The organism is Bradyrhizobium sp. 138 (assembly GCF_023074075.1).
Taxonomy (GTDB): Bacteria; Pseudomonadota; Alphaproteobacteria; order Rhizobiales; family Xanthobacteraceae; genus Bradyrhizobium.
In genome coordinates, this window is sequence record NZ_JADPKT010000007.1 from 169,201 (window position 1) to 224,783 (window position 55,583).

The 55,583-nt window shown below is 63.8% G+C and carries 56 protein-coding genes, 1 tRNA gene and 1 pseudogene (2 of these 58 only partly in view); 21 read left to right on the forward strand and 37 right to left on the reverse strand.

Annotated elements, in window-relative coordinates; genetic code table 11:
• From ribD to IVA79_RS05210, 7 genes are all read right to left on the reverse strand, one after another.
• Positions 1–438, reverse strand: the 5' end (the start) of a protein-coding gene (gene ribD, locus IVA79_RS05180) for a bifunctional diaminohydroxyphosphoribosylaminopyrimidine deaminase/5-amino-6-(5-phosphoribosylamino)uracil reductase RibD (RefSeq protein ID WP_247550780.1). 711 nt of this gene lie to the left of the window's left edge; only the first 438 of its 1,149 coding nucleotides appear in the window; the start codon lies at positions 436–438; its stop codon lies beyond the left edge, outside the window.
• Positions 435–917 carry a transcriptional regulator NrdR gene (nrdR, locus tag IVA79_RS05185; protein ID WP_011087793.1) on the reverse strand — a complete coding sequence of 161 codons (483 nt, stop codon included), beginning with the start codon at positions 915–917 and terminating at the stop codon, positions 435–437. Before nrdR ends, ribD begins: the two co-directional genes overlap by 4 nt.
• A 16-nt stretch (positions 918–933) precedes the next feature.
• Positions 934–2,232 (reverse strand): serine hydroxymethyltransferase, encoded by a 1,299-nt coding sequence (gene glyA, locus IVA79_RS05190; RefSeq protein WP_247550781.1) that lies wholly within the window; start codon positions 2,230–2,232, stop codon positions 934–936.
• A 271-nt stretch (positions 2,233–2,503) separates the two neighbouring features.
• Positions 2,504–2,725, reverse strand: a complete 222-nt coding sequence (locus tag IVA79_RS05195) for a hypothetical protein (RefSeq protein ID WP_014494771.1) — start codon at positions 2,723–2,725, stop codon at positions 2,504–2,506.
• Between the two features lie 37 nt (positions 2,726–2,762).
• On the reverse strand, positions 2,763–2,999 hold the full coding sequence (locus IVA79_RS05200) for a hypothetical protein (protein ID WP_247550782.1): 237 nt from the start codon (positions 2,997–2,999) through the stop codon (positions 2,763–2,765).
• Between the two features lie 200 nt (positions 3,000–3,199).
• Positions 3,200–3,718, reverse strand: coding sequence for a MarR family winged helix-turn-helix transcriptional regulator (locus IVA79_RS05205; RefSeq protein ID WP_018320040.1), 519 nt, complete (start codon positions 3,716–3,718; stop codon positions 3,200–3,202).
• A gap of 600 nt (positions 3,719–4,318) precedes the next feature.
• Positions 4,319–4,816, reverse strand: a complete 498-nt coding sequence (locus IVA79_RS05210; protein WP_247550783.1) for a DUF6163 family protein — start codon at positions 4,814–4,816, stop codon at positions 4,319–4,321.
• A 138-nt stretch (positions 4,817–4,954) separates the two neighbouring features.
• Between IVA79_RS05210 and hemB the strand changes: the two genes are divergently transcribed.
• The 6 genes from hemB (at position 4,955) to IVA79_RS05240 (ending at position 8,970) form a co-directional block, all read left to right on the forward strand.
• The gene (gene hemB / locus IVA79_RS05215) at positions 4,955–6,016 is read left to right on the forward strand and encodes a porphobilinogen synthase (RefSeq protein ID WP_247550784.1); all 1,062 of its coding nucleotides are present in this window, start codon (positions 4,955–4,957) and stop codon (positions 6,014–6,016) included.
• Between the two features lie 234 nt (positions 6,017–6,250).
• Positions 6,251–6,793: an RDD family protein gene (locus IVA79_RS05220; protein WP_247550785.1), complete on the forward strand. Its 543-nt coding sequence runs from the start codon at positions 6,251–6,253 to the stop codon at positions 6,791–6,793.
• 119 nt (positions 6,794–6,912) lie between these two features.
• Positions 6,913–7,689 carry an arginyltransferase gene (locus tag IVA79_RS05225; RefSeq protein WP_247550786.1) on the forward strand — a complete coding sequence of 259 codons (777 nt, stop codon included), beginning with the start codon at positions 6,913–6,915 and terminating at the stop codon, positions 7,687–7,689.
• Between the two features lie 107 nt (positions 7,690–7,796).
• The gene (locus IVA79_RS05230) at positions 7,797–8,210 is read left to right on the forward strand and encodes a hypothetical protein (RefSeq protein ID WP_247550787.1); all 414 of its coding nucleotides are present in this window, start codon (positions 7,797–7,799) and stop codon (positions 8,208–8,210) included.
• 141 nt (positions 8,211–8,351) lie between these two features.
• On the forward strand, positions 8,352–8,582 hold the full coding sequence (locus IVA79_RS05235; RefSeq protein ID WP_247550788.1) for an AbrB/MazE/SpoVT family DNA-binding domain-containing protein: 231 nt from the start codon (positions 8,352–8,354) through the stop codon (positions 8,580–8,582).
• The gene (locus tag IVA79_RS05240) at positions 8,572–8,970 is read left to right on the forward strand and encodes a PIN domain-containing protein (protein ID WP_247550789.1); all 399 of its coding nucleotides are present in this window, start codon (positions 8,572–8,574) and stop codon (positions 8,968–8,970) included. Before IVA79_RS05235 ends, IVA79_RS05240 begins: the two co-directional genes overlap by 11 nt.
• Positions 8,971–9,009: 39 nt before the next feature.
• Here the strand turns inward: IVA79_RS05240 and IVA79_RS05245 are convergent, their stop codons facing one another.
• Entirely contained in the window at positions 9,010–10,374 is a 1,365-nt protein-coding gene (locus IVA79_RS05245) for an Nramp family divalent metal transporter (RefSeq protein ID WP_247550790.1), read from the reverse strand.
• Between the two features lie 166 nt (positions 10,375–10,540).
• On the opposite strand from IVA79_RS05245, the gene IVA79_RS05250 reads away from it, so the two are divergent.
• A complete protein-coding gene (locus IVA79_RS05250) occupies positions 10,541–11,785 on the forward strand; it encodes an MFS transporter (RefSeq protein WP_247550791.1) in 1,245 nt (414 codons plus the stop codon).
• A 37-nt stretch (positions 11,786–11,822) separates the two neighbouring features.
• On the opposite strand, the gene IVA79_RS05255 is transcribed toward IVA79_RS05250, so the two are convergent.
• A complete protein-coding gene (locus tag IVA79_RS05255; protein WP_247550792.1) occupies positions 11,823–13,082 on the reverse strand; it encodes an adenylate/guanylate cyclase domain-containing protein in 1,260 nt (419 codons plus the stop codon).
• 165 nt (positions 13,083–13,247) lie between these two features.
• Between IVA79_RS05255 and IVA79_RS05260 the strand changes: the two genes are divergently transcribed.
• On the forward strand, positions 13,248–14,405 hold the full coding sequence (locus IVA79_RS05260; RefSeq protein ID WP_247550793.1) for an MFS transporter: 1,158 nt from the start codon (positions 13,248–13,250) through the stop codon (positions 14,403–14,405).
• A gap of 31 nt (positions 14,406–14,436) precedes the next feature.
• Positions 14,437–14,628 (forward strand): hypothetical protein, encoded by a 192-nt coding sequence (locus IVA79_RS05265; protein ID WP_247550794.1) that lies wholly within the window; start codon positions 14,437–14,439, stop codon positions 14,626–14,628.
• A gap of 192 nt (positions 14,629–14,820) precedes the next feature.
• Here the strand turns inward: IVA79_RS05265 and dmeF are convergent, their stop codons facing one another.
• Complete coding sequence (gene dmeF, locus IVA79_RS05270; RefSeq protein WP_247550795.1) at positions 14,821–15,792, reverse strand: CDF family Co(II)/Ni(II) efflux transporter DmeF; 972 nt, start codon at positions 15,790–15,792, stop codon at positions 14,821–14,823.
• Between the two features lie 197 nt (positions 15,793–15,989).
• On the opposite strand from dmeF, the gene IVA79_RS05275 reads away from it, so the two are divergent.
• The 5 genes and pseudogenes from IVA79_RS05275 to IVA79_RS05295 all read left to right on the forward strand — a co-directional run.
• Complete coding sequence (locus IVA79_RS05275; protein WP_247550796.1) at positions 15,990–16,808, forward strand: chromate resistance protein ChrB domain-containing protein; 819 nt, start codon at positions 15,990–15,992, stop codon at positions 16,806–16,808.
• The gene (gene chrA, locus IVA79_RS05280; RefSeq protein WP_247550797.1) at positions 16,809–18,194 is read left to right on the forward strand and encodes a chromate efflux transporter; all 1,386 of its coding nucleotides are present in this window, start codon (positions 16,809–16,811) and stop codon (positions 18,192–18,194) included. It abuts the gene before it with no gap.
• A gap of 105 nt (positions 18,195–18,299) precedes the next feature.
• On the forward strand, positions 18,300–18,860 hold the full coding sequence (locus tag IVA79_RS05285; RefSeq protein WP_247550798.1) for an Imm21 family immunity protein: 561 nt from the start codon (positions 18,300–18,302) through the stop codon (positions 18,858–18,860).
• A gap of 237 nt (positions 18,861–19,097) precedes the next feature.
• Positions 19,098–20,357, forward strand: a complete 1,260-nt coding sequence (locus IVA79_RS05290; protein ID WP_247550799.1) for an adenylate/guanylate cyclase domain-containing protein — start codon at positions 19,098–19,100, stop codon at positions 20,355–20,357.
• A 148-nt stretch (positions 20,358–20,505) separates the two neighbouring features.
• Positions 20,506–20,754 (forward strand): annotated as a pseudogene (locus tag IVA79_RS05295) (chromate transporter); the annotation flags it as partial.
• Between the two features lie 29 nt (positions 20,755–20,783).
• On the opposite strand, the gene IVA79_RS05300 reads toward IVA79_RS05295, so the two are convergent.
• The 7 genes from IVA79_RS05300 to recO form a co-directional block, all read right to left on the reverse strand.
• Positions 20,784–20,969: a hypothetical protein gene (locus IVA79_RS05300; RefSeq protein WP_247550800.1), complete on the reverse strand. Its 186-nt coding sequence runs from the start codon at positions 20,967–20,969 to the stop codon at positions 20,784–20,786.
• 557 nt (positions 20,970–21,526) lie between these two features.
• Positions 21,527–21,922, reverse strand: coding sequence for an avidin/streptavidin family protein (locus IVA79_RS05305; RefSeq protein ID WP_247550801.1), 396 nt, complete (start codon positions 21,920–21,922; stop codon positions 21,527–21,529).
• Between the two features lie 332 nt (positions 21,923–22,254).
• Positions 22,255–23,226: an ABC transporter substrate-binding protein gene (locus IVA79_RS05310; RefSeq protein WP_247550802.1), complete on the reverse strand. Its 972-nt coding sequence runs from the start codon at positions 23,224–23,226 to the stop codon at positions 22,255–22,257.
• A gap of 1,070 nt (positions 23,227–24,296) precedes the next feature.
• Positions 24,297–25,841: a GMC family oxidoreductase N-terminal domain-containing protein gene (locus IVA79_RS05315; RefSeq protein WP_247550803.1), complete on the reverse strand. Its 1,545-nt coding sequence runs from the start codon at positions 25,839–25,841 to the stop codon at positions 24,297–24,299.
• A gap of 278 nt (positions 25,842–26,119) precedes the next feature.
• Positions 26,120–28,378 carry a DNA topoisomerase IV subunit A gene (gene parC / locus IVA79_RS05320; RefSeq protein ID WP_247550804.1) on the reverse strand — a complete coding sequence of 753 codons (2,259 nt, stop codon included), beginning with the start codon at positions 28,376–28,378 and terminating at the stop codon, positions 26,120–26,122.
• Positions 28,379–28,439: 61 nt separating this feature from the next.
• The gene (locus tag IVA79_RS05325; RefSeq protein ID WP_247550805.1) at positions 28,440–28,715 is read right to left on the reverse strand and encodes a hypothetical protein; all 276 of its coding nucleotides are present in this window, start codon (positions 28,713–28,715) and stop codon (positions 28,440–28,442) included.
• 101 nt (positions 28,716–28,816) lie between these two features.
• A complete protein-coding gene (recO, locus tag IVA79_RS05330) occupies positions 28,817–29,569 on the reverse strand; it encodes a DNA repair protein RecO (protein WP_247550806.1) in 753 nt (250 codons plus the stop codon).
• A 48-nt stretch (positions 29,570–29,617) separates the two neighbouring features.
• Here recO and IVA79_RS05335 point away from each other — a divergent pair, with 48 nt between their 5' ends.
• A complete protein-coding gene (locus tag IVA79_RS05335) occupies positions 29,618–29,932 on the forward strand; it encodes a hypothetical protein (RefSeq protein WP_247550807.1) in 315 nt (104 codons plus the stop codon).
• 4 nt (positions 29,933–29,936) lie between these two features.
• Here the strand turns inward: IVA79_RS05335 and IVA79_RS05340 are convergent, their stop codons facing one another.
• The 8 genes from IVA79_RS05340 to rpoZ form a co-directional block, all read right to left on the reverse strand.
• The gene (locus IVA79_RS05340) at positions 29,937–30,317 is read right to left on the reverse strand and encodes a hypothetical protein (RefSeq protein ID WP_247550808.1); all 381 of its coding nucleotides are present in this window, start codon (positions 30,315–30,317) and stop codon (positions 29,937–29,939) included.
• 21 nt (positions 30,318–30,338) lie between these two features.
• Complete coding sequence (era, locus tag IVA79_RS05345; protein ID WP_247550809.1) at positions 30,339–31,265, reverse strand: GTPase Era; 927 nt, start codon at positions 31,263–31,265, stop codon at positions 30,339–30,341.
• The gene (rnc, locus tag IVA79_RS05350) at positions 31,255–32,133 is read right to left on the reverse strand and encodes a ribonuclease III (RefSeq protein WP_247550810.1); all 879 of its coding nucleotides are present in this window, start codon (positions 32,131–32,133) and stop codon (positions 31,255–31,257) included. Before rnc ends, era begins: the two co-directional genes overlap by 11 nt.
• On the reverse strand, positions 32,130–32,894 hold the full coding sequence (gene lepB / locus IVA79_RS05355; protein ID WP_212089638.1) for a signal peptidase I: 765 nt from the start codon (positions 32,892–32,894) through the stop codon (positions 32,130–32,132). The genes rnc and lepB overlap by 4 nt, the downstream gene beginning before the upstream one ends.
• A 250-nt stretch (positions 32,895–33,144) precedes the next feature.
• A complete protein-coding gene (gene acpS / locus IVA79_RS05360; protein ID WP_247550811.1) occupies positions 33,145–33,564 on the reverse strand; it encodes a holo-ACP synthase in 420 nt (139 codons plus the stop codon).
• The gene (locus IVA79_RS05365) at positions 33,561–34,313 is read right to left on the reverse strand and encodes a pyridoxine 5'-phosphate synthase (protein WP_247550812.1); all 753 of its coding nucleotides are present in this window, start codon (positions 34,311–34,313) and stop codon (positions 33,561–33,563) included. The genes acpS and IVA79_RS05365 overlap by 4 nt, the downstream gene beginning before the upstream one ends.
• A 45-nt stretch (positions 34,314–34,358) precedes the next feature.
• The gene (locus IVA79_RS05370) at positions 34,359–36,641 is read right to left on the reverse strand and encodes a bifunctional (p)ppGpp synthetase/guanosine-3',5'-bis(diphosphate) 3'-pyrophosphohydrolase (protein WP_247550813.1); all 2,283 of its coding nucleotides are present in this window, start codon (positions 36,639–36,641) and stop codon (positions 34,359–34,361) included.
• Between the two features lie 205 nt (positions 36,642–36,846).
• Positions 36,847–37,239, reverse strand: coding sequence for a DNA-directed RNA polymerase subunit omega (gene rpoZ / locus IVA79_RS05375; protein ID WP_007603391.1), 393 nt, complete (start codon positions 37,237–37,239; stop codon positions 36,847–36,849).
• Between the two features lie 330 nt (positions 37,240–37,569).
• On the opposite strand from rpoZ, the gene IVA79_RS05380 reads away from it, so the two are divergent.
• Together IVA79_RS05380 and IVA79_RS05385 are read left to right on the forward strand one after the other, a co-directional pair.
• Complete coding sequence (locus tag IVA79_RS05380; protein ID WP_063194883.1) at positions 37,570–38,214, forward strand: NYN domain-containing protein; 645 nt, start codon at positions 37,570–37,572, stop codon at positions 38,212–38,214.
• Positions 38,195–38,869: a uracil-DNA glycosylase gene (locus IVA79_RS05385; protein ID WP_247550814.1), complete on the forward strand. Its 675-nt coding sequence runs from the start codon at positions 38,195–38,197 to the stop codon at positions 38,867–38,869. The genes IVA79_RS05380 and IVA79_RS05385 overlap by 20 nt, the downstream gene beginning before the upstream one ends.
• On the opposite strand, the gene IVA79_RS05390 is transcribed toward IVA79_RS05385, so the two are convergent.
• Genes IVA79_RS05390 through dapA form a run of 4 tightly spaced genes read right to left on the reverse strand, consistent with a single transcriptional unit; the run spans position 38,866 to position 41,348 of the window.
• Positions 38,866–39,450 (reverse strand): peroxiredoxin, encoded by a 585-nt coding sequence (locus IVA79_RS05390; RefSeq protein ID WP_247550815.1) that lies wholly within the window; start codon positions 39,448–39,450, stop codon positions 38,866–38,868. The genes IVA79_RS05385 and IVA79_RS05390 overlap by 4 nt on opposite strands.
• Positions 39,451–39,454: 4 nt before the next feature.
• Entirely contained in the window at positions 39,455–39,928 is a 474-nt protein-coding gene (gene smpB / locus IVA79_RS05395) for an SsrA-binding protein SmpB (RefSeq protein WP_061847806.1), read from the reverse strand.
• 59 nt (positions 39,929–39,987) lie between these two features.
• Positions 39,988–40,401, reverse strand: coding sequence for a large conductance mechanosensitive channel protein MscL (gene mscL, locus IVA79_RS05400; protein WP_247551426.1), 414 nt, complete (start codon positions 40,399–40,401; stop codon positions 39,988–39,990).
• A 56-nt stretch (positions 40,402–40,457) separates the two neighbouring features.
• Positions 40,458–41,348, reverse strand: coding sequence for a 4-hydroxy-tetrahydrodipicolinate synthase (gene dapA, locus IVA79_RS05405; RefSeq protein ID WP_247550816.1), 891 nt, complete (start codon positions 41,346–41,348; stop codon positions 40,458–40,460).
• A 278-nt stretch (positions 41,349–41,626) separates the two neighbouring features.
• On the opposite strand from dapA, the gene IVA79_RS05410 reads away from it, so the two are divergent.
• Positions 41,627–44,011, forward strand: a complete 2,385-nt coding sequence (locus tag IVA79_RS05410; RefSeq protein WP_247551428.1) for a lytic transglycosylase domain-containing protein — start codon at positions 41,627–41,629, stop codon at positions 44,009–44,011.
• A 214-nt stretch (positions 44,012–44,225) separates the two neighbouring features.
• Here IVA79_RS05410 and IVA79_RS05415 read toward each other — a convergent pair whose 3' ends face one another.
• Entirely contained in the window at positions 44,226–44,528 is a 303-nt protein-coding gene (locus tag IVA79_RS05415; protein ID WP_247550817.1) for a DUF3551 domain-containing protein, read from the reverse strand.
• 121 nt (positions 44,529–44,649) lie between these two features.
• Complete coding sequence (locus IVA79_RS05420; RefSeq protein ID WP_247550818.1) at positions 44,650–46,152, reverse strand: porin; 1,503 nt, start codon at positions 46,150–46,152, stop codon at positions 44,650–44,652.
• A gap of 752 nt (positions 46,153–46,904) precedes the next feature.
• On the opposite strand from IVA79_RS05420, the gene IVA79_RS05425 reads away from it, so the two are divergent.
• The 3 genes from IVA79_RS05425 to IVA79_RS05435 all read left to right on the forward strand — a co-directional run bounded on the left by IVA79_RS05425 (position 46,905) and on the right by IVA79_RS05435 (position 50,126).
• A tRNA-Ser gene (locus tag IVA79_RS05425) sits at positions 46,905–46,997 on the forward strand.
• Positions 46,998–47,188: 191 nt separating this feature from the next.
• Positions 47,189–49,198 (forward strand): tetratricopeptide repeat protein, encoded by a 2,010-nt coding sequence (locus tag IVA79_RS05430; RefSeq protein ID WP_247550819.1) that lies wholly within the window; start codon positions 47,189–47,191, stop codon positions 49,196–49,198.
• A 64-nt stretch (positions 49,199–49,262) separates the two neighbouring features.
• Positions 49,263–50,126 (forward strand): FkbM family methyltransferase, encoded by an 864-nt coding sequence (locus tag IVA79_RS05435; RefSeq protein ID WP_247550820.1) that lies wholly within the window; start codon positions 49,263–49,265, stop codon positions 50,124–50,126.
• A 36-nt stretch (positions 50,127–50,162) separates the two neighbouring features.
• Here the strand turns inward: IVA79_RS05435 and IVA79_RS05440 are convergent, their stop codons facing one another.
• From IVA79_RS05440 to gatC, 6 genes are all read right to left on the reverse strand, one after another.
• Entirely contained in the window at positions 50,163–50,429 is a 267-nt protein-coding gene (locus IVA79_RS05440) for a hypothetical protein (RefSeq protein WP_247550821.1), read from the reverse strand.
• A 1,608-nt stretch (positions 50,430–52,037) separates the two neighbouring features.
• On the reverse strand, positions 52,038–53,522 hold the full coding sequence (gatB, locus tag IVA79_RS05445) for an Asp-tRNA(Asn)/Glu-tRNA(Gln) amidotransferase subunit GatB (protein ID WP_247550822.1): 1,485 nt from the start codon (positions 53,520–53,522) through the stop codon (positions 52,038–52,040).
• Entirely contained in the window at positions 53,519–53,824 is a 306-nt protein-coding gene (locus IVA79_RS05450; RefSeq protein ID WP_247550823.1) for a hypothetical protein, read from the reverse strand. Before IVA79_RS05450 ends, gatB begins: the two co-directional genes overlap by 4 nt.
• Positions 53,815–55,290: an Asp-tRNA(Asn)/Glu-tRNA(Gln) amidotransferase subunit GatA gene (gatA, locus tag IVA79_RS05455; RefSeq protein ID WP_247550824.1), complete on the reverse strand. Its 1,476-nt coding sequence runs from the start codon at positions 55,288–55,290 to the stop codon at positions 53,815–53,817. The genes IVA79_RS05450 and gatA overlap by 10 nt, the downstream gene beginning before the upstream one ends.
• Positions 55,287–55,499, reverse strand: a complete 213-nt coding sequence (locus IVA79_RS05460) for a hypothetical protein (protein ID WP_027547180.1) — start codon at positions 55,497–55,499, stop codon at positions 55,287–55,289. Before IVA79_RS05460 ends, gatA begins: the two co-directional genes overlap by 4 nt.
• A 75-nt stretch (positions 55,500–55,574) precedes the next feature.
• Positions 55,575–55,583, reverse strand: partial view of an Asp-tRNA(Asn)/Glu-tRNA(Gln) amidotransferase subunit GatC gene (gatC, locus tag IVA79_RS05465; RefSeq protein ID WP_007611211.1) — the end only. It continues 279 nt past the right edge of the window; 9 of the gene's 288 nt are visible here — the last part of the coding sequence; its start codon lies off the right edge, out of view; its stop codon occupies positions 55,575–55,577.

The window sequence follows — 55,583 nt, forward strand, 5'->3', positions numbered from 1 at the left end:
CGCGCACGTTCCCACGTCTACTGTGATGCCGGCGGCGCGCAGCCGCGCATGACCCTGGCCCGCGACTTCAGGATTGGGATCCTCGATCGCCGCGACCACCCGCTTGATGCCCGCCGCGATCACCGCATCGGCGCAAGGCGGCGACTTGCCGAAATGCGAGCACGGCTCCAGCGTGACATAGAGCGTGGCGCCGCGCGCCGCCTCGCCTGCGCGCAGCAAGGCCTCGGGCTCGCCATGTGGCCGCCCGCCGGGCTGGGTCCAACCGCGGCCGACGATGACCCCGTCCTTGACGATGACCGCGCCGACGGCCGGATTGGGCCAGGTACGTCCCTGCCCGCGCTTACCCAGCGCCAGCGCGAGCTGCATGAAACGATGATCGGCGTCCCTGGCCTCACGGGCCTTCTGCGCGAACTGGTCTTCCAGGATGCGGAAGATCATTTGCGGATCGCGGCGAGCCGCGCTTCCTCCTCGCCGGAGAGCTCGCCGAGCACGTCGGCGAAATCCTTGGCCTCGCGGAAATTGCGATAGACCGAGGCGAAGCGAACATAGGCGACGTCGTCGAGCGTGCGCAGATGCTCCATCACGGTCTCGCCGATCACCTCGGAGGAGATCTCGGCCTCGCCCCCGGTCTCGAGCTCGCGCACGATGGTGGAGACCATCTTCTCCACCCTTTCCGGCTCGACCTGCCGCTTGCGCAAGGAGATCTGCACCGAGCGCATCAGCTTGTCACGGTCGAACGGCACGCGGCGGCCGTTGCGCTTGATCACGGTGAGTTCGCGCAGCTGCACGCGCTCGAAGGTGGTGAAACGGAAATTGCAGGCGACGCACACGCGCCGCCTGCGGATCACGGAAGAGTCCTCGGTCGGACGCGAGTCCTTTACCTGCGTATCGAGACTGTTGCAGTTCGGGCAGCGCATCCGCGTGGGCCTAGCCTTACTGGTAGATCGGGAACCGGTCGGTGAGCGCCTTGACCCGCTCCTTGATCGCAGCTTCGACCAGCGGCGCCTTGCCGTCGTCGGATTGCGCGATCGCGTTGAGGACCTCGGCGATCATGCCGCCGACCTGCTGGAATTCGGCGACGCCGAAGCCGCGGGTCGTCGCCGCGGGGGTGCCGAGACGCAGGCCCGAGGTGACGAAGGGTTTTTCGGGGTCGAACGGGATGCCGTTCTTGTTGCAGGTGATGGCGGCGCGGACCAGCGCCTTCTCCGAGACGTTGCCCTTCAGGCCCTTCGGCCGGAGATCGACCAGCATCAGATGATTGTCGGTACCGCCGGAGACGATGTCGAAGCCGTGGCTCTTCATCGCCTCGGCCAGCGCCTTGGCGTTCTCGACGACGTTCTTGGCGTAGACCTTGAAGTCCGGACGCAGCGCCTCGCCGAAGGCAACCGCCTTCGCCGCGATCACATGCATCAAGGGGCCGCCCTGCAGGCCCGGGAAGATCGCTCCGTTGAATTTCTTGGTCAGCGTCTCATCATTCCACAGCATCAGGCCGCCGCGCGGACCGCGCAGCGACTTGTGCGTCGTCGTCGTGGTGATGTGGGCATAGGGCACGGGTGAAGCATGCACGCCGCCGGCCACCAGGCCGGCAAAGTGCGCCATGTCGACCAGGAGATACGCGCCGACCGAGTCCGCGATCTCGCGGAAGCGCTTGAAGTCCCAGGCGCGCGAATAGGCCGAGCCGCCGGCGACGATCAGCTTCGGCTTGACCTCTTCGGCCTGCTTGGCGACCGCGTCCATATCGATGATCTGGTCCTCGCGGCGCACGGTGTAGTGCGCGGCCTTGAACCACTTGCCGCTCATGTTGACGGGCGAGCCGTGGGTGAGATGGCCGCCGGCCGCGAGATCGAGACCCATGAAGGTGTCACCGGGCTGCAACAGCGCCAGAAACACCGCCTGGTTCATCTGGCTGCCCGAGTTCGGCTGCACGTTGGCGAAATTGGCGCCGAACAGCTTCTTGGCGCGATCGATCGCGAGGTTCTCGGCGACGTCGACCCACTCACAACCGCCATAGTAGCGCGCGCCCGGATAGCCTTCCGCGTATTTGTTGGTCATCACCGAACCCTGCGCTTCCAGCACGGCCCGGCTGACGATGTTCTCAGAGGCGATCAGCTCGACCTCGTGGCGCTGCCGGCCGAGCTCGCCCTTGATGGCGGCGGCGATTTCCGGGTCGGCCTGCTCGAGCGAGGCGGTGAAAAACGAATCGGGCGCGGAGGCGGTCTTGGCTGCGGTCATCTTGCGAATATCTCCACCGCCGCAGCCTTTTGGCGGGCTACGGGCGGGTCTGGTGTGGCGATCGGAAGCACGCGCGATCTACCACATCGCCCGCAACAGGCCAAGCATTTGCGGGTCGGGGGCGAGATTTGTGCAAGATATGGTGGGGATTGGCGGCTTTTGGTGAATTGGCCGCTTCGGGCGAACCACCCATCCGTCGCACCCGAAAATGGGGCCGCTCCGGGCCTTTAACTCCTCATGCCCGAAGCTGCAGACTCCCGCAGAAGTCGCGTCACAGCCCGGTATACCCCGCCTTCACCGGGTCTACGCTGCCGTCGAGCTGGCGCAGATAGGTCAGGCCGCAAACGGTCAACCTGTGGGGGTCCTTCTCGCCGGCCTCCATCAGCGTATTAAGATAGTTCGTGACCTTGGCCCGTGCCTCCTCGCTGGCCGCGGCGGTGCGGTTGGCGAGCAGGTCATAGGTCTGCATGATGCGGTCGATGGCGGCTTCCATGGCACCCTCTGGTTCTCTTGAATTTTCGGTGTCTTGATCAGGCAACCGCGCGGGCCTCGGACTGCGTCTCGAACCGATTGATCGCCTTGTTGGCGAGCCTGATCTTGTTGAATTCGCCTTGCTGGAGCAGCTTCACGACAATCCCCAGCAGGCGCTCGTCGGTGACGAGAGTATCGGGAATCGCGCCGGAGCGGCGAAAGTAGTTCGCGGCGATGGCGTAGGCCTCGCTCACGAGTTCCACGTTCATTGCCTGAAGCCCGCGCTCGACCAGCATCGTCCTGTCTCCGATCCGAAGGAGATAAGTGCTGGGGCCGGAACTGGTTCCGCGCCGCGCGCGATTTTTTTCGCAGGTGCACAAAATAAAACGCACCGGTCCGGAGGGAATCCGGGCCGGCGCGCTTGGGGAAGTCCAGGCACGTTCGGGAAGCCTGCCGGTCTTGTTGGGGGCCGGCTTGGCCTTGATCCCTTGGAAACTCAGAGCCGATAGAGGATCTGGTCGGTCCAGAACCGCTCGAGACGATGCAGCGACTTGTTGAGGGTCGAGAACTCCTCGCCGGAGATGCCGCCGACCTGCTCCACCGTCTTGACGTGCTTCTGGTAGAGCGCATCGACGATGCGGCGGACTTCCTGACCCTGCGGGGTCAGACGGATGCGCACCGAGCGGCGATCAACGCGTGAGCGCTGATGATCGAGGAAGCCAAGCTCGACAAGCTTCTTCAGATTGTAGGAGACGTTGGAGCCGAGATAGTAGCCGCGCGTGCGCAGCTCGCCCGCGGTCAGCTCCTTGTCGCCGATGTTGTAAAGCAGGAGCGCCTGCACCGAGTTGATGTCCGCGCGACCGCGGCGATCGAATTCGTCCTTGATCACGTCGAGGAGCCGGCGATGCAGCCGCTCCACCAGAGTCAAAGCTTCCAGATAGAGCGACTGCACCGAACCCTGCTGGCCGGAGACGCGCTCTGCGGTATCTGCCGCAGTTGCGACGGCTTTCATCATGACACTTCCCCTGTTGTCGTTTTTATCGACACTTATTCGACGAAACTTGTGTCCCGTCTGATAGGTGCAACTTAAGGGGCTCGTTTGAAGATCGGCTTAAATAAGAGAATAAAGAGATCATGAATTTAAGACAGTGAATTGCGGATTAAGCCTGTGCCACAAGCACTTTTCGCAACACTCTGTTGACCTTCGCAAGGTCCTGTTCACCCTCCGTCCGCCCCCCTTGTCGCATTCCAGAACAGGCCCGCTCCGTTTCGAAACGGGCGCGTAAGAGCTGTGGCGGAACCGGCTGGTCAACGAAAACTTACCGCAAATTTTAGGCAACCAACGGTCAACCAAGCGCAGCACAACTCAGCTCGTGTCCCGGACAAGCGCTGCGAAGCGGCGCGCAGAGCTGGGACCCAGATGTTTCAAAGCGAGATTGTGGTGGGCCCCGGCTCTGCAGCGCATCACACCGGACGATGCTTCGCATCGCCGAGAGTGCTGCGCAGCGTCCGGGGCACGCGAGCCCGTAGGATGGGTAGAGCGAAGCGAAACCCATCGATGCAGGGGCACGCGGTGATGGGTTTCGCTGCGCTCTACCCATCCTACAAGAGATCGCTACGGCGGTCGTTCGCGCGCGGCCATCCAGGCGAGCGCGAGATAGGCGGCGAGCATGAAGGCTTCGACGCCGACGACGATCAGGCTGCCGCCGTAGATGCCCGGAAACATCAGCTCGATCACCGCCATCGACACCACGGTCGTCAGCCACACCACCGCGCCCCATGGCGTTGCCAGCCACAGGCCGACCGCGGCGACGAGCTCGATCACGGCAAAGTAGACGGTCGCGGCCTGCCAGGCCATCGACTGGTTCTCGAATGCCTCGTCCTCACCGCCGACAAAGCCCGTCACCTGCGCCCAGTGATAGAGACCTTTCAGGATCGAGAGCAGCGCCATCACCCGCAGGAACAGCACCAGGCGGCGCGTCCAGACATTGTCGTCGGACTCGGCCCGCTCCGACGAGATCGCAGCGACCGACATCGCCGCGTCTCTGGCGGTGTCTCTGGCAGCGTCCCTGGCGCTGTCGCGCGCCGCATCGCGGGTGGAGATCTCGGACATGGGCCCCTTCTGGCTGCTTCGCCCCGCAAAATCAATCGGCTGCCCAAGTCAGTTCAATCCTGCCTTGCGGCAGGTCAAGCCGCGGTGACGGGAACCGTGCGAGCTGGTATAAGAATAATTCCAGCCGGAGGAAGAGTGATGGCGATCAAATACGGACGTCCGATCGAATTGCGCGAGGTTTCGCGCCGGGATGGCGCTGGCGCCTCCCCTGCTCTCGATCTGACCGTCCGCCCGCGCCGCAACCGCAAGGCCGAATGGGCCCGGCGCATGGTGCGGGAGAACGTGCTCACCACGGACGACCTGATCTGGCCGCTGTTCCTGATCGACGGCACCAACAAGCGCGAGCAGGTCGCCTCGATGCCCGGTGTCGAGCGCCTCAGCGTCGACCAGGCCGTGCGCGAGGCCGAGCGCGCGATGAAGCTCACCATCCCCTGCATCGCGCTGTTTCCCTACACCGACCCGTCTTTACGCGACGAGGACGGCTCGGAAGCGACCAATCCGAACAACCTGGTCTGCCAGGCGGTACGCGCGATCAAGAAGGAGTTTCCGGAGATCGGCGTCCTCTGCGACGTCGCGCTCGATCCCTTCACCAGCCACGGCCATGACGGCCTGGTCTCGGACGGCAAGATCTTGAACGACGAGACGGTCGCCGTGCTGGTGCGCCAGGCGCTGGTGCAGGCCGAGGCCGGCTGCGACATCATCGCGCCCTCCGACATGATGGATGGCCGCGTCGCCGCGATCCGCGAGGCGCTGGATCGCACCGGCCTGCTCGACGTGCAGATCATGGCCTATGCGGCCAAATACGCCTCCGCCTTCTACGGCCCGTTCCGCGACGCCATCGGCTCTGCCAAGACGCTCACCGGCGACAAGCGCACCTATCAGATGGATAGCGCCAACACCGACGAGGCGCTGCGCGAGGTCGAGCTCGACATCGCCGAGGGCGCCGACATGGTGATGGTGAAGCCTGGCATGCCCTATCTCGACGTCGTCCGCCGCGTGAAGGATACCTTTGCGATGCCGACCTTCGCCTACCAGGTCTCCGGCGAATACGCGATGATCGCAGCCGCCGCGAATAACGGCTGGCTCGACGGCGAGCGCGCGATGATGGAGAGCCTCCTGGCGTTCAAGCGCGCCGGCGCCGACGGCGTGCTGAGCTACTTTGCCCCGCAGGCGGCGGAGAAGCTGCGCGCGCAGGGGTAGATCTCGTAGGGTGGGCAAAGGCGCATTTGCGCCGTGCCCACGATTGGCCGCGATCGCTACCGGATGGTGGGCACGCTTCGCTTTGCCCACCTACAGCACCGCCCGATCCGCCGCCCACGAATCGCCGGAATATTTCGGCTTGTTAATGTCCCTGCGCCCTTGGCAGGGGAAGAGCCTGTTCCCATGTCCTGCCTGGAGGGTTTTCCCTCTGTTTCCCCCTTGGGAGGACGGATCATGTCGTATGACTCGGGCAATTCGGGCGCCTGGCGCAATGACGGCGGGGCGCAACCACACGCCTACGACCCCGATCCCCATCCGGAACTGTTCCGCGGCGTTGCGACGCGGCGGGCGTTCGCCTTCCTGATCGACATGGTCGTGATCTCGGTGCCGGTGATCCTCGGCTACATCTTCATCGCATTGTTCGGCGTGGTCACTCTCGGCATCGGCTGGGCGCTGTTCTGGCTGGCCTGGCCGGCCTCCGTCATCTGGGCCATCGTCTACTATGGCGCCTGCATCGGCGGTCCCTCGTCGGCGACGGTCGGCATGCGCCTGATGGACCTGGAGCTGCGCACCTGGTACGGCGCGCCGGGCTATTTCGTGCTCGGCGCCACCCATGCCGTGCTGTTCTGGGTGACGGTCTCGTTCCTGACGCCCTTCGTGGTGCTGGTCGGACTGTTCAATGGCCGCCGGCGCCTGCTGCATGACTTCGTGTTGGGAACGGTCGTGATCAACAATTCGGTTCGCGTGCCCGCGCAGCAGGCCGCAAGGACCTACTGAGCAAGGACCTGTCAACCACGACCATCTAAGCTGGCTGATCTGACCTGCCGAGCTGACCAATTGACCGGGGGCTTCCGTAGCGCGATGCTGATACTCACTTCGGAGGCCCACGACGTCCCGTGACCCAGCACTCGCGCGATACCCCACAATTTTACCTTACGGCGCCCTCACCCTGCCCGTATCTGCCGGGCCGGCATGAGCGCAAGGTGTTCACGCACCTGGTGGGTGAGCGCGCGGGCGACCTCAACGACCTCCTGACCCATGGCGGCTTCCGCCGCAGCCAATCGATCGCCTATCGGCCAGCCTGCGACCAGTGCCGCGCCTGCGTCTCGGTCCGGGTGATCGCCAACGAGTTCCGGCCCTCCCGCAACTTCCGCAAGGTGATGGCGCGCAACGCCGACATCATCGGCGAGCAGCGCAGCGCGGTGCCGACCTCCGAGCAATATTCGGTGTTCCGCGCCTATCTCGACGCCCGCCACCGCCACGGCGGCATGGCCGACATGACCGTGCTCGACTACGCCATGATGGTCGAGGACAGCCATGTCGAGACCCGCATCATCGAGTACCGCAAGCGCGGCCCCGACAGCGGCATCACCGGCCGCGGCGAGGAGCTGATCGCGGTGGCGCTGACCGACGTGCTCAGCGATGGTCTGTCGATGGTCTACTCGTTCTTCGAGCCGGGCCAGGTCAGCCGCTCGATGGGCACCTTCATGATCCTCGACCACATCGCCCGCGCCCGCCGGCAAGGCCTGCCTTACGTCTATCTCGGCTACTGGATCGATGGCTCGAAGAAGATGGACTACAAGGCCCGCTTCCTGCCGCAGCAGCGCCTCGCGTCCTCAGGCTGGCTGCGCGTGGATGCGCAGGGCGATGCGGCGTCCGAGCCGCAGGATTGAGACCACCGTGGTTCAACGTCGCGCGGCCAGCACAGGCATGCACTTGCCGTCCGTACGTTCTGCTCTGTTTGCATTTTCGTTGGTCACGTCGTCGAGCATCGACGCTCATGCCTGTCGCCGGCCACAAGGAGTATTTCGGCCGCTGCGTCGCGGTGACACCTCCGCCTCCGGCGCTTCGCACATTCCTGAAGGACTACGGCCAGCCGGTCAGCAAGATCGGCGAGATTGCCGATCTCTTTGCGCCGGACGTTCCCTTGTTCGACAAGCCGGGCTCCGGCCGCGAGATCATTCACACGTGGCGGCGCCCGAACGCCGATATCGAATCCGAAGCGCGGGTCGAGGGCGTTCTTCCCGATTTCTACGACGTGACGGTGCGCCTCTACGAGGGTCCGACATCATGCGGGATCGAGGAGTTCAAGCAGAAGGGACCGACGACGACGTTGCGCGGCTACGTGCCGAAAACCAGCCCGCAAGGACTGCCCTCGCTCTGGAAGTTCAAGCACCTGAGCGGGCTCTGCTAGCCGGCTGGAAGAACCATGAGCAACGAGCAAGTTGTAATGGGCCTCAAGCGGCACAGAACGCACGTGCTGGTTGCGACCTTGACATCTTAGGCGATGGATATACATATTAAGTGATGTATATCCATGGAGGCAAGAGGCAATATGCAGGTCGCCAAGTGGGGAAATAGCCTCGCCGTCCGCCTTCCCGCCACTGTCGTCGAAGCGCTCGAGTTAAAGGAAGGCGACGAGATCGAGATTCGCGTTGCGGGCACGCGAGAGTTCGGTGTTGCGCGTAAGCCCGGCCGAGAGGACTTTCTGCAGCGGCTTCGTGCTCTTCGCGGCCGCCTTCCTGCCGACTTCAAGTTCGACAGAGATGAAGCGAATGCCCGATAGCTTCTTCGACACCAACGTCCTCGTCTATCTCGTTTCGAGCGATGCGACGAAGGCCGACAGAGCGGAACAGGCTCTTTCTCAGGGAGGCGTGATCAGCGTCCAGGTGCTCAACGAGCTTGCCAACGTAGCCCGCCGGAAGATGCAGTTGTCGTGGCAGGAGACGTATACGTACCTGGACTCGTTGCGCGGTCTATTGACCGTCCATCCTGTTACGCTTGATATCCATGACACCGGCCTGGAGCTGGCCGAACGCTATGGAATGCAAATCTACGACGCGATGATCGCCGCCTCTGCACTCCACGCGGGATGCGAGACGTTGCTATCGGAAGACTTCCAGCACGGGATGGTCTTGAAGGAAGGCCTCCGCATTGCCAATCCGTTCGCGTGACGTGCGCTGCTCGTCCGAACGACCCGCGGGGCGACCCCCTCACCCAAAGAACGTGTCCGCCAGCAGCTTCAGGTTCAAAATCACGATCACGCCCGCGACGATCCACGCGATCGCGGCGACGTAGGCGGGAATCGCGAACTTCCCCATCTTGCGGCGGTCGGAGACGAAGCGCACCAGGGGGATGACCGCAAAGGGCAGCTGCATCGACAGCACCACCTGGCTGAACACCAGCAAATCGGCCGTGCCGCGCTCGCCATAGATCGCGGTGACGATGATCACGGGAATGATGGCGATACCGCGTGTCAGCAGGCGCCGCGCCCAGCTCGGCAGACGCAGGTCGAGAAAGCCTTCCATCACGATCTGGCCGGCGAGCGTCGCGGTCACCGTCGAGTTGAGGCCCGAGGCGAGCAGCGCCACTGCGAACAGCGTCGAGGCGATGCCAAGGCCGAGCAGCGGCGACAACAGCTCGAAGGCCTGGCCGATCTCGGCGACGTCGGAATGGCCGGTTTTGTGGAAGGTCGCAGCCGCCACGACGAGGATCGCGGCGTTGATGAACAGCGCCAGCATCAGGGCGATGGTCGAGTCCGTCGTCGCCCATTTGATCGCCTCGCGCCGGCCGGTGTCGTTGCGCTCATAGGCGCGCGTCTGCACGATCGAGGAGTGCAGATAGAGATTGTGCGGCATCACGGTCGCGCCGATGATGCCGATCGCGATGTAGAGCATCTCGGAATTGGTGAAGATCTCGCTCTTCGGCACGAAGCCGCGCAGCACCTCCGCGACCGGCGGCGCCGCGGCCACGATCTGGACTGCGAAGCAGACCGCGATCACCGCGAGCAGCGCGATGACGAAGGCTTCGAGGAAACGGAAGCCGCGGTTCATCAGGATCAGAAGCAGAAAAGCGTCGAGGGCTGCGAGCAGCGCGCCGCCGATCAGGGGAATGCCGAAAAGAAGTTTGAGCGCGATCGCGGTGCCGATGACCTCGGCGAGGTCGCAGGCGATGATCGCCGCCTCGCAGGCGAGCCAGAGCAGGAAGTTCACCGCCGGCGAATAGGTGGCGCGGCAGGCCTGCGCGAGGTCGCGGTCGGTGACGATGCCGAGCCGTGCCGCCAGCGACTGCAGCAGGATCGCCATCAGGTTCGAGAGCAGGATGACGGAGAGCAGCGTGTAGCCGAACTTCGACCCGCCGGCGAGGTCGGTCGCCCAATTGCCGGGGTCCATGTAGCCGACCGAGACGAGATAGCCCGGGCCGACAAAGGCGAGCAGCCGCCGCGACCAGTGGCCGGCGGTCGGGATCGCAACTGTGGAATTGACCTCGGCGAGGCTCTTGGTGGTGGGCGCATCAGCGCGCCAGCCGGCAGCGTCCTGGCTCAAGGCTCGGGTCAGGTGGGGTGATTGGGCATCCATACTGGCAGAATACCCAACTTTGTTCTTATTGCAACTCATTTGCAACTGCATCTAGCGGCGTGGGGTCCCGTCCCGGCCGTTATTCGCCGCCCTGTCGGAAAGCGGGTGGGTTTGGTGGGCCCAAGGCCGGATAGTGGCGCCAACCCGACTTTGCAGGACATGCGCCATGTCAAACCCGCCCCGCCTCCCCGACACCTTTGGCCGCCTCGCCTGGTCCAACCTCGCAGCGCAGTCGGCCGAGCAGATCGCATTGGCCGCAGCCCCGATCGTGGCCGTGCTCACGCTCGGGGTCGCGGAAGGCCGGACCGGCCTGTTGCAGACCGCGCTGACCCTGCCCTTCGTGCTGTTCGCCATTCCCGCCGGCCTGCTCGCCGACCGCATCTCGCGCCGCTCGCTGATGGCAGGGGCCGAGGCGCTGCGGGCGGTGGCGCTCGCCGCCATCGTGCTGCTGCTCGCGCTCGGCGCGCTCAACCTGCCGCTGCTGGCGCTGCTCGGCTTCGCGGCCGTGTGCGGCACCGTCGTCTACAGCGTGGCAGCGCCGGCGCTGGTGCCCTCGCTGGTGAGTTCGGAGCTGTTGCCGGCGGCGAATGCCCGGATCGAGCTTGCGCGCACCATCGCCTTTGCCAGCGGGCCTGCGCTCGGCGGCGCGCTGGTGGGCTGGTGGGGCGCGAGCCCGGCCTTCGGCTTCGCCGCGGCGCTCTCGGCGGTTGCGGTGGTGCTGCTGTCAGGCATCTTCGAACCCGTCCGCGCGCCGGCGCCGCGGCGCCATCCGTTGCAGGACATCCGCGAGGGCGCGGCCTTCGTGTTTCATCATCCGCTGCTGCGGCCGGTGTTCATAACCCAGTTCATCTTCAATACCGGCTGGTTCCTGCAGATCGCCGTGTTCGTGCCCTATGCCGTGCGCCATCTCGGCTTGACCGCCGCCGGTGTCGGCACCGTGCTGACGATGTACGGCGTCGGCATGGTGATCGGCGCGCTGGTCGCGACGCGCGTGATGCAGCACATCGCCTTCGGCACGGTGGTCGGCCTCGGTCCCGTCACCGGCTTCATCGCCGCATTGGTGATGGCGCTGACCGTGCTGGTCCCCTCGCCCTGGCTCGCGGGTCTGAGCTTCTTCCTGCTCGGCGTCGGGCCGATCCTGTGGGTGATCTCGACCACGACACTGCGCCAGTCGGTGACGCCGCCGCGCCTCTTGGGCCGCGTCTCCGCCATCAACATCATGAGCTACGGCGCCCGTCCGCTCGGTTCAGCGCTGGGCGCGGTCGTCGGCGGGCTCTGGAGCGCGGAAGCATGCCTCTATCTCGCCGCCGCCGTGTTCGGCGTGCAGGCGCTGGTGATCCTGCTGTCACCGGCGGTCGCACTGGACCGGCAACCGGACATGGTGGGGGATGAGGTGGCGGTAAGGTGCTAGCCGCGTCGCAATGACGGAGCGTGCTGCAGCGACCGGGCTAACTCGCCAGATACCGCTCGTAGCTCCCCGTCACCGGCTCGCTCGCCTCGACCTCGGGATCGAGCGTGTAGAGATCCTGCGCGCGGCCGATGCCGCGCAGGGCATAGCGGCCGGTGGAGACGAGATAGCGGCGTCCAGCGGCATCCAGGCCCTTGTAGAACTCCGATGACGCCAGCAGCTCGCGATCGACCGAGCGGCTCATCGAGGCGATGCGGCTGACCTCGTTGACGGTGGGGCCGACCACCGTGAAGTCGAGCCGGTCCTCGCTGCCGATATTGCCGTAAAAGACCTGGCCGACATGCAGGCCGATATAGGCCGAGGTGGTGGGACGGCCATCGGTCTCCCGCCGCTTGTTCAGCACCGCAACGTTCTTGCGGAACAGGTGCTCGGCGCGGAGCGCAGCGCGCCGCGCGTCCGCCATGTCCTCACCCCAGAACATCGCGAGCACACCGTCCCCGATCAACTTGAGCACGTCGCCGCCGGCCTCGTGGATCGCGTCGATCACGGCCTGCGCATAATCGTTCAGGAACGGAATGATCTCGTCGGGGCCGATGCTCTCGCTGATCCCGGTCGAGCCGCGCAGGTCCGAATACCACAAGACGGCGTTGATGCGCTCGGTGACGCCGCGCGAGATGCGCCCGCGCAGCACCTGCTCGGAGGCATCGCGGCCGAGATAGACGCGGCCGAGCGTGCGCACGATGTCGACCTGCTGCGCCGATTTGATCGCGAGCCCCAGCACCGGCACGAGGTCGCGCAGCGCGGCAAGCTCGGCTTCCGTAAAGCCGTCGTCGCGCCGCGTCGTCCAGTAGGAGTAGAGACAATCCATCTGCCCGAGCGCGCCGGTCTCGCCGAATCGATGCACGAAGGCGAGAAAATGCCGATGGCCCTTTTCGGCGAGGTCGCCGATCTGCGCGAAGTCGAGCGAGGGCGCATCGGCGAGATCGATCACCATCTCGTCGTGTCCATGCTCGAGCAAATGATAGAACACCGAGCGGCGCCAGTTCTTGGCCGCGTCGCCCTCCGCGGTCGAGCCGTATTCGATGACGTCGCTCTCATTGGTCGGCGTATCGCTCCAGCGGAAGGCGCGGCCCTCATAGATCGGATGCAGCGTGTCGATCACGACGAGCCCGCGCGACAGGTCGAGCCCCTCGGCGCAGCAACGCTCGCAGAAGCCGCGGAGCAGTTCGGGTTCAGGCAGGCCGGTGAGCGCCTGGTTGGCGACCCAATTCATCAGCGCTAGGCGCGAGGTCAATTGCATGCGCCATTATGGCGTGCATTCGTGACGAGCGGAAGGCCGCGCGCGAACGTCGTGCGTCCCAGGCTCGCGCCCACAGCAGATCGAACATGTCGCAGCCGGTGTTGACGCGCTGTCATGCCGGCTGCAAAGGGAACCGATGACACCGTCGACCCAGAATACAGTCATATGAGCCAGCGCCAGCTTCCGATCATCCTGGCACTCGGCACCACGCAGACCCTGGCCTGGGCCTCGAGCTATTATCTGCCGGCACTGATCGCCGATCCCATGGCGCGCGACCTCGGCGTCTCCTCCAACTGGATTTTCGGCGCGTTCTCGGCCTCGCTGGTGATCTCGGCGATGCTCGGCCCGCGCATCGGGCGGCAGATCGATCTCGTCGGCGGCCGGCAGGTGCTGTCGGCGTCGAACCTGACGATTGCCGCCGGCCTCGCGCTGCTTGGCTTCGCGCATTCCGTCCCGGTAATGGTGTTCGCCTGGCTCGTGCTCGGCATCGGCATGGCCATGGGGCTCTACGACGCCGCCTTCGCCGCTCTCGGCCGCATCTACGGCACCGAGGCACGCAGGCCCATCACCGGCATCACGCTGATGGCGGGCTTTGCCTCCACCGTCGGTTGGCCACTCACCGCCTGGGGTCTCGCCCATATCGGCTGGCGCGAGACCTGCTTTGCCTGGGCGGCCGCCAACATCCTGATCGGCCTGCCGCTCAATCTCTTCATGCTGCCGGTGATCAAGGGCGCCAAGCAGGCGGCGGCCACGGCCGTGAAGCCGCATTTGCCGCTCGACCGCACCATGCTCCTGCTCGCTTTCATCTTCGCGGCGGTCTGGACCGTCACCGGCGCGATGGCGGCGCATTTCCCCCGCATCCTGGAGACGACGGGCGCAACGCCGGTCGAGGCCATCGCGGCCGGCGCACTGATCGGTCCGGCGCAAGTCGGCGCACGCATGCTGGAAGCCGGCTTTCTCAGCCGCTTCCATCCGCTGTGGTCGACGCGGCTCGCCTGCCTCACCCATCCGATCGGCGCGGTGGTCGTGGCGATCTTCGGCGGTGCCGCCGCGAGCGCGTTCGCGCTGTTCCACGGCTCGGGCAACGGCATCCTGACGATCGCGCGCGGCACGCTGCCGCTGTCGATCTTCGGCCCGAAGGACTTTGGCTACCGCCTCGGCATCATCGGCGCGCCGGCCCGGATGGCGCAGGCGCTGGCGCCGCTGGCCTTCGGCCTCTTGATCGACCTCATGGGAGCCAAGGTGCTGATCGTCTCCTCCGCGCTCAGCTTGTCGGCGCTGGCCGCGCTGTTCCTGATCCGCACCAAGCCGTCGCCTGATTGACGGCACCAGAGCTTTCGCGCACAAGCGGGCCATGAACGACGACGCTGGCCCGCCCCGTACATTCAAAGGCCTCCTGCGCTGGGCGACCACGCCGCCGCAGGCCTGGGGCGTCTATCTCCTCGCCATCATCCTGGTGTGGCTGGTCTCGTTCTATGCCGGCACGCTGAAGCCGAAGAAGACGCCGGAGCCAAGCCCGCCTGCGGCGACGGCGCCGAAGAGCTGATCCCCGCTCATTCGCAAAGCGCCAGCCTTCCCCGCGGCACATCCTTCGAGACGCCCGCCGTTGGCGGGCCCTCAGGATGAGGGTGGAATGCGCGGCTGCAGCTTCAAAGCGCACCGAACAAGTTCAGCCTCATCCTGAGGGACCGCGAAGCGGTTGTCTCGAAGGACGAGGCGCTTGCTCCGGCGTCGCCGATCAATGCGGGCAGGTCTCGACCTCGACAGTGACGTGGCTGAGGCCCTTCAGCCCGGCGAGCCGCCGCTTGTAGGCGGCCGGCTGCTTCGGCTGGTCCGAGACCACCGAGAGCAGCACGGCACAATGGCCGGGGCCGACCTGCCACAGATGCAGGTCGGTGACGCGGTCATCGCCGACCTCCATACGCGCGCGGATCACCCGCTCCAGCTTCTCGTCGGCGCGCACGTCGAGCAGCACCGCACCTGATGATTTGACGAGGCCGAACGCCCAGCTCGCGATCACCGCGCTGCCGATCAGGCCGACGGCCGGATCGGCCCAGACCCATCCCGACAACATGGCGAGGGCGAGCGCGGCGATCGCCAGCACCGAGGTGGCGGCATCGGTCATGACATGGACATAGGCCGCGCGAAGATTGTTGTCGTGATGGTGATGGCCGTGGTGATCGTGGTCATGGTGATCGTGCTCGTCATGCGCATGGCTGTGGCCGTGCTCATGACCATGATGGTGATGATCATGGCTGTCGCGCAGCAGCCACGCGCTGGCGAGGTTGACGCCAAGGCCGAGCGCCGCCACCGCCATGGCCTCGGCATAGACGATCGGCACCGGATTGATCAGCCGCAGCACGCTCTTATAGGCGATCTCGATCGCGATCAGGCCGAGGATGATCGCGCTGGCGAAGGCGGCAAGATCGCCGAACTTGCCGGTGCCGAAGGTGAAATGCGCATTCCCCAGATGCCGCCGCGCGAAGCGGTACGCGAACGCGGCAATGCCGAGCGCGGCCGCATGCGTGCCCATGTGCCAGCCGTCGGCGAGCAGCGCCATCGAGCCGAACAGCGAGCCGGCCACGATCTCGCCGACCATCATGACCAGGGTCAGCACGACCACGAACCAGGTGCGGCGCTCGTTCTCGTCGTGCTTCTCGCCCAGGAACGCGTGGTCGTGGGTCCATTGTTCGATGGAATGCGAATGCATCGAATTCTCCGGAAGATTCAGGTCTGTTGGAACGCAATATAGACGGCGGGCAGCACTTTTCGAAGATCCAATCGTCCCTTCGGATTGACAGTGCTTCTTAGTTTCGCTGTAATCTGCGCCATGGGGATTTGAGCGATCTCCCCACGAGGCGACAGGCCCAAGCATCGCGTCCCGTTCGTTTCTTGCGAGGACGCATCATGTCTGCATTCACGACCATATCATCCGACAAAATGGCACGGCTGATCGGCACGGCGAACGCGCCTGTTCTGATCGACGTGCGCACCGAAGAGGATTTCGCCGCCGACCGCCGGTTGATCCCCGGCTCCATCAAGCTCAGCCACGACAATGTGACGGACTGGGGCGGCACCTTCGCCGGCCGCCGCGCCGTCGTCTCCTGCTTCCGCGGCGAGAAGCTCGCGCAGGGCACCGCAGCCTGGCTGCGCCAGCTCGGCGTGCAGGCCGAAACCCTGGAGGGCGGCTTCGAAGGCTGGAAGGCGGCCAAGCTGCCGCTGGTCGACGCCCGCAAGCTGCCGCCCCGAGATGCCAAGGGACGCACGGTCTGGGTGACGCGGGCGCGGCCGAAGGTCGACCGCATCGCCTGCCCCTGGCTGATCCGCCGTTTCGTCGATCCGGGCGCCGTGTTCCTCTATGTGGCGCCGTCCGAGGTGGTCGCCGTCGGCGAGCGATTTAATGCTGCCCCCTTCGACATCGAGAACGTGTTCTGGAGCCATCGCGGCGAGCTCTGCACCTTCGACGTCATGATCGAGGAGTTCGGCATCGCGACACCGGCGCTGCTCAGGCTCGCAACATTGGTGCGCGGCGCCGACACCGCGCGGCCCGATCTGGCGCCGGAGGCGCCCGGCCTGCTCGCGGCTTCGCTCGGGCTGTCGCGGATGTATGACGACGACCTCGAACAGCTCGAGGCCGGCATGTTGCTCTACGATGCCTTCTTCCGTTGGTGCCGCGATGCTACGACCGAGACCCACAACTGGCCGACCAACAAGGTGAAGGCGTAAATGGACACCCGTAACGCTCAAGCAGGAGCTGACGCCGGTCACGGCGTCAGCTTCAACGAAGCCTTTCGCGTCTGGCTCCGCGTCGCGTCCTTGAGCTTCGGCGGGCCCGCGGGCCAGATCGCGGTGATGCACCGCATCCTGGTCGAGGAGAAGAAGTGGATCTCCGAGGGACGTTTCCTGCATGCCCTGAATTACTGCATGTTGCTGCCGGGGCCGGAGGCGCAGCAGCTTGCGACCTATGTCGGCTGGCTGATGCATCGCACCGCCGGTGGATTGATGGCGGGCGGACTGTTCATCCTGCCCGGCATCATCGCCATCATGGGCCTCAGCTACATCTATGCGGCTTTCGGCAATGTCAGCTTCGTCGAGGCGCTGTTCTTCGGCCTCAAGGCCGCCGTGCTCGCCATCGTGGTCGAGGCCGTGGTGCGTGTCGGCAAGCGCGCGCTGAAGAACCGCATCATGATCGCGCTCGCAGCGGCAGCCTTCGTCGCGATCTTCTTCTTCGCCGTCCCCTTCCCGATCATCATCATCGCCGCCGGACTCATCGGCTACGCCGGCGCGCGGAGCGGCCGACCGGAATTCGCGCCGGCCGGCCACGGCCATGGCGGCGGCAATGCGGCGATCGACAGCATGCTCGGCGAGGCCGTGCCCGAACACGTCAAACCCAACACCGCGCGCGCGATCCGGGTCGGTGCGCTGTGGCTGGCGCTCTGGCTGGTGCCTGTCATCGCGCTGCTCGCTGCCCTGGGTCAGGCCAACGTGTTCAGCCAGATCGCGCTGTTCTTCTCGAAGATGTCGCTGGTCACGTTCGGCGGCGCCTATGCCGTGCTGGCCTATGTCGCCCAGCAGGCGGTCGAGCATTATCACTGGCTGAAGCCGCACGAGATGCTCGACGGCCTCGGCATGGCTGAGACCACACCGGGCCCGTTGATCATGGTGCTGCAGTTCGTCGGCTTCATGGCCGCCTATCGCGACCCCAGCGGATTGTCGCCGATGCTGTCCGCAACCCTCGGCGGATTGCTCGCGACCTGGGTCACCTTCACGCCCTGCTTTCTCTGGATCTTCGTCGGCGCCCCCTATATCGAGCGCCTGCGCGGCAACACCGGCCTCGCCGGCGCGCTCAGCGCGATCACCGCCGCCGTTGTCGGCGTCATCCTCAACCTCTCGATCTGGTTCGCCCTGCACACGCTGTTTCGCGAGACCGTACCGGTGCATGCGTTTGCGCTGAATTTCGACAGGCCGGTGCTGACCAGTGTGGATATCCCCGCGCTGGTGCTGTCGATCGCGGCGGCCACCGCAATCTTCCGGTTCAAGCTGGGGATGCTGACGGTGCTGGCGGGGAGCTGCGCGGCGGGCGTGGCGCTGCGGCTGGCGGGGGTGATCTGAGGTGTGGACGTATGCGTCCGGTTAACTCTCCGCAGGCGACGTGACGCCCACCACACTGCGGGCAGCCTCGGGCCAATAGCAGAAATAGCTGCTAGCATGCGGCTCATGAATCGCACTGCCAACTGGATAGCAACAACCGGCGGTCCTCACCTGCTGATTGCCGATGAACAGCTCCCACATTGGCGGGGCATCGAACAATGGCGAGATCATAGGGATCCGACTGACCAAAGCGACTATGCTCGTGCGTGTAGAATAACGACCTGGTTGGGATTAATCCCCAGCACCGGAGGCAGCGCTGTTGTGCTATCCGGCGAGGCAGGCGACGTGGCTTGGTACGCAGATGGTCAGGACGACAGAGGCTTTTTCGTTCAATGGCTTGGTGTCGATGACGAACAACTTATAGAGCCTGCATTGCACGCGCCGCAGCTGCGGCAGAGCCTTGAGAGCACGGACGCCGAACGGCTCGAATTTGAGACAGGTGCGTCCGGTGCAATGTGGTTGATAGATGCATCGGATCGAGGTGAAGATCTGCGCGGCGGGCATCAGGCACTGGTGCTACGTCCAGGCGGGTATCTCGCAAAAGCCAACTATTACCGCTCTACAGGGCTGGCGATTATTGTTCGCGAAATCTGTTGGATCATGCCGCTGTCGAGCAGAGTCAGCTAACGGGCCAGGAACGCACATTGCGCTAATTTTGACTTCACTCTCGATCGCCTCCTCCCATTGCTCGTCTTTCAGCCGCCGATATGCTAATGTTCTCCAAACAGGGATAACTCAAGGAGCTTCGTTCGGCGCAGCCTCTTGCTCGTCTTAGCGTCAGAAGGGATGCAATGGTGGCGCCAGCTATGCGACCGCTCAAAGATCGCTAGCCCGGATCATCGGGGCTAACGCGAAGGGCTTGTCATGAACCAAATGACTCCAGCCAACGAGGCCGAGCGCCTTAATGCGCTAGGAAACTACGCAATCCTTGACACGCTTCCAGAAGCCGGATTCGACGAAATCACTGAATTGGCCGCGCAGATCTGCGGCTGCCCCGCCGCCCTGGTCAGCTTCGTTGATGCATCGCGGCAATGGATCAAGGCAAAGTATGGCCCCCTTCCCGCAGAGCTTTCCGAGTGCCCGCGGGAAATTTCGATCTGCACGGCCACGATCTGCAACAACGACATCCTCTACGTTCCCGACCTGGTAAAGGATCAAAGATTCAATACCAGCCCGCTTGTGACGGGCGATATGCACATCCGCTTTTACTGCGGCGTTCCATTGATCACCCGAGATGGTTATGCCTTGGGGACTTTGTGCGTGATCGACTTCGCGCCACACGAACTTGCCTTTGAGCAGCGGGAAGCATTAAGACGATTGTCACGGCAGACAATGGTACACCTCGAATTGCGCCGGCAGTTGCTTGTGCGCAACGAGATGCTGCGAGAATTGGAGCGTGCACGCGACCGCGCGGTGGCCGAGAAAGCCGAGTCGGAGCAGCTGCTCCTGAACATCCTGCCGCCATCCATCGCAGCCGAGCTCAAGGCTACTGGCCGCGTTCAGCCGCGCTTCTTCGACACTGCGACCGTGGTCTTGATCGATTTCGCGGGGTTCACCCGCCTCGTTGAAACAATGGAGCCGGCGAGCGTCATCAATCAGCTCGACCAACACTTCACCAAGTTCGACGATATCATGGCCAATCATCGTCTGGAAAAACTGAAGACGATCGGAGATGCCTATCTCGCCGTCGGCGGCGTACCGGAACCCAATCGCTCGCACGCAATTGATGCGTCGTTGGGAGCGCTGCAGATGCTCGATCACTTGACCAAGCTCAATCGACAACGGGAGAAGCTGCACCTGCCAGCATGGCAGGTGAGAATCGGAATCAATACCGGACCAGTCATTGCGGGCGTCGTCGGGAAGCATAAATTCACCTACGATATTTGGGGCAATACGGTGAACATTGCCCAGCGCGTCGAAGCCGCCGGAACTCCGGGCCGGATCAACATTGCCGAATCGACTTGGCAGCACATCAAAACGCGGTTCGACACAGAAGCCCGCGGCGCGGTCGAAGTGAAGCACCAAGGTTTGGTGGATATGTACTACCTAAATCGCATCAGGCCCGAATTTTCCGCTGATCCAGCTGGGACGATGCCCAACGACCGCTTCTGGAAACAGGAATGAGAGCGCTGTTTACGACGTCGGCTGACGTCCGAGATGGATCATGAGCCGCCGATGATGACGATCGGCGTGACTTGCGCCCTGTCATCAGGGACTACCACCCCGCCGACCATTGCCGTTGGGCAAGCAGCCGCGACGCTCTGGCGACACCGCCGTCGTCGGCGTCATCCTCATCCTCTCGATCTGGTTCGCGCTGCATACGCTGTTCCGCGAGACGGTGCCGGTGCACGCGTTTCCGCTGGACTTCGACAGGCCGGTGCTGACGAGTGTCGACGTGCCGGCACTCGTGCTGTCGATCGCGGCGGCGACCGCGATCTTCCGGTTCAAGCTGGGGATGCTGACGGTGCTGGCGGGGAGCTGCGCGGCGGGCGTGGCGCTGCGGCTGGCGGGGGTGATCTAGGATCTATCCTCACACATGCGGCCATGTGCTCATTTGGACGGCTTGCGCGCCTCGTCTCGCGCCAACCGCTCCGCTCTAAGACGTTTGTGGTTTTCATGAAACTTCGGATCGGCTTGGCTATCCGCGATCGTCTGCCGCGCTGCGTTCGGGTTTTGCGCCCTGCGGTCGGCTTCATCGGAGATCTGCTGCTCGGCTGAGCGTTTCGGTTTGGTCATGACTGGATCCTAGCGCCCGTAGATTTGGCGGCGAGAGTTAGGGCATGGGGCACAAGTGTTGATCACCCCGTTTGCGCTGAGAGCTTCGGCCGCCAGCGAGAGTCGCGGCTTCGGTCGAGGGAACTCGGATCGCAAAAGGACGGGCAGACGTTCACCGCAGCCATAGACGGACGCGATGGCCGGACGGGTTTCATCTCACTTGGCGTAGCCTTGTGATCGGAGCCAAGAAATCCGACGCTCTCCGTTCATCCAATCATCGATTTCGGCTTTGCTCGTGAAGCCCGTTATTTCTCGGGGTTCTGAGCCTGGATACTCGGCGATGATGACCCAGTCGCCCTCAGATTTACGAAGAGGTTTGAAGCTCACTCTTATTTTTGCCATGCCGAACTATGGACGAAGGCGGGCAAAAAGGAAACCTCGTCGAGCCATTTTGAGCGCGTAGGATGGGTAGAGCCCTTGCGAAACCCATCATGCCGCGTCATCGGCGGAGGGATGGGTTTCGCTTACGCTCTACCCATCCTACGAGCTTGTTTATGCTCAGAGGTGCGACGCGCCATCTATTGTTTGGTGAAGACGTCCTTGCCATGCATCGTATGCGGCCTTCCATCGGAGCCGATGTAATCGAGCCTCCATCTGGTCTTGAGGGTTGATCCTGCCAACCGGCCAATCCAGACGGTTGTCGAATGACAATCGGGAATCAGGATCCCCTTCCAGTCTACTTTAAAGGTAACGCTCGTGCCCTTGCTCGCACCTACCGCAGCGTAAGGAACGCCTTGGCACTCGAAGCCAGCGGCCCTGTTTACATAGGTCCCCGAAAATGCCCCCGTGGCGGGATCAACAAAAAAGACTGATAAAGCGGACCCTCTGGTATTTATCCAAGTGGAAAACGAAGGGACTTGGGCTTGAGCTGAAATTGGGAGGAGGAAGAAAAGCAAAGCAAGAATACGCTTCATGGCTAAATCTCCGGAAGAAACAACCGAAGGTGGTCTATTCTCGGTTCCTTGGGCTTTGCAAGGGCAAACAAAAACGCCATGGTTCGGCTCGTTCTGGCGCCAGGAGGGACAGCCGCGCCGCGCGTGCGCAGGATGGGTTGAGCCCTTGCGAAACCCATCATGCCTCGTCATCGGCGGAGGAATTGATGGGTTTCGCTTACGCTCTACCCATCCTACGAGCGCATTATGCAGAACTCATCCTAGAGCAAAGCTTACTCCGGCATGCCCCGCTCAGCGGAGTTCAAAGGCGGATGCCCACTTCACTGATCAACCAATAAGCGACGTCAGAGTGCCTACTCGATCACGACATCGGCCCGCGACAGCAGGGTCGGCGGCATGTTGATGGCAAGTGCCTTGGCGGTCTGGAGGTTTATAACAAGCTCATACTTGGTCGGCCGTTCGACCGGCAGATCGCCAGGTTTCGTACCCTTGAAAATCTTGTCGATGAGGGTCGCAGAGCGACGAAACTGATCTGGCAGGTCAGTCCCGTAGCTCAAGAGGAAGCCCGCTTCCGCGTATTCTCTCACCGCAGAGATTGCAGGCAGCCGATTTCTGACCGCCATGACGCCTATCAGGCCGCGATGATTGAACAGCACTCCATCGCTCAGCACGACGAGCACCTGCGCGCGCTCACTCACCATTGTCGCGAACGCCCTTTCAAGTATGTCCGGGCCACGCGCCTCGGCTGGGACAAGCGTCAACCCCAGCGTCCTGGCGGCTTCCCGCAGCGACGTCAGCCGGTCCTGATTGGGAGCAAAGTCCGGATTCCACAGGATGCCCACACGCGAGAGGTTGGGCACAGTGTCCTTCAGAAATTCGAGCCGCTTGCCATTGATCTCATCGCCGGGCTCCGAGCTGAATCCAGTGACATGGCCACCCGGGCGCGCCAGACTGGCGACGAGTCCTGCACTGACCGGCTCGGCACTGTTGGCCATCACGATCGGAATCGTCCGGGTCGCCTTCATGGCCGCAACCGTGGTCGCATTGGTTCCGGAGACGATGACGTCCACGCCGAGCCCCACCACCTCTGTGGCAAGCGTCGCCAGCCGCCCCATGTCTCCGTCGGCAAAACGGTACTCGATGACGACATTCTCGCCGACGCGATAGCCAAGGCTCCGCAGGCCGGCTTCGAAAGCTGTAACATTACGAAGTGTTTGCTCCCGCGACGCGCTCGCGAGATAACCCACCCTGTAGACCCACCTTGTCGATTGCTGCGCACGCACGCCGAGCGGCCACGACGCTGCCGCGCTGCCGATCAGCCCCATGAACTCGCGTCGTCTCATTGAGCACCGCGGAGTAAACGTCGGTCGATTGTCCAAAGCCTAGCACTTTGCGATGAGAGGGCCAGTGAGAATGCATCTCGATGTCCGCGCTGTGTCACACGCGGGAATCCCTCCCTCTTGGCCCGATCGCCGCCCGAAAGCCGACATTCAGGCGAGTGAGTTAAGGGACAACTCTGGGCCCCCGATCAGCTACTACAGATGGGCCGCCACCCATCGGGCAAAACAGCCCGGTCAGCTTGACCACGCCGCCTGTCAAGCCCCATCCGACAAAATATTCCACTTTACCGAAATTCGGATTTGTCGTACACACTGATCACCCTGGCCCGAGACGAGGGGCGGATCGCGATCGTCACGAACCGCGGGCTGGGTAGCGATGGACGCGACGGCGTCGGGCGCAACGGGCATTGCAGGGCGGGACACCGTGAGCAATGGCTTGCCGCGCACACGACACGACGCTGACAGCGTCTTCGCATGGCTTCGGGGGCGAGCACACGCCACCCCCCGAATTCCCAGCGAGGACGTGCGCGGACGGAGAAGTCGTGTGGTCCCGACGCCCGGGGTTCTGGCGTCAAATCTTGCCGTGATGTGCAGCCAACCGGCACGCGCATCGATCAGCGGCAAGACGACGGGGGCAATAGTGCAACGCTCCCCGAGGAGAGCACGAAGGACACCGTTAAAACCATTCGCGCAGGGAAGGCCGGGCGACCGGCAACACCTGTGGTCCACCCCGTGTGCATTTTGATCGCGCACGGATCTCGGGTGCCGCCAGCGCCCGGCCTTCCCTGCGCCCTCGCCTTTTTCGAGGGCGTGCGAGACGCAAAACTCGGGCGACATGCGCCGCGGGAAGGCGATCGTGTGTCTGCTGTTTGAAGTGTGAATCGGAGGGCGATGGCCTCCCGGCTTGCTCCGTCATTGCGAGGAGCCCTTGCGACGAAGCAATCCAGACTGTTTCCGCGGAAAGATTCTGGATTGCTTCGCTGCGCTCGCAATGACGCGGAGGGAGCCGCGAGCGCCCGCCATCACCGTCCCCTGCGCACCGACCTTCCCTGGCACTACCGCATCATCATCCGCGCGATCGCTTCGCCGATCACCACCGTGGTGAAATGCGTGTTGGCGCGGCAGTCGGACGGCATGATCGAGGCATCGGCGACGCGCAGGCCCGCAATGCCCTTCACGCCGCCATCGGGATCGACCACGCCGTCGCGGTCACCAGCGCCGCTCATGCGGCAGCTGCCGGCGGCGTGCTGGATGTCGCCGGTCTCACGGCGCAGCACTGCGTCGAGCTCGTGATCCGGCAGGCTGGCGGCCTGCGGCAGCGTCAGGTCGGTGTCGGCGAGCCGAATCCAGTCGGCGATGTCCGCCAGCGCCGGCTGCGACGTGATCACGGCGAGACGCTTCACCGCATCCATCATGCGCAGCATGTCGCGGGGATCGGCCAGCATGTTCTCCTCGACCATAGGATCAATCGCTGGATCGGTCGAGGCCAGCTTGAGCGTGCCGCGCGAATAGGCGTTGAACAGGCCGGCGCCGATCGCCCCAGGCGCGCCGATGCCGCGGTGGTTGAAGGCGATCAGGATCATGTCGCGCTTGCCGCCCTCGGCGAGGCCCGAGGAATAAGTCACGCAGCAATTGGTGTGGCGCGTGTCTGGATCGGTCGGCCGCAGATTGTCGCGGAGCTGGATGGTGGCGCGAAACAGCGGGTGGTCGAAGTAATGCTTGCCGACCGGAAGGTCCCGCGCAACCGCAATCCCCATCGCCTTCAACTCCTCGGCAGGGCCGATGCCCGAGCGCAGCAGGATCGCCGGACTGTGGATCGCACCGGCGCACAGGACGATCTGCCGCGCGCTGATCTCGTGGGTGCCCTGCCCTTCGATGTGAACCCGGACGCCGGTCGCGCGTCCATCGCTAATCAGGACGCGATCGACCAGCGCATGGCCGCGGATCTCAAGGTTAGTGCGGCCGCGCGCCGGCTCGAGATAGGCCTCGTTGGTGCTGATGCGCCGCAAGTCGCGGCTGTTGATGGGATAGCAGGCGACGCCCTCGCCATCGGGGCCGTTGAGATCGGCGCACCACTTATAGCCGCTCGCCAGCGCCGCATCGCGCAAGCCGCGATCAATCGGGCCCCATTTGTCCGGAGGCGCGCGATAGACCGGCAGCGGTCCGCCACGGCCGTGGCCCTCGGCGTCGCCGAACTCAAAATCGTCCTCGATCACGGAGAACAGCGGCATCACCTCCCTGGCCGACCAGCCGGCGCAGCCAAGGGCCGCCCATTCGTCGAAGGCATCGGCAACGCCGCGGATCGCGATCTGGCCGTTCATCATCGAGGAGCCGCCGAGCCCCTTGCCGCGCCAGTAGAAGCGCGGCTCCTGCCCGGCCACCCGGCGCGACAACAGATCAGGCCACTGCCATTTTTCCTGGTACTCGCGCTTGTGGATGATCGGGATCGGGTTCGGCGTCCGCACTTCCCACGGCGCCTCATCGGCACGCCAATCGCGGCCCGCCTCCAGCAGCAGCACGCGCCGTGCGGGATCCTCGGACAGCCGCGCCGCAACCGCAGCGCCAGCGGAGCCGCCGCCGACAACAATGACATCGTACATCGCGTTCATTCTCAACGTTCGGGAAGACCGGCATGGCGAACGGTATCAGAGCGCGGGGAGCGGCGGAATGCGAATTGGAGGCGATGCTGTCGCATCCCGTCATTGCGGTTGGGCGTAGCGCACACGACGCGCTCTATCGTGCCCCGGACGCAGCGCAGCGCTACTTCAGCGGTGCGCTGCAGAGCCGGGGCCTACGTCTGCGAGCATTCTGTGTGGCGTGGGTCCCGGCTCTGCGCAGCAACGCGAAAAGCGTTGCAGCGCGTCCGGGACACAAGCGGCTACCCGATCACCCGCCCGAACTTGTTCGACTTCGGGAAACCCTTCGGCGGCAGGCGGCCGGCATCGGCGCGAGTGCCTTGCCACTCGGCGAGCTCCTTCATGGTCGCGGAGAATTCGCGGCCCGCGGAGTCCTTCCAGGTCAGGCCGGCCTTGGCTTCGAACACGGCAACGTCGGAGAGGCCGCCGTCCTTGTACTTCTGCAGGCGCACGCCGCGGCCGCGCGCCATTTCCGGCACCTGGTCGAGCGGGAACACCAGCATTTTGCGGTTCTCGCCGATCACAGCCACAGTGTCGCCGATCACCTCGGTGATCGCGCGCGCCTCGTTCGGCATGTCGACATTGAGGACCTGCTTGCCCTTCTTGGTGGTGCCGACGCAATCGTCCTCGTTGACGACAAACCCCTGGCCCTCGTGGCTCGCGACCAGGAATTTGCGCCCGCCCTTGTTGACGAACAGCGCGACGGGCGCCGCCTCCTGCTCGAGGTCGATGAACAGACGGATCGGCTCGCCGTGACCGCGGCCGCCCGGGAGCTTGGCGACATCGAGCGTGTAGAACTTGCCGTTGGTGGCGAACAGCAGGAGCTTCGAGGTCGTCTCGGCGAAGAAGGCGAAGCCGAGCTTGTCGTCCTGCTTGAAGGCGAGCCCCGAGAGGTCCTCGACATGGCCCTTCAAGGTGCGGATCCAGCCCTTGTCGGAGACGACGACCGTCACCGGCTCGCGCTCGACGAGGGCTTCCTCCATGGCGGCGAGATCGTGTTCGGGCGCGTCGGCAAAAGTGGTGCGGCGCTTGCCGAGCGGCGTCTTCGGCCCGAACATGTCGCGGACCTTGCCGACCTGCTCGCCGACCTTCTTCCACTGCTCGGCTTCAGAGGCCAGCAGGGCCTGGATGCCCTTCAGCTCCTTCCGCAGATCCTTTTCCTCGGTGCGAATCTCCATTTCCTCGAGCTTGCGCAGATTGCGCAGCCGCATGTTGAGAATGGAGTCGGCTTGCAATTCGGTGAGCTTGAACGCCTTGATCAAGGCTGGCTTCGGCTCGTCCTCAGTGCGGATGATCCGGATCACCTCGTCGATGTTGAGATAGGCGATCAGCAGACCGCCGAGGATTTCGAGCCGGTGCTCGATCTCGCCCTTGCGGTAATTGCTGCGGCGGATCAGGACGTCGCGCAGATGGTCGAGCCATTCGCGCAAGCACTCCGCCAGCCCCACCACCTTGGGCACCTTGCCCTTGATCAGCACGTTGAGGTTCAGCGGAATCTTGTTTTCGAGCTCGGTGAGCCGGAACAGCGATTCCATCATCAGCGCGGGATCGACGTTCTTCGATTTCGGCTCGATCACGATGCGGACGTCTTCGGCCGACTCGTCCCTGATGTCGCCGACCAGCGGCAGCTTCTTCTGGTCGAGCAGCTCGGCGACCTTCTCGATCAGGCGCGACTTCTGCACCAGGAATGGGATCTCGGTGACGACGACGACCCAGGAGCCCCGCGCGCCCTCCTCCTGCTCCCACCGCGCACGGACGCGGAACGAACCGCGGCCGGTGGTGTAGGCTTCCGCGATGGCCTGCTTGGAATCGACGCAGATGCCGCCGGTCGGGAAGTCCGGGCCCTTCACCCACTTCAGCAGCGCCTTGGATTTGGCGTCGGGCTTCTCGATCAGATGCAGCGCGGCATCGCAGAGCTCGGCCGCATTGTGCGGCGGGATCGAGGTCGCCATGCCCACCGCGATGCCTTGCGCGCCGTTGGCGAGCAGGTTCGGGAAGCCGCCGGGCAGCACGACCGGCTCCTTCGACTGGCCGTCGTAATTGGCGCGAAACTCGACGCCGTCCTCGTCGATGCCATCGAGCAGAAGCCGCGCGACGTCGGTCATGCGCGCTTCGGTGTAGCGGTAGGCGGCCGGGTTATCGCCGTCGATATTGCCGAAATTGCCCTGGCCGTCGACCAGCGGGTAGCGCGAGGAGAAATCCTGCGCGAGGCGGACCATGGCGTCGTAGATGGCCTGGTCGCCATGTGGATGGAACGAGCCCATCACGTCGCCGACGATTTTGGCGGATTTCTTGAAGGCCGTGCCGGGATCGAGCCTGAGCAGGCGCATGCCGTAGAGGATGCGCCGGTGGACCGGCTTCAGGCCGTCGCGCGCGTCGGGCAGCGCGCGGTGCATGATGGTGGAGAGCGCATAGGCGAGATAGCGCTCCTCGAGCGCTTCACGCAGCGGCACCTCGTGAATTTCGGCCGGTTCTTCCGGCGGAACGATTCGTTTTCCCATGCCGCCCGGTTAAACCGTGGAAGCGAATCGGGCAAGGATGGATTGGTTCCCTGTGGGCGGCCTAGTGACCGGCCCAGCCGGCTGTCACGGTCTGGGACTTGTCCTGAGCCGGCGCCGGCCCATTGGTCAGGCAACGCCGGGCGGCCTCGATTTCAGCCTCGGTCGCCCCCTTTGACCGCGCCCATGTCTCTGCGGCCGCAGCGGAATATTTCGCCACATAGTACCGGACGACGGTGCAGGATGCCCGGCGAAACACGCCGGGTTGCGGCTCGCCGGCCATTGCATCAGGCGCAAACGCGAGCAGCGCCGCGGACAAGGCGAATCCCCTGATCAACATTTGGGCTATCCCCCATTGAGGAACCTGAGCGCCAATTCCACCGCGCCCGATTTCGTTCCAGGGAACTCCATGTCGACGGACAGGGCAGAGTCCCGCTTCGCTCATGGCGCCGCAATCGCCGCCCTCGCCTGTTGCCGTGTCAGGGCATTGATGAAGCCCGCGCGCGCGTCGGAATGGCCCTGCCCCCGCGGCTCCAGCACGTGGCGCAGCAGGAACAGGCCGGTGAGCCGAAAGCCGTCCTGCAGGTCCTGATCGGTGAGGTCGGTTGCGGTTTCGCCCTGGCGCAGAAACGGCGGCAGGCGCAACAGGCGGTCGCGCCAAGGCTCGCCCGCGCCGCGCGACACCGCGCCGCCGGATTTCGGCGAGACGTAGATCAGGTCCGTGGTCTCGCCGGTCACCGCACAATTGTCCAGCGCCAGGCCGAAGCCGAGCTCGGCGAGCATCGCCAGCTCGAAATGGATGAGGTGGACGGCCGCGCCGCCGATGTCCTCGAAGTCATCGAGCGAATGCTCGAGCAGCGCAAAAATCTCCTCATGCGGATCGCGCTCCGGCAACAGGCGCGCAATCGAGGCGAGATGCGTGACGCCGTAGACGCCATGGGATGAGCCGAGCAAATTGGCCGCGCGCAGCTTCAGGCCTTCAACCGCATAGGTGCCGAGATGCTCGTCGAGCCGTGCCCGCCACACCACGCTGACGCTGTTCCCCGGCTGCAGCAGCGGCCGCATCCGCGAGCCGGCCCCACCGCGCACCAGACCGAGATGCCGGCCGTGCGCACGCGTCAAGAGCTCGACGATGGCGCTAGACTCGCCATGCCGCCGCACGCCCAGCACGATGCCCTCGTCGGTCCATTCCATGTGCTAAGTATAGCGCGATATGCTTGTTCGGACACGCCTGGAATCACAATGGACTTCATTGCCGGTCTGATCGGCCCGATTGTCGAGTTGGTGATATGGGTCGTCTGGTGGACCATTTTCGATGCGCTGCCGACCATTTTCTATTTCACGGCGTTCGCTCTGCTGTTTGCGGCCTCGCTCGGCAAGGTCAGAGTCGAATTTCCTGAACGGTTGACTCGTATCGGCTGGACCGGCGCCTTACACATCAGGCGCCCTGTCGAAGGCCGGGTGATCCTGTCTCCGGCGCTTGGCGTGATCGTGGGCTTCGTCGTCTGGGGCATCGTCGTGAGCGCGGTCGTCATCTTCTACGCCTACCGGTCGTAACGACTCACGCGTTGAACCAGCCCTTCGCGTCGCCGGTGAACGAGAAATATAGGCCGATCGTCGTCAGCACGCAGGAGACGATCTCAATGGCGCTGTCGAGCTCCAAGCCGTTTTGGGCTATGATCCGGGCAAGCCCGATCACCGATAGTGCCTGCGCGACCGTCAGCAACAAGCGCGGCCAGTTCTTGCGCCCAAGCGCAGCCAACCAGACAAGATAGACGAAGAGCAGGATCATGACCCCTGCCATCAACGTCCTCGTCATGATCATCTGCTCGGTCATCTCGGCATTGGGCGTGCGGTCCTGCACCGCAACGGACAAGGCGTCCAGCATCAACGATGCATAGAGCAGCGCTTCGAAGCGCCTGATGTTGCTGGGCACGCTCATCGCAGACTGATCTTTTGCTGGTTATTCCCTGGGAAAGTCCAGGCCCATCTCGCGATAGCGATCGGGATCGTCGCCCCAGTTTTCGCGCACCTTGACGAACAGGAACAGATGCACCGGCACGTCCAGGATCTGCATCAGCTCCTTGCGCGAGTCCGCGCCGATCGACTTGATGGTGGCGCCGCCCTTGCCGAGCACGATCTTGCGCTGGCTTTCGCGCTCGACGAAGATCGTCTGCTCGATCCGCACCGACTTGTCCTTGCGCTCCTCCCATTTGTCGGTTTCGACCGTGGACTGGTAGGGCAATTCCTGGTGCAGCTTCTGATAGATTTTTTCGCGCGTGATTTCGGCAGCTAACTGCCGCATCGGCGCGTCCGACATCTGGTCCTCAGGGTAAAGATACGGTCCCGGCGGCACCATCTCGGCAAGCGTCGTACGGAGGTCATCGACGCCGTCGCCCGAGATCGCCGCAATCATGAATGTCCGCGCGAACTTCATGCGCTCGTTGGCAGCCTGCGCCAGTGCGAGCAATTTCTCGCGCTGGACCAGATCGACCTTGTTGATGACAAGGATCTTCTCGTGATTGACGCTGGCCGCCTTAGCGAGGATCGCCTCGGCTTCCTCGTCGATGCCGGTCTTGGCGTCGAGCAGCACGCAGACGAGATCGGCGTCATGCGCCCCGCTCCAGGCGGTCGAGACCATGGCGCGGTCGAGCCGCCGCTTCGGCAGGAAGATGCCGGGCGTGTCGACCAGGATGATTTGCGCGTTGTTCTCGATCACGATGCCGCGGATCAGCGCGCGCGTGGTCTGCACCTTGCGCGAGACGATCGTGACCTTGGCCCCGACCAGCGCATTGACCAGTGTGGACTTGCCGACGTTCGGCGCGCCGATCAACGCAACGAAGCCGCAGCGCGTCGCAATGGGCGTCTCGCCGCTTGCTTCAACCGTCATTGCTGCCGCCAACGCCTTCGCGTTCGATCATCACCGAAGCTGCCACCTTTTCTGCCGCGCGCTTGCTGCCGCCAATGCCTTCGGCCGGCGCGAGGCCCGGCAGATCCACCGCGACGCGGAATTGCGGATCGTGGTGCGGGCCGGTGCGCTCGACCTCGCGGTAAACCGGCGTCGGCAGCCCCTTTCCTTGCGCCCATTCCTGCAGCACGGTCTTGGGATCGCGCAACGGACGGCGCGGCTTGTGCATGCGCTCGGTCCAGTTACGCTTGACGAACTCGGACGCCGCCGCGTAGCCGCCGTCGAGGAAGACGGCGCCGATCACGGCCTCGCAGATGTCGCCGAGGATGGATTTGCGCAGGCGGGCATCGGCGCTGGAGCCGACCGAGCCGAGCTTGATGTCGTCGAGCAGGCCGAGCGACTTGGCGACGTCGGCGCAGCTTTCCTTGCGCACGAGCTCGGCAAGACGCTTGGAGAGCTCGCCCTCATCGGCGTTCGGGAAGGCGTGATAGAGCATGTCGGAGACGACGAGCCCGAGCACGTGATCGCCGAGGAACTCCAGGCGCTGATAGCTGTCGCCGCGCTTGCGCCCGGACTTCAGCGCCGAGACATGCGTGATTGCCTGCATCAGCATATTCGGATCGGTGAAGCTGTAGCCGATGCGGGCCTCGAGCGCTGCGTTGGCATCGGTGCGCTTGGCCTTGCTCCGCGTCCGCTTCTTCTTCGCGGGCGCCTTGGCTTCAGGAGTCTTAGTCTCAGGAGACTTGGTCTCAGGAGTCTTGGTCGCAAGGCTCTTGGTCGCAGCTTCGCCGTCGGGGCCGGCTTGGGCCTCGGTCGGTTGGTTCGCGATGTCCTTGGCTTCGTCTTTCATCGGACAATTTTGAAGAAGCGATTCCAGCGCACCGCCCACGGCCAGCGCCAGAACATCCAGGCATGCTCGCCTTCGGCGATGGAGAAGAAGATCATCTGGGCGCGGCCGATCAGATTCTCCTGCGGCACATAGCCGACCTGGCCGAGGAAGCGGCTATCGGTGGAATTATCGCGGTTGTCGCCCATCATGAAGAAATGGCCTGATGGTACGGTGTAGACGTTGGTGTTGTCCACGTAGCCGTTATCGGCGCAGTCGAGCGTCTCATAGGACACGCCGTTCGGCAGCGTCTCCTTCCAGCGCTTCACCCGGGAGATGCCGCCACCTTCCGAGCCGCAGGGCTCCTCGCCGACATATTCGCTCATCCGCTGCCGCTCGACCGGCGCGTCGTTGATGTAAAGCAGCCCGTCCCGCATCTGGATGCGGTCGCCGGGAAGGCCGATCACGCGCTTGATGTAATCGGTGGAATCGTCCTTCGGCAGGCGAAACACGACGATGTCGCCGCGGGCCGGGTCCGAGCCCCAGATCCGACCGGAGAACAGCGGCGGCGAGAACGGAATCGAATAATGGCTGTAGCCGTAGGAATATTTCGAGACGAACAGATAGTCGCCGACCAGCAGCGTCGCCTTCATCGAGCCGGACGGGATGTTGAATGGCTGGAACAGGAAGGTGCGGATCACCAGCGCGATCAGGAGAGCATGGATCACGACCCGGATCGTTTCGCCGACGCCGCTCTCAGTTTTCGTTCCCGAAGTCACGCTCATTGCTCTCTCAATTCCGGCCGGCGGTCACAGAGCGCCCTCCTCCCGCGAACAGCCCATCGGTTCGCGGCGCAAGGAGATTGTCCTGATTCTGATAGTGAGGGCCAATTCCGGCGTAAAGCCGAATTCGCCCAGGCTGATTTGCGTCCGCGGACTTTTAGACGGTTGTCGGAGGCCACGCAATCAAGGATCGCACCAAAACTAAGCAAGATACTGATTTTAAACAAGAATTATAGAATTATCGCAGCAAGGATCAGGGCTTGGCCAGCGGCACGGCGGAAATGATGACGAAGGCCTGGGCCAGCGGCCAGTCGTCGGTGATCGAAACGTCGATCCGCGCCTCGAACCCCTCCGGCGTCAGGGCCTGAAGCCGGGCCAGGGCGCCGCCGGTCAGGTGCATGGTCGGCCGTCCGCCCGGCAGGTTGACCACCCCCATGTCGCGCCACCACACGCCGCGCCGGATGCCGGTGCCGAGCGCCTTGGAGCAGGCCTCCTTGGCGGCAAAGCGCTTGGCGTAGGTCGCCACCACCATCTTCTCGTTCTTGGCGCGCCGCTCCGCCTTGGCCCGCTCGGCCGGGGTGAAGATGCGGTCGAGGAAGCGCTCGCCATGGCGCTCGATCACCTTGGCGACGCGGGTGATGTCGATGAGGTCGGAGCCGATGCCGATGATCACGCCCGGCTCCGGCCGCGGTCCATCGCCGCGCGCATGCTACGCACCGTCTCGGCAAGGCCGACGAACAGCGCTTCCCCGATCATGTAGTAGCCGATGTTGAGCTCCATGATCTCAGGCAGGGCCGCGATCGTCTCCGCAGTCGCATAGTCCAGTCCGTGTCCGGCATGGACCTCCAGTCCGCCGGCCTTGGCCAGCTTGGCGCCCGCCACGATCCGCTGCCATTCGGCCTCGGCCTTCTCGGTGTGGCCGTCGACGACGGCGTCGCACCAGGCGCCGGTGTGGATCTCGATCACGGGCGCGCGCAGCCGCGCCGCCATCTCGATCTGGGCGGGATCGGCGGCGATGAACAGCGAGACCCTGATGCCGGCGTCGTTCAGCCGCGCGATATAGGGCGCCAGCGCGTTGTGCTGGCCGACCACATCCAGCCCGCCTTCGGTCGTCACCTCCTGGCGCCGCTCCGGCACCAGGCACACCGCGTGCGGCCTGGTGGCGAGCGAGATGCGCATCATATCGTCGGTCGCCGCCATCTCGAAATTGAGCGGCTTGGAGATCTCCGCCTTCAGCCGCGCCATGTCCTCGTCGCGGATGTGGCGGCGATCCTCGCGCAGATGGGCCGTGATGCCATCGGCGCCGGCCTCGATCGCCAGCAGCGCCGCACGCACCGGATCGGGATTGCGGCCACCGCGCGCGTTACGCAGGGTCGCGACATGGTCGACATTGACGCCGAGGCGGAGCGGAGGTGCGGGCATTTCAGAACTCACGAGATCAGGGCGATAGACGCATACGCAAAGCGTCTATCCATTAACACGTTCGACTTTGGCGACGACCGCCTTCGCGCGCAGCTGGGCCAGGATCGCGCTCAGATGCTTCAAATCGTAGACTTCGAGATCGATCGTCGTCTCCGTGAAATCAGGTGAGCGGCGCTGCATGCTGATGTTGTCGATGTTGCCGTCGTGCTCGGCGATCACGGTCGCGATCTGCGCCAGCGCGCCGGGCTCGTTGACGTTCTCGACCTTGATACGGGCCGGGAAGCGCTGCGGCGCGGAGTCCTCGATGTCCCAGCGGACGTCGAGCCAGCGCTCCGGCTCCTCCTCGAAATCCTTCAGGGCCGGCGCCTGGATCGGATAGATCGTGATGCCCTCGCCCGGCGTGACGATGCCGACGATGCGATCGCCCGGCACGGCGCCGCCGTTCGGGGCGAACTTCACCGGCAGGTCGGAATTGATGCCGCGGATCGGAATGGCGACCGGGCTGCGCGGCTCCGTGGACTTCTCCTTGAGCTTGGCGGCAAGCCCCTTCTTGGCGCCGTAGCGCGCGATGCGCTCCTCCTTGTAGTCGGGGTACATCGCACGCGCGACGTGGGAGGCCTTGATCTCGCCGCGCCCCACAGCGGCCATCACGTCCTCGATCGAAGTGCGCGCGAGCCGCGGCAGCGCGCCCTTGAGCTTGTCGTCGGCATAGTCGATCTTGGCGCGCTCGAACAGGCGCTCGACGATGCGCCGGCCGAGACCGGCATATTGATCGCGCACGGCGGTGCGCGTGGCGCGGCGGATTGCGGCGCGCGCCTTGCCGGTGACCGCAAGCGTTTCCCAGGCCGAGGGCGGTGCCGATTGCGCTTCCGAGGTCAGCACCTCGACCTCGTCGCCGTTCTGAAGCTCCGAGGACAGCGGCGCGAACTGGCCGTTGATCTTGCAGCCGACCGCGCTGTTGCCGACGTCGGTATGCACGGCATAGGCGAAGTCGATCACGTTGGCGTGGCGCGGCAGCGCGATCAGCTTGCCTTTCGGGGTAAAGCAGAACACCTGGTCGTGGAACAGCTCGAGCTTGGTGTGCTCGAGAAATTCCTCCGGGTTGGCGCTCTCCGAGAGGATGCCGATGGTGTGGCGCAGCCAGGCGAACGCGTTCGACTCGCGCTTGAGGAATTCGGTCGGCGATCCCACGCCCTCCTTGTAGAAGACGTGCGCGGCGATGCCGCGCTCGGCGATCTGGTCCATCGCCTCGGTGCGGATCTGCAGCTCGACGCGCTGGTTGCCGGGGCCGATCACCGTTGTGTGGATCGAGCGATAGTCGTTCTGCTTCGGCGTCGAGATGTAGTCCTTGAAGCGCCCCGGCACGACCGGCCAGGTGGTGTGGACGATGCCGAGCGCGCGATAGCAGGCCTCGATGTCGTTGACGACGAGACGGAAGCCGAAGATGTCGGACAATTGCTCGAAGCCGACCGATTTGCGCTCCATCTTGGTCCAGATCGAGAACGGCTTCTTGCGACGGCCATAGACCCGCGCCCCCAAGCCTCTGTGGCGCAGATTGTTGGAGAGCTGGTCCTCGATCTCGCCGATCAGATTGCGGTTGCGTTCGGCGAGCGCGTCGAGGCGCTGCATCACCACCGAATAGGCTTCGGGATCGAGGGTGCGGAAGGATAAATTCTCCAGCTCCTCGCGCATTTCCTGCATGCCCATGCGCCCGGCCAGCGGCGCATAGATGTCGAGCGTCTCCTCGGCGATGCGCCTGCGCGATTCCGTCGGCACGAAGTCCAGCGTGCGCATGTTGTGCAGACGGTCAGCGAGCTTGACCAAGAGCACGCGGACATCGTCGGCAATGGCCAGCAACAATTTGCGCAGGTTCTCGGCCTGCTTGGCCTCCCGTGACACCAGCTCGAGCCGCTTCAGCTTGGTCAGGCCCTCGACCAGCGCGCCGATCTCCGGCCCGAAGATCTGGTCGATCTCGGCCCGCGTCGCCTCGGTGTCCTCGATCGTGTCGTGGAGCAGCGCGGCGACGATGGTGGCGTCGTCGAGCTTCAGGTCGGTGAGAATCGCTGCCACTTCGAGCGGGTGCGAGAAATAGGGATCGCCCGAGGCGCGGGTCTGCGAGCCATGCGCCTTCATGGCATAGACATAGGCGCGGTTCAGCAGGTCTTCGTTGGTGTTGGGATTGTAGGACCGGACGCGCTCGACGAGGTCATATTGACGCATCATGCGCGCGCGGGGCTTGGCCGGGCGGGCGACCGGCGCAGTCGGGGCCACGGCAACCGATTCGGTTGCGGCCTGCATCTGCGTGGATCTGCGGCGCCGATAGACCATGCCGTCCTGCCTTCAAACGGGCCCGAAGCAGCCCGCTGTACACATCTTAGCTCCGATCGCGTGTGTGTCCGATCAATTCGGTGACAGGACGCATCGCCAGCGACGACGCTATGGTAACCACGAAAACGTCAACAAAAGCAAAGGCCCGAACAACCGTTCGGGCCTTTGATAAGATCACAAGAAGTCGACGATCGCGACGGACGATTTACTCGTCTTCCTCGGGCTGCTCCTCGGGCGGCGCCAGGCCTTCGAGACCCTTCAGGAGCTCCTCTTCGGTCATGCGCTCGACGGCGACTTCGGTGTCGTCCGCATCGACGCTCGCACCCGCGGAACCGATCAGCGGCACCGTATCCGGCTCGGGCTCGTCCACCTCGACGAACTTCTGGAGCGAGTGCACCAGCTCCTCGCGAAGGTCCTCAGGCGAGATGGTCGTCTCGGCAATTTCGCGCAAAGACACAACAGGGTTCTTGTCGTTATCGCGGTCAACCGTTAGTTGTGAACCGGACGAAATCATGCGGGCACGGTGGGCGGCCAGCAGGACCAAGTCAAACCGGTTGTCGACCTTGTCGATACAATCTTCTACGGTGACGCGAGCCATGGACTATCGCTCCGTTGTGGTTGGGACGAAATATGTGGATGATTGGGGCTAGTTATAGGGGCCGGGACGATTTCGCAAGGTCAATTTGTGATTTGGCCTCGCCAAACGGCTCTGCTACCCCCACATTGGGGCTGGGAAGGGTGGTTTTCCGGGCTGCCATCGAGGGCGGCGCCGGGGATATGAAAGTCCGCCATAACTATACCTTGATTGCCCCGACTTCTCCGGATTTGCGGTTTCGACGGGTCTCAGCGGCACTTTAGAAATGCGCGGCCTGCTGTCGCCGCGCCAACAATAAAACGATCAAACACGAACTCTACGCGAGCAAACTGAATGTCACCTTCCTCTACCGACAAGATCGCGCTCTTCATCGACGGAGCCAATCTCTACGCGACGGCGAAAACTCTGGGCTTCGACATCGATTACAAGCGCTTGCTGAAGGAGTTTCAGAGCCGCGGGACATTGTTGCGGGCGTTCTACTACACCGCGATCATCGAGGATCAGGAATACTCCTCGATCCGCCCATTGATCGACTGGCTGGACTACAACGGCTACACCGTCGTCACCAAGGCGACCAAGGAATTCATCGACGCCTCCGGCCGCCGCAAGGTCAAGGGCAACATGGACATCGAGCTCGCCGTGGATGCCATGGAGCTCGCCGAGCATATCGACCAGATGGTGCTGTTCTCCGGTGACGGCGACTTCCGCTCCCTGGTCGAGGCCGTCCAGCGCCGCGGCGTGCGGGTCACCGTGATCTCCACCATCGCCAGCCAGCCGCCGATGATCGCCGACGAGCTTCGCCGCCAGGCCGACGTCTTCACCGACCTCGTCGAGCTGCAATCCAAGCTCGGCCGCGACCCGTCCGAACGCCCTGCCCCGCGCGACCGCGGTGAGCGTGGCGAACGTCACCACGCCCCGCAATTCCTCCAGCGCGCAACCACGATGGCGCCGAGGGGCGATGACGACTTCGAGGAGTGAGGCGGCCCGGTCAAGCCGCCAGCCCTCCACCGTCGTTCCCGACCGCGATTGTCCGTTCTGTCCGCGTCTGGTCGCCTTTCGCGAGGCGAACCGGGCGCGCGAGCCGTTGTGGCACAATGCGCCGGTCGCGCCCTTCGGCGACATCAGGGCGCGTCTCCTGATCGTCGGTCTCGCGCCGGGGATGCAGGGCGCCAACCGCACGGGACGGCCATTCACCGGCGATTATGCCGGCGACCTGCTCTACGCCACGCTGCTCGAATACGGGTTTGCTGAGGGTACCTATCAGGCGCGTCCCGATGACGGCCTGAAGCTGATCGACTGTCGGATCGCCAACGCCGTGCATTGCGTGCCGCCGCAGAACAAGCCGCTGCCGGCCGAGATCAACACCTGCCGGCAGTTTCTGGTCGCGAATCTCGAGACGATGCCGAAGCTGCGCGCGATCATCGCGCTCGGGCGAATTGCGCACGACAGCGTGCTCAAGCCGCTGAAGCTGAAGGCCTCCCAGGCCCCCTTCGGCCATGGCGCCGTGCATCAGGCCGGCCCGTTCAAGCTTTACGACAGCTATCACTGCTCGCGCTACAACACCAACACGGGCGTGCTGACGGCGGACATGTTCCGGTCGGTGTTCGCGAAGGTGAAGGCGGATCTCGATTAGGCGGCCTTTGCCGGATTGGCCTTCAACCAGTCCAGGACGTCGCCGGCGTTCCGGTCGGGCGGAAAGACCGGGTAAAACACATGCGTGATCCTGGCGTCGTCGATCACAAGGGCAAGGCGCTTGATCAGCGTCAGGCCTGCGACCTCCATCGTCGGCAGCTTCAGCGCGCGCGTCAGCGCCAGTTTCTCGTCCGACAGCACCGGGAACGGCAGATGCAGCCGTGAGGCCATCTCGGTCTGGTAGTCGTTGCTCTGGGTCGAGAGGCCGAACACCTGGGCCGCGCCCGCCGCCTTGAGCTCGGCGAACAGGTCGCGAAACGCACAAGTCTGCGGCGTGCAACCCCGCGCGCCCGGGATCATGTCCCAATCGTCGACCAGCGAGATCTTGCCGGGCTCGCCGGTGCGAGGATAGGCGAACACCACGGTGCGGCCGCGCAGCGCCGACAGCGTGACCGACCTGTCGTCGGTCGCGCGCAGGCCGATCGGCGGCAGAATCATGCCCTTCAGGTGCGCGGCGCCGCCGTCATCTTCGGGCGCTGGAATCTTGCTCCAATCGACCTCGAGCAGGTTCCTCTGGGTCATCCCGCTATCCCCTCGCCCGCATCAGGCGGCCCTTCTCCCGGCTCCAGTCGCGCTTCTTCTCGGTCTCGCGCTTGTCGTGCAGCTTCTTGCCCTTCGCAACCGCGAGCTGCAGCTTGGCGCGGCCACGCTCGTTGAAATAGAGCTTGAGCGGGATCAGCGTCATGCCCTCGCGATCGACCGCGCCCATCAGCTTGTTGATCTGCCGGCGATGCAGCAGCAATTTTCGCGGCCGCTTGGGCTCGTGATTGAAGCGGTTGCCTTGCAGATATTCGGGAATGGTGGCGTTGATCAGCCAGATCTCGCCGTTCTTGGAATCGGCGTAGGATTCCGCAATCGTGCTCTTGCCGTTGCGGATCGACTTGACCTCGGTGCCGGTCAGCGCAATGCCGGCCTCGATCGTGTCCTCGATCGCATAGTTGAAGCGGGCCTTGCGATTTTCCGCCATGACCTTGATCGGACGTTCGTTCTTATCGGCCATCGCAGACAAACCTGATCAAGATGCGTACGGATTCTAACAGTTCGGATGAAGCGCGCGCGTCACTTCTTGAGGAGATCGCGGATTTCGGTCAGCAGCTCGACCTCGGCGGACGGCTTTGGCGGAGCGGCGGGCGCGGCCTCCTGCTTGCGCTTCAGGGTGTTCATGGCGCGGATCACCAGGAACAACACGAAGGCGACGATGATGAAGTTGATCGTCAGCGTGAGGAAGCTGCCCCAAGCAAGGACGGCGCCTTGCTTTTTCGCGTCAGCTAAGTTGGTGGCGGTGACCGCCTTCGACAAGGGGGTGAAGTAGTTCGAGAAGTCGAGCCCGCCGGTGACGGCGCCGATGATCGGCATGATGACATCGCCGACCAGCGAATTGACGATGGCGCCGAAGGCCGCGCCGATGATGACGCCGACCGCGAGATCGACGACATTTCCCTTCATGGCGAACTCGCGGAACTCCGTGAGCATCCGCCTGCCGCTTTGGTCGATCGCGCTCATGAAAGGTCCCCCGAACGGCTAACGCCTCAATTCAGCAGACCGGCATGAACCATGGCGGCGCGCACGGCCAGGCGCGTCGGCTCGGAGACCGGCACCATCGGCAGCCGCAGCGTCTCGTCCAGCTTGCCGAGCAGCGACATCGCATATTTGATCGGCGCCGGATTGCTCTCGATGAAGAGGTTGTTGTGCAGCGGCATCAGCTTGTCGTGCAGCCTCAAGGCCGTGGCGTGGTCGCCCTTCTGCCAGGCGGTGTGGAACTCCGAGCACAGGCGCGGCGCGACGTTCGAAGTGACCGAGATGCAGCCGTGGCCGCCATGGGCCATGTAGCCAAGGATGGTGGCGTCCTCGCCCGAGAGCTGGTTGAACTCCTCGCCCATCGCGGCGCGCTGCTGCGACACGCGCACCATGCTGGCGGTGGCGTCCTTGACGCCGGCGATGTTCTTCAGCTCCCACAGCCGCTTCATGGTGTCGACCGACATGTCGATCACCGAGCGCGGCGGGATGTTGTAGATGATGATCGGAATCCCGATCGCGTCGTTGATCGCCTTGAAGTGCTGGTAGAGCCCTTCCTGGGTCGGCTTGTTGTAATAGGGCGTCACGACCAGCACCGCGTCCGCGCCCGCCTTCTCGGCGTGCTGGGAGAGCTCGATCGCCTCCTTGGTCGAGTTGGAGCCGGCCCCCGCGACGACAGGCACGCGGCCCTTGGCCTCGGCGATGCACCATTCGACCACCTTCTTGTGCTCGTCATGGCTGAGGGTCGGGCTCTCGCCGGTGGTGCCGACCGGGACCAGACCGTTGGTGCCCTCTGAAATCTGCCAATTGACCAGCGAGCGGAACGCCGCCTCGTCGAGCGAGCCGTTCTTGAACGGCGTGACCAAGGCGGTGAACGACCCCCGGAATTTCGTCTTGGCTGCCATGGACTTCCTCCGTACGCGGCTATCTCTGAGCAAGCGCCATTCATATCGGGTCTATCCCGCCGGTAAAAGGCCCGCTTCCGTGTGACGCACCGTTTAGGTCGCGATTTTGCCGCGGTGGTGGTGCAAATCGGCCCGCGGTAAGCGCCTGTTGGTATTTTGTCCGCATATTCAATCAAATACAGCTAGATCTTGAGCCACTTGACTGATTCGGGGCGACGAAACCCGTGACTTCATTCCCTCGCGCCGCTTGGCGATCCACCGGCCTGGTCGTGTGCCTGATGGCAGGGCTGTCGGTCGGCTGCGCCGCCCTGGCCAAGTCCAATGAGACGTCGGCCGAGACCGCCAAGGACACTGCGAAGCCAGCCGCCAAGGACGCTGCGAAGGGCTCATCCAAGGGAACTGGCAAGGAAGCCACGAAGGACGCCGCCAAGGGCGCGAGCAAAGGTGCGACTAGCGCGCCGGCCAAGGATGCGGCGAAGAAACCAGCCAAGGAGGCTGGCAAGGACGTTGGCAAGAGCGCCGGAAAAGACGCCGCGAAGGACAAGCCCAAGCCTGCCGCAGCAGCACCTGCGCCGAAGTCACACCCGGCCGCGAGCGGCTCGCCGCCGAAAACGGCCCCCGCGCCAGCCGTGACCGCCACCGTCAGACCTTCCGCGCCTGCTCCGAAACCCGCCGCCGCCCCGGTGCTGGCTCCGGCGACCCGCCAGCATGCCGCGCCGCGCAAGCCGGTCATACCGGCCGCGATCGCTGCGACGTCGTCGACGTCGCAGGGCGACAAGGAGACCCTGGAGAGCGTCATCGAGCTCGTGCGCGCGCGCAAGGGGGGTGAGGCCACGAACGCGAGCGCCAGCATCTCGGATCCGGTCGCGCGAAAACTCGCGGAATGGATCATCCTGCGCAGCGAGGACAATGGCGCCACCGTGGAGCGCTACCGCGCCTTCCTCTCCGCCAATCCGAGCTGGCCGTCGCAGACCTTCCTGCGCCGGCGCCTCGAAGCTGCGATGTGGGACGACAGGCGCGACGATTCCGTGGCGTGGTCGTGGTTCGCGAACGAGTCTCCGATCTCGGCCAAGGGCCGCTTCACGCTCGCCAAGGCGATGCTGGCGCGCGGCGACCGCGCCAATGCCGAACGGCTGGTGCGCGAGGCCTGGCGCAGCGATCCGATGTCGGAGGACACCGAGAACAACGCGCTCGACCAGTTCGGCGCCCTGCTGACGCCGGGTGACCAGAAGGCGCGGATGGACACCCTGCTCTACGGTAGCGAGAACGAGGCCGCGCTGCGCGCTGCAAAGCGCCTCGGCGCCGGCTATGTCGCACTCGCCAAGGCCCGCATCGCCGCCGTCAAGAAGGCGCCAAATGCACGCGCGCTGCTCGACGCGGTGCCGCGCGAGCTGCACAGCGATCCCGGCTTCATCTTCAGCAAGATCCAGCTCCTGCGCCGCGAGGAGAAGTTCGCCGAAGCCGCCCAGCTCATGCTGTCCGCGCCGAAGGATCCGAACCGGCTCCACAATCTCGACGAATGGTGGATCGAGCGGCGCCTGCTGGCGCGCAAGATGATCGACACCGAGGAATTCCGCAGCGCCTATCTGATCGCGCGCGATGCGGCGCTGCCCTCGCGCGACATCTACAAGACCGAGCAGGAGTTCACCGCCGGGTGGATCGCGCTTCGCTTCCTCAACGACCCCGCCGCCGCCGCGCAGCATTTCGCCCGCATCGGGGTCGGCAGCGCCAATCCGACCGCGCTGGCGCGTGCCGGCTATTGGCAGGGCCGCGCCGCGGAAGCGATGGGCCGCCAGCAGGAGGCGCGCAACGCCTATGCCCGCGCCGCCGAGCAATCGACCAGCTATTACGGCCAACTCGCCCGCGCCAAGCTCGGCCTTCCCCAGATCGAGCTCAACAGCCAGCCGCGCGGACGCGGCGCCGAACGGCTGGAGATCGTGCGCGCCGCGCAACTGCTCTACGAGCTCGACGAGCGCGAGATGGCGATCCCGCTGCTCGCGGACATGGGCGAGAACGGCGACCCCGAGGCGCTTGCCGGTCTCGGCGAACTGACCCAGCGCTATAGCGACGCGCGCGGCATGCTGCTGGTCGGCAAGGCCGCGCTCAACCGCGGCCTGCCCTTCGACTTCTACGCCTACCCCGTCAACGGCATTCCGCAGTTCACGCCGATCGGCCCCGAGGTCGAGCGCAGCATCGTCTACGCGATCGCCCGGCAGGAAAGCGCGTTCAATCCCAAGGTGGTCTCGCCGGCACAAGCCTACGGGCTGATGCAGGTGACACCGGACGCCGCGCGCTATGTCTGCAAGCGGCACGGCGCGAATTACGATCTGGGCCGGCTGAAGAACGATTCGGTCTATAACGCCACGCTCGGCTCGGCCGAGCTCGGCGGACTGCTCGAGGATTACCGCGGCTCCTACATCATGACCTTTGCCGCCTACAATGCCGGCCGCGGCAGTGTGAAGAAGTGGATCGACCGCTACGGCGACCCGCGCGACCCGAAGGTCGACGCGGTCGATTGGGTCGAGCTGATTCCGTTCTCGGAGACGCGCAATTACGTGCAGCGGATCATGGAAAACCTTCAGGTCTACCGCGCCCGCTTCGGCGGCGGCTCGCGGTTGCAGATCGAGGCCGATTTGCGCCGCGGCGCCGGCAGCGTGGAGTAAGATGGGTCGGTGAAGCCGATCCTGCCCTGGGCCGTGGCCGGGGGCTTCGGCAAAATTCCATTACGCTGCCGGCCGCATGGCGATAGAACTGGAACAAGCATTGCCGCTGATCGGCTGGTGGGCTGCGGTCTGAACCCAACCTATGCCTTCCTGAAGCGTGCATCCCAATCGCATCGCGCTCTAGACCCCGCGCCTTGAGCTCAGGATTCGATCCTCACCACATCCTGTCGGGCGCGGACCGGCGGTGAGATGGGCGAACTGAAGTCGGCTGAGACCAATATGGGTTCGTCAGGCACATCGCCGGCAATCCCATCGCAGAAGCCTTGCAATCCTCCCACGACCGGTAGCTGCAGGAAATCGTGCTGCTGCCGCCCCACTCCCATTGCTGGAGGCACACCGGATAGTTGGGGTTCAAGACTTCGGCAGCCGCCGGCGCGAATACCGGAGTCACCACGGCAACCATCGATGTCGCGGCGAGCACGCTCAGCATCCGTCTCCAGATCGTCGAAATGTTCATGGCCAGAAGCTCCTTACCGTGCTCTCGAACGATCCACCATTTAGGTGCTCGGTGCACGGCTCACAAATAAAAACCCCGGCAGTTTCCTGCCGGGGTTCTCTAACCAATCCGAGGATTGATCTTAGAAGGTGCGCTGAGCGCGGAGCAACAGGATCAGCGAGTTCTGATCCTTCAGCTCGTACACAGCTGCCGGCTTCGCGGCAGTTGCGACCGCAGTGTTCGCACCGCTGACCGTACCGGAGTACTTCTGATCCAGACGCGAATAGCTCAGGTCGGCCGTGAACGCCAGGTTCTTGACCGGAGTCCAGACGGTGTTGATGCCGATAACGCCGAAGTTGAAGTCCGGGTTACAGGTCGCACCAGCCGACGGGCCGAGAGCAGCGAAGTTCGCGCAGATCAGCGCCTTGGCATTGGTGCTGTAGCTCAAAGCACCATAGCCGCCGTAGATCGCGCTGATCCAGTTCGGGCTCCAGTTGTGGGTGTAGCCACCGCGGACGCCCCAGGTCTTCGTGGTCTCGATACCACCGCCGGCAGCGCTGAACACGCCGTCAGTGATACCAGCGAAACCGACGCTCTGGTAGGCGCCAGCCACGCCCGTGCCGCTGTACATGAAGAACGACTGCGGGAACAGGATCTGGAAGTTCTCCCTCGACATGCCGTCGGTGTAGACCGCCTGCAAGTTGATCGAGTCGCCCGCACCGGTCGGGATGTTCTTGATCGACAAGGAGCCCTGCACAGCCCAGCCCCACTTGTCCGACGGGTGACCCGTGGGTTCCGTCGTGCCGTAGTAGCCGGCATGCAGCTCATGCGCAGCAACCGACAATTGGGCAAGACCCCAGGCCTGGTCTACGCGGACCGCGCCGACGATGTCGGGCGAGCGCGTTCCACCCCAGCCGTTGTTGCCGTAGACGCCCTGAACAAACGTCGCAGCATTGGCAGCGTTGATGTTCCACAGGTTGCCCTGGCCGTTCGACTGAGTGGTCGGATCTTCGATCGCGATCGAAGCGGTGACGCCCTGGCCGAAGTCAGCGGTGTAAGCGACCTGGTTGATACCGGTCACGTGGTTGGAACCGCCCGGAATGGTATCGGGACCGCCAGCCGGATAGCTCTGCCACGGAGCGTCGAAGATCGAGACGGTGCGGCCGAAGGTGAAGCCAGCGAACTGGATGAACGCATGGTAGAGGCCGAGCGTCGCCGAACCGGTCGAGAAGGTCGACGGGTTGCTGCCAGTGACGTTCTGCGAATCATAGCTGAAGATCGTGTCGGCGTAGGTACGAACAACGCCGTACTCGGTCGCCGTGCGGGTGTCGATGTTGAAGTCGAGACGAGCGCGGCTGTAGAAGTAGTTCGTCAGACGGTTGTTCGAGCCACCGTTCGAGGTGCTCGCGCTCTGCCTGAAACCATAGTCGCCAGCGCCACCGAGAACCATGTCAGCGCGGACGTAACCACCCAGCTTGATGCAGGTGTCGGTGCCCGGGATGTAGTAGAAACCCGCACCGTACAGGGAGCAGATCTTCACGTACTCGACCGCCTTGGCCTTCACGGGGAGATCGGCTGCCTGAGCTCCGCCCACGGCGATCAGACCCGCCGCTGAGCCGAGCAAAAGGCTCTTTACCAACTTCATGTTAAACCTCCAAGTTGCTCTCAGGGAAGGTCACTGACCGGACGGCCAATTCCCCAACTCCCTCTAAATCACCGCTTTCGGTTCCTTCGCGTCTTCGGACACACCCGCATGAACGCGAGGGACTTAAGCGAATGACCTAAACGGGACGACCTCGGGATGCCCCCCTCCGTCGCTCAGTCACAATTACCGAACGTCCTTGCACACACAACAAGAGAACGCTCCGAAACGCGCCGGTAGAGCGTGTTTTCCAACGGGTGTTGCACAAATAACACGCAGATGTGATCAAGTCGCCCTTGCAACACTTTGTTTACATTGATGTTTTCGGAGCGGTTCCAAACGCCATCAAAGTTCCCCACATGAGGCGCCGCGCGCGAGGCCGCGGCTTGAGCCAGCTTTGAGCCGCTCGAATCGTGGAATCAGAGGAGACTCAATGTGCAGGCATCAACCGCCTCCCCGCCGCGCAATCCGACGCGAACAGGCCGCTGCAAACGCCTCCGGCGCCCCGGGTGACGCTCTCTGTCACTCTCTATATGGAGGTCATGGCCGTGGGACGATCGGGCTCGACAGTTCGGCGAGCCAGGATCTGGCGGCGCTCGTCCCTTCTAGGCGCCTTGAATTCCTCGGAAATTCGGCGCCATGCCCTCGTCCGACCGCAAACCCGCCTCGTTTCGCAAATCACTGGGAATATTCGAGCGAAAACACGCGCTTCCAAATTGACCAGCCCGAGCAAATAGATGCATAAGGCTCGCACCGGAGAGGTGGCCGAGTGGCTGAAGGCAACGCTTTGCTAAAGCGTCATACGGTCTCAAGCTGTATCGAGGGTTCGAATCCCTCCCTCTCCGCCACGCGCCAGCAGAATCCCATCAGCGGAATCAAGGTCTCCGCATCTTTTCGGCGGAAAGGGATCAGCGATGCCGACACGAGAGCTCCGAGCAAGGATGGTCACGGAGAGCCCACGCGATTTGCGCGTCCTTGTAGAGTTTTGCACCATTTCGCCCGAGCACTGCCCCCTAGATCGGATCCAGAAATCCATCGCATGTCACAACAAGGCCGCAACAAGGGCGCCTCGGCCCCCCCCTCACTCCATCCGTCAGCTATTCTGGACCAGGCCATTGCGGCCCACCGTTCGGGCAATCTGCCGGACGCTGAACGGGCCTACACGACGATCCTGAAGGGCAGCAGGACGCATGCCGTCGCGCTCCATATGCTGGGGCTGTTGCACGCCCAGCGCGGTCATTTTTCGGACGCCGAGCCTTTGCTGAAGAGGGCCGCGCGCGTCGATCCCGGCAATCCCGACGTACTCTTCAACTATGCCAACGTGCTACGTGCATTAGACAAGCCGGATGATGCGCTCGCCTGGCTTGCGAAGGTGATCGCCCTGGCTCCGAACTTCGCGGACGCGCATCTCAATCGCGGAGCGATCCTTATTGCGCAGCAGCAGCCTCGCGAAGCCATAGCCGAGTTTGATCGCGCCATTGCGATCGCACCGTCGAGCGCCGCGTTCGCCAACCGAGGCAGCGCGTTGCAGCAGCTTGGTCTACTCGAGAAAGCGCGTGACAGCTACCGCCGCGCCATCGAGATTGCACCGGCCGACCCACAGAACCATTTCGCGGTCTCTGAGGTTCTTGGCCAGTTGGGACACGACGACCAAGCGATCGCGGCGCTGGAACGAACGGTCGCACTTGATAAGACATTCCCGTTTGCGCTGAGCAACCTTGTCGCTTGCAAACGGAAGCGCGGCGACTGGAGCAGTTTTGAACGTGAACAGGCCGCCATGGACGAGGCTGTCGAGGCAGGCGTGCCGGTCGACCCCTTCACCTTCTTTCATGTCTCCTCATCGCCTGCGCGCCAATTGACCTGCGCGAAGACCTATGTCGCCAAGGTGGCCCCGGACGGGGGTGCCGCCAGGCCTGCAACGCCGAGACCGGCGTCGCGGCTCCGGGTCGCGTATATGTCGGCCGATTTTCGCAGTCATGCCACCGCGTATTTGATGGCCGGGGTCTTCGAGGAGCATGACCGCGAGCGCTTCGACGTCACCGCCATCTCCTACGGGCCCGACGACGACAGCCAGATGCGCAAGCGCCTAAGGGCCGCATTCGAACGTTTTGAAGATGTCAGCGATCTCGCGGACGAGGACGTCGTCAAGCTGATCCGCCAGCTCGATATCGAGGTTCTCGTCGATCTCGGCGGCTTCACCGCCGGTGGGCGGCCGAAAATCATTGCGCGCCGGCCGGCTCCTGTCCAGGTCAGCTATCTCGGCTTTCCCGGCACGATGGGCGCCCCCTATGTCGACTACGTGATGGCCGACCGGATCGTCATCCCCGAAGCAGAGCAGCCCTATTACGCCGAGAAGGTGATCTATCTTCCCGATAGCTACCAGGCGACCGACGCCAAGCGCCCACTCCCGTCATATTCCCCGAGCCGGAGCCAGCTCGGACTGGCGGACGATGCGTTGGTCTACTGCGCGTTCAACAGAAGCCCCAAGATCACTCCCCCACTGTTCGGCGTCTGGATGCGGTTGCTCGACAAAACACCCGGGAGCGTCCTTTGGCTGCTGGATGGAGACCCGGCCGCCACGGAGAATCTGAAGCGCGAAGCCGTTGCGCGGGGGATCGCAGCCGAGAGAATCGTGTTCGCACCGCCCGTCCCTGCTGACGAGCATTTGGCCCGCCACCAGGTCGCCGATCTGTTCCTGGACACATTGCCTTACAACGCCCACACCGGGGCCAGCGACGCCCTCTGGGCCGGCTTGCCGGTCCTGACCTGCCTTGGCACCACCTTCGCCGGACGCGTTGCAGCCAGCCTCCTGAATGCTGTCGGCCTTCCTGAGCTGGTGACGCGATCACTGGACGAATATGAGGGCTTAGCGGTCCAGATCGCGCGTGATTCCGAACTTCGAGCCGCCCTCAAGAGCAAGCTGGCGGCACATCGGACCACTTGGCCTCTGTTCGATACTGCCCGGATGACGCGACACATCGAAAAGGCCTTCAATGAAATGTGGCGCCGCCACTGCGCTGGCGAAGCGCCGGCTTCGTTTGCCGTCTAAATCTCGTCATGAGGTCGCCTTGGCCTGAAGCCTCATGTCATTCCTTCCATGAGCTTAATCGCATATGACTGACAACGAACCGGACCTTTTGAACAACCTCATCCAGCCGGAACGGCTGACCTCGGTGGTTGATGTCGGAGCCAATCCGATCGATGGCGAGCCGCCCTACAAGGCGATGCTGCAACGAAGACTTTGTACCGTCGTTGGCTTTGAACCGCAGGACGAAGCGCTTGCAGAGCTCAATGCCCGCAAGAGCGATCTCGAGAGCTACTATCACTATGTCGTTGGGACTGGGCACAAGGCAAAACTGCGTCTGTGCCGGCTACCGGGAATGACGAGCCTGCTGCTTCCGGATCAGAATGTGCTGTCGCATTTTGCAAAATTTGCCGAATGGGGCAGCGTCGTCAGCGAACATCCGGTCCAGACCCGCCGGCTCGACGATATTGCCGAAATCCAGCATCTGGATTTCCTGAAAATTGACGTTCAGGGCTCCGAATTAGCAGTCTTCGGAAGCGGGCGGGAAAAGCTGAAGCAGGCAGTCGCCGTCCAAACGGAGGCCTCGTTTCTTTGCCTGTACAAGGACCAGCCAACCTTCGGCGATATTGATGGCGAACTGCGCAAGCAGGGGTTCATTCCTCACGCTTTTACGGCCGTCAAACAGCGCATGATCGCTCCATTGAGCGACCCGTCCAATCCCCACGCGGCCATGAACCAGCTACTGGAGGCCGATATCGTCTATGTGCGAAACTTCATGCGGCCGGCTGCCATGACGGTCGAGCAACTCAAGCATCTCGCAATGATCGCTCATCATTGCTACCACTCGTTCGACCTAGTCGCGAACTGCGTGCACCACCTGGTTGCGCGCAAGGCGATCCCCGATCGGGCGATTCACGATTACATGGCGTCGATCCAGCTTACGCAACGCTGAACTGATTGCACGATCGCCCGGGCCGGGGTGAATCGCTCAGTGGGCGGAAACCCACGCCCTCGCCTCACGCTGCGCGGCCGAGATCTCGATCTCCGACATCTGCCCGGCGACTTCCTGGCGCAGCGCCACGGCGTCCTTGCGGCCCTTCAGCGCGGCGAGGTTGAACCATTTATGTGCGGCGACGAGATCGACGAGGCCGGCGCGGCCGCTCGCCCAATAAATCCCACGCTCGAACAGCACGTCCGACAGCGCGCTCGCGTCGATCGGCGTTGCCGTCTCGATATTGAAAGTACCCTGAAACATCACGCATCCCCTTTGTTCTTGTGCCGCCTCGTTCCCCCGAGCGCGGCTCCCGTCCAACTCTGATGTGCATGACCCTTCCCGGGATCGTGCACTGTTCAACTCATCCCCAAGGCTTTCTTGCCTATTGCCAAGGCTTCTTGCCCATTGCCGTTTGCCGGCTTGTTGGAGGCGATGATGGCGGGCAAATTTGAATGGCAGTTTAAGTATCGCGATGAAGCAGACGTAAACGCGGAGGCGCGGCGCGAGCGCGAGGAATGCAAAAAGCCCTTATTTGACGGGCACTTCTGCGATTCGTCAGATTCGGTTTACCCTGCGATTTTGGGAGAACGATAACCATCGCGCGCGGTGGCGCGTGCCCGCGGCTGCCCACTCTCCGTCGTCACTCGCGAAGGCGCCAGGGCGATCGCGCTGGAAGACTGTTCGTCTGGGGCCTTCCTTCGAGACGCCCGCCTTTGGCGGGCCCTCAGGATGAGGACGGAATGTGCGGCAGCGGGTTCAACGGCCACCGATGCTACTGAGAAGCTGCGGCGCACTGGATCGGGCCGGGCGATGACACCGCACACGCGGAACGACGCGCGGACTGCGGGCCCCAACATGCACGCGGCACGTCGCGCTGCTCAATGGCAGAGCGGCCACGTCATGGTCAGAACAGCAATGTCTGGGAAAGGAATGCCGGCAATGCCCCGGCCTCAGGAGAACGAGGGCGTCGGCGAACACGTCAGGACCAGATTTCACGTCGACCCGAAGGCCGCTTGTGAAATTGCGGAGCCCCTTGCGGAGAACCGCACCGAACGAAGAAAACTCGTTTCTTCTGCCGGACCGTCGAGAGAACGATCCGACCGTTGACCTGATGTCTCGCCGACACCCTCTATCGTCGATCAGAACCTTGAGGCGCTGATGACGTGCCGGCTGCTAGAGCCGGCAACTTCAGAAGTCGAAGTTACTTCTTCTTGGCGACCTTGCGGGTCTTCTTCGCAGTCTTCTTCACTGCGCTCTTCGCCTTCTTCGCCTTCTTTGCCTTCTTAGCTTTCTTGGCCATGTTGCCCTCCGATGTGTGAGATGGCTCTAATCGCTGCATGCAGTCGGGGATCGAGTGCACACTCATCCCGAATACACCAACACAACGAAAAAAACAGCGTCTCGCTTAAAGAAGTGTTGACGGCGTAAGGCGCGTGCGCTTGGCGAGCGCGATGCGGGTGCTCCGCACGAGGTGTTGGCCTGATCGCAGAAAGTGGGTGCATCGTGCATGCTCGCGACAGATGCGATTGCAAAAAAACACTATGCAGAAAGTATTTTCCTGCACTCACGCATTGCGCATCATCGACGCGATGACGCCTATCGCGACGGGCGCGATCACATCGCAAGGGCGCTCCGCGGACTCTGAGTCGCGACTTTTGGCAACGAAAATATTTTCATGGCCAACGGCGCGAGCGCCCGGCGAAGCGTGTTCAAGCCGCCGTTTTGCGCGAATCGCGTGACGGCGATTCGGACGCCGCATCGCCGTCGATCAGGATGAAGTTCACCGCCGAGGATGCGTACGAGCGTCGCGCCGCGAACGGAAAGCGAGGTGACGGACACGCTCCATCACCTCGTTCGAATGCGCTGGCGCTAGACGCCGAGCTTGGACTTGAGCAGGTCGTTGACGCTCTGCGGGTTGGCCTTGCCGCCGGACGCCTTCATCACTTGGCCGACGAACCAGCCGAGCGACTGCGGCTTGTCCTTGACCTGCGCGGCCTTGTCCGGATTGGCCGCGATGATGTCGTCGACAACCTTTTCGATCGCCGAGAGGTCGGTGACCTGCTTCATGCCGCGGCTTTCGACCACCGCGCGAGGATCGCCGCCCTCTTGCCAGACGATCTCGAACAGATCCTTGGCGATCTTGCCGGAGATCGTGCCCTCGCCGATCAGATCGATGATCGCAGCCAGCTGTTCGGCGTTGACGGGGGTGTCCGTAATATCCCGGCCTTCCTTGTTGAGACGACCGAACAGCTCGTTGATCACCCAGTTCGCCGCCACCTTGCCGTCGCGCGCGCGGTTGGCGAGCCTGTCGAGCACGGTCTCGTAGAACACCGCGCTCTCGCGCTCGGCGACCAGCACGCTCGCATCATAGGCCGACAGGCCGAGATCGGCGACGAAACGCGTTTTCTTCTGGTCCGGCAGCTCCGGCAGCTCCGCCTTCAGCGCGTCGACGAACGCCTGGTTGAACTCCAGCGGCAGCAGATCGGGATCGGGGAAGTAGCGATAGTCATGCGCCTCTTCCTTGGAGCGCATCGAGCGCGTCTCGCCCTTGTTGGGGTCGTAGAGCCGCGTCTCCTGCTCGATCGCGCCGCCGTCCTCGAGGATCTCGATCTGGCGCCGCGCCTCGTACTCGATCGCCTGCCCGATGAAGTTGATCGAGTTCATGTTCTTGATCTCGCAGCGGGTGCCGAGCGGTCCGCCGGGCTTGCGCACCGAGACGTTGACGTCGGCGCGCAGAGATCCCTTCTCCATGTCGCCGTCGCAGGTGCCGAGATAGCGCAGGATCGAGCGCAGCTTGGTCACATAGGCCTTGGCCTGCTCGGCATCGCGGATATCGGGCTTGGACACGATCTCCATCAACGCCACGCCGCAGCGATTGAGGTCGACAAAGGACATGGACGGCGACTGGTCATGCAGCAATTTGCCTGCATCCTGCTCCAGATGCAGCCGCTCGATCCCGATGGTGGCGACCTTGCCGCCGTCCAGTTCGACGACGACCTCGCCCTCGCCGACGATCGGCGACTTGTACTGGCTGATCTGGTAGCCCTGCGGCGAGTCCGGATAGAAATAGTTCTTGCGGTCGAACACCGAGCGCAGATTGATCGCAGCGTTGAGGCCGAGCCCGGTTCGGACAGCCTGCCTGACGCACTCCTCGTTGATGACAGGCAGCATGCCCGGCATCGCCGCATCGACCAGCGAGACATGGCTGTTGGGCTCGCCGCCGAACTCGGTCGAGGCGCCGGAGAACAGTTTCGACTGCGAGGTGACCTGCGCATGCACCTCCATGCCGATCACGACTTCCCACTCGCCGGTCTGGCCCTTGATCAGTTTTCCCTGTCTGACTGACGCGTTCATGCTTTTCCATCCCCGAGCAGCGCGGAAACCACCCGCTCCCACTCCGCTTCCAATGAATCCTTTGCCGTTGGCTGCCCGGCCTGGCGGTACCAGTAGCCGGCATTGCCGAGATCGCCTTCGACGCGGTGCAGATAGGCGTGCACCCAGGCCGCCTCACGGCTGCTGTCGTCCTGAACGATCTTGTGCGCGCGGTCCCAGTCGCCCTTGGCGGCCCACCAGAGACCTCTCAGCGGCGCGTTCAGGTCCGGCGCGGGCGCCGCACCGTCGAGGCTCGCGATGAAGGCCGCGACATTCACCACCACCTCGCGGGCGTGAAGCGGCCGGCCGCCTGCTCGATCACCTCGCCGAGCGAGAACAGCGTCTCCTCGTCGAAGGGCCGTCCGATCAGCTGCAGGCCGAGCGGCAGGCCTTGCGCGTCCTTGCCGGCGGGCACGGCGATGCCGGGCAGGCCGGCCATGTTCACGGTCACCGTGAAGATGTCGTTGAGATACATCTCGACCGGATCGGCGCCGCCCTTCTCGCCGATGCCGAAGGCCGCCGAGGGTGTTGCCGGCGTGAGGATGGCGTCGACGCCCTTGGCGAAGCAGTCCTCAAAATCCTTCTTGATCAGCGTGCGCACCTTTTGGGCGCGCAGATAATAGGCGTCGTAATAGCCGGCCGAGAGCACATAGGTGCCGATCATGACCCGGCGCTTCACCTCCGCGCCAAAACCTTCGGCACGGGTGTTCTCATAGAGCTCCTTGATGTTCCTGCCCTGGTCGCGCAGGCCGTAGCGCACGCCGTCGTAGCGCGCGAGGTTGGAGGAGGCCTCCGCCGGCGCCACGATGTAATAGGCCGGCAGCGCGTATTTGGTGTGCGGCAGCGACACCTCGACCAGTTCGGCGCCCGCCGCCTTCAGCCAGGCCGCGCCCGCTTCCCAAAGCTTCTCGATCTCGGCCGGCATGCCGTCGAGGCGGTACTCCTTAGGAATACCGATCCTCATGCCCTTCACGGACTTGCCGATCGCAGCTTCGTAATCCGGCACGGGAATGTCGACCGAGGTCGTGTCCTTCGGATCGTGGCCGGCCATCGAGCGCAGCAGCATCGCGCTATCGCGCACGCTGCGCGCGATGGGACCGGCCTGATCGAGCGAGGAGGCAAAGGCGACGATGCCCCAGCGAGAGCAGCGGCCATAGGTCGGCTTGATGCCGACGGTCGCGGTGAACGCCGCCGGCTGGCGGATCGAGCCGCCGGTGTCGGTCGCGGTCGCGCCCATGCAGAGCAGCGCCGCCACGGCGGAGGCCGAGCCGCCGGACGAGCCACCCGGCACCAGCGTCGTGTTGCTTCCATCGCGCCGCCAGGGATTGCCGACGGGGCCGAAGCACGAGGTCTCGTTCGACGAGCCCATCGCGAACTCGTCATTGTTGAGCTTGCCCAGCATCACGGCGCCGTCGCGCCAGAGCTGCGAGGTGATGGTCGACTCGTAAGTCGGCACGAAATTGCCGAGGATCTTCGAGCACGCCGTGGTGCGCACGCCCTTGGTCGCGAACAAATCCTTGATGCCGAGCGGGATGCCGGCGAGCGGGCCGGCCTCACCCTTGGCGATCTTGTCGTCTGCGGCCTTCGCCATGTCGCGCGCCTGGTCCGGCGTTTCCATCACGAAGGCATTGAGCACGCGCGCGGCTTCGATCGCGGAGAGGTGCGCGTCGGTCAGCTCGAGGGACGTGAAGGTCTTGTCGGCGAGACCCTTGCGGGCCTCGGCGAGCGTCAGCGATGTCAAATCGGTCATTTGTTGATCGGGCTGCAGAAGAACGGAGACAGGGTCTTGTCGTTGGCCGGGTCGTCTTTTTTGGCGGCGGCTTTCGCAGCGGCCTCGATCTCGTCGAGCACGGCATTGACGGCGACGTTGGGATCGGCAGCCTTGCCCTGCCGCTCCATCTTGTCGAGATAGTTCATGTAGGCCTGATAGGCCTTCTCATCGTCGCAAAGCAGACACATCGGACAACGTCCCAAGACCCTTTAGTTTTGACGCGTTTTCGCGAACCGGCTTCCACTTCGCTCGAAAACGCTATGCTACTCGAC

Bases quoted from the DNA above. Each gene is read 5' to 3' on its own strand.
- nrdR (WP_011087793.1), bottom strand. From the start codon at position 917: ATGCGCTGCCCGAACTGCAACAGTCTCGATACGCAGGTAAAGGACTCG.
- glyA (WP_247550781.1), bottom strand. From the start codon at position 2,232: ATGACCGCAGCCAAGACCGCCTCCGCGCCCGATTCGTTTTTCACCGCC.
- IVA79_RS05195 (WP_014494771.1), bottom strand. From the start codon at position 2,725: ATGGAAGCCGCCATCGACCGCATCATGCAGACCTATGACCTGCTCGCC.
- IVA79_RS05200 (WP_247550782.1), bottom strand. From the start codon at position 2,999: ATGCTGGTCGAGCGCGGGCTTCAGGCAATGAACGTGGAACTCGTGAGC.
- IVA79_RS05205 (WP_018320040.1), bottom strand. From the start codon at position 3,718: ATGATGAAAGCCGTCGCAACTGCGGCAGATACCGCAGAGCGCGTCTCC.
- IVA79_RS05210 (WP_247550783.1), bottom strand. From the start codon at position 4,816: ATGTCCGAGATCTCCACCCGCGATGCGGCGCGCGACAGCGCCAGGGAC.
- hemB (WP_247550784.1), top strand. From the start codon at position 4,955: ATGGCGATCAAATACGGACGTCCGATCGAATTGCGCGAGGTTTCGCGC.
- IVA79_RS05220 (WP_247550785.1), top strand. From the start codon at position 6,251: ATGTCGTATGACTCGGGCAATTCGGGCGCCTGGCGCAATGACGGCGGG.
- IVA79_RS05230 (WP_247550787.1), top strand. From the start codon at position 7,797: ATGCCTGTCGCCGGCCACAAGGAGTATTTCGGCCGCTGCGTCGCGGTG.
- IVA79_RS05235 (WP_247550788.1), top strand. From the start codon at position 8,352: ATGCAGGTCGCCAAGTGGGGAAATAGCCTCGCCGTCCGCCTTCCCGCC.
- IVA79_RS05240 (WP_247550789.1), top strand. From the start codon at position 8,572: ATGCCCGATAGCTTCTTCGACACCAACGTCCTCGTCTATCTCGTTTCG.
- IVA79_RS05245 (WP_247550790.1), bottom strand. From the start codon at position 10,374: ATGGATGCCCAATCACCCCACCTGACCCGAGCCTTGAGCCAGGACGCT.
- IVA79_RS05250 (WP_247550791.1), top strand. From the start codon at position 10,541: ATGTCAAACCCGCCCCGCCTCCCCGACACCTTTGGCCGCCTCGCCTGG.
- IVA79_RS05255 (WP_247550792.1), bottom strand. From the start codon at position 13,082: ATGCAATTGACCTCGCGCCTAGCGCTGATGAATTGGGTCGCCAACCAG.
- IVA79_RS05260 (WP_247550793.1), top strand. From the start codon at position 13,248: ATGAGCCAGCGCCAGCTTCCGATCATCCTGGCACTCGGCACCACGCAG.
- IVA79_RS05265 (WP_247550794.1), top strand. From the start codon at position 14,437: ATGAACGACGACGCTGGCCCGCCCCGTACATTCAAAGGCCTCCTGCGC.
- dmeF (WP_247550795.1), bottom strand. From the start codon at position 15,792: ATGCATTCGCATTCCATCGAACAATGGACCCACGACCACGCGTTCCTG.
- IVA79_RS05275 (WP_247550796.1), top strand. From the start codon at position 15,990: ATGTCTGCATTCACGACCATATCATCCGACAAAATGGCACGGCTGATC.
- chrA (WP_247550797.1), top strand. From the start codon at position 16,809: ATGGACACCCGTAACGCTCAAGCAGGAGCTGACGCCGGTCACGGCGTC.
- IVA79_RS05285 (WP_247550798.1), top strand. From the start codon at position 18,300: ATGAATCGCACTGCCAACTGGATAGCAACAACCGGCGGTCCTCACCTG.
- IVA79_RS05290 (WP_247550799.1), top strand. From the start codon at position 19,098: ATGAACCAAATGACTCCAGCCAACGAGGCCGAGCGCCTTAATGCGCTA.
- IVA79_RS05300 (WP_247550800.1), bottom strand. From the start codon at position 20,969: ATGACCAAACCGAAACGCTCAGCCGAGCAGCAGATCTCCGATGAAGCC.
- IVA79_RS05305 (WP_247550801.1), bottom strand. From the start codon at position 21,922: ATGAAGCGTATTCTTGCTTTGCTTTTCTTCCTCCTCCCAATTTCAGCT.
- IVA79_RS05310 (WP_247550802.1), bottom strand. From the start codon at position 23,226: ATGGGGCTGATCGGCAGCGCGGCAGCGTCGTGGCCGCTCGGCGTGCGT.
- IVA79_RS05315 (WP_247550803.1), bottom strand. From the start codon at position 25,841: ATGTACGATGTCATTGTTGTCGGCGGCGGCTCCGCTGGCGCTGCGGTT.
- parC (WP_247550804.1), bottom strand. From the start codon at position 28,378: ATGGGAAAACGAATCGTTCCGCCGGAAGAACCGGCCGAAATTCACGAG.
- IVA79_RS05325 (WP_247550805.1), bottom strand. From the start codon at position 28,715: ATGTTGATCAGGGGATTCGCCTTGTCCGCGGCGCTGCTCGCGTTTGCG.
- recO (WP_247550806.1), bottom strand. From the start codon at position 29,569: ATGGAATGGACCGACGAGGGCATCGTGCTGGGCGTGCGGCGGCATGGC.
- IVA79_RS05335 (WP_247550807.1), top strand. From the start codon at position 29,618: ATGGACTTCATTGCCGGTCTGATCGGCCCGATTGTCGAGTTGGTGATA.
- IVA79_RS05340 (WP_247550808.1), bottom strand. From the start codon at position 30,317: ATGAGCGTGCCCAGCAACATCAGGCGCTTCGAAGCGCTGCTCTATGCA.
- era (WP_247550809.1), bottom strand. From the start codon at position 31,265: ATGACGGTTGAAGCAAGCGGCGAGACGCCCATTGCGACGCGCTGCGGC.
- rnc (WP_247550810.1), bottom strand. From the start codon at position 32,133: ATGAAAGACGAAGCCAAGGACATCGCGAACCAACCGACCGAGGCCCAA.
- lepB (WP_212089638.1), bottom strand. From the start codon at position 32,894: ATGAGCGTGACTTCGGGAACGAAAACTGAGAGCGGCGTCGGCGAAACG.
- IVA79_RS05365 (WP_247550812.1), bottom strand. From the start codon at position 34,313: ATGCCCGCACCTCCGCTCCGCCTCGGCGTCAATGTCGACCATGTCGCG.
- IVA79_RS05370 (WP_247550813.1), bottom strand. From the start codon at position 36,641: ATGGTCTATCGGCGCCGCAGATCCACGCAGATGCAGGCCGCAACCGAA.
- rpoZ (WP_007603391.1), bottom strand. From the start codon at position 37,239: ATGGCTCGCGTCACCGTAGAAGATTGTATCGACAAGGTCGACAACCGG.
- IVA79_RS05380 (WP_063194883.1), top strand. From the start codon at position 37,570: ATGTCACCTTCCTCTACCGACAAGATCGCGCTCTTCATCGACGGAGCC.
- IVA79_RS05385 (WP_247550814.1), top strand. From the start codon at position 38,195: ATGACGACTTCGAGGAGTGAGGCGGCCCGGTCAAGCCGCCAGCCCTCC.
- IVA79_RS05390 (WP_247550815.1), bottom strand. From the start codon at position 39,450: ATGACCCAGAGGAACCTGCTCGAGGTCGATTGGAGCAAGATTCCAGCG.
- smpB (WP_061847806.1), bottom strand. From the start codon at position 39,928: ATGGCCGATAAGAACGAACGTCCGATCAAGGTCATGGCGGAAAATCGC.
- mscL (WP_247551426.1), bottom strand. From the start codon at position 40,401: ATGCTCACGGAGTTCCGCGAGTTCGCCATGAAGGGAAATGTCGTCGAT.
- dapA (WP_247550816.1), bottom strand. From the start codon at position 41,348: ATGGCAGCCAAGACGAAATTCCGGGGGTCGTTCACCGCCTTGGTCACG.
- IVA79_RS05410 (WP_247551428.1), top strand. From the start codon at position 41,627: ATGGCAGGGCTGTCGGTCGGCTGCGCCGCCCTGGCCAAGTCCAATGAG.
- IVA79_RS05415 (WP_247550817.1), bottom strand. From the start codon at position 44,528: ATGAACATTTCGACGATCTGGAGACGGATGCTGAGCGTGCTCGCCGCG.
- IVA79_RS05420 (WP_247550818.1), bottom strand. From the start codon at position 46,152: ATGAAGTTGGTAAAGAGCCTTTTGCTCGGCTCAGCGGCGGGTCTGATC.
- IVA79_RS05430 (WP_247550819.1), top strand. From the start codon at position 47,189: ATGTCACAACAAGGCCGCAACAAGGGCGCCTCGGCCCCCCCCTCACTC.
- IVA79_RS05435 (WP_247550820.1), top strand. From the start codon at position 49,263: ATGACTGACAACGAACCGGACCTTTTGAACAACCTCATCCAGCCGGAA.
- IVA79_RS05440 (WP_247550821.1), bottom strand. From the start codon at position 50,429: ATGTTTCAGGGTACTTTCAATATCGAGACGGCAACGCCGATCGACGCG.
- gatB (WP_247550822.1), bottom strand. From the start codon at position 53,522: ATGAACGCGTCAGTCAGACAGGGAAAACTGATCAAGGGCCAGACCGGC.
- gatA (WP_247550824.1), bottom strand. From the start codon at position 55,290: ATGACCGATTTGACATCGCTGACGCTCGCCGAGGCCCGCAAGGGTCTC.
- IVA79_RS05460 (WP_027547180.1), bottom strand. From the start codon at position 55,499: ATGTGTCTGCTTTGCGACGATGAGAAGGCCTATCAGGCCTACATGAAC.